The organism is Pseudomonas sp. MEJ108, from assembly GCF_030208985.1.
GTDB lineage: Bacteria > Pseudomonadota > Gammaproteobacteria > Pseudomonadales > Pseudomonadaceae > Aquipseudomonas > Aquipseudomonas fragariae.
The window spans coordinates 56106-112192 of the sequence record NZ_JARVSW010000020.1 but is presented as its reverse complement, the minus strand read 5'-3'; the positions used below and the strand labels follow the sequence as shown (position 1 = coordinate 112192).

55 protein-coding genes (2 of these 55 cut by a window edge) are annotated in these 56087 nt (G+C 59.0%); 29 read left to right on the top strand and 26 right to left on the bottom strand.

Translation table 11 applies throughout. The features are described 5' to 3' along the window. On the top strand, positions 1-311 hold the 3' portion of the coding sequence (locus tag QRN50_RS11265; RefSeq protein WP_060401018.1) for a type VI secretion system amidase immunity protein Tai4. Its footprint begins 130 nt before the window's first position; 311 of the gene's 441 nt are visible here — the last part of the coding sequence; its start codon lies beyond the left edge, outside the window; the stop codon is at positions 309-311. A 77-nt stretch (positions 312-388) separates the two neighbouring features. On the opposite strand, the gene QRN50_RS11260 is transcribed toward QRN50_RS11265, so the two are convergent. Next, complete coding sequence (locus QRN50_RS11260) at positions 389-874, bottom strand: hypothetical protein (RefSeq protein WP_060401019.1); 486 nt, start codon at positions 872-874, stop codon at positions 389-391. 433 nt (positions 875-1307) lie between these two features. Here QRN50_RS11260 and QRN50_RS11255 point away from each other — a divergent pair, with 433 nt between their 5' ends. Continuing rightward, a complete protein-coding gene (locus tag QRN50_RS11255; RefSeq protein ID WP_003313478.1) occupies positions 1308-1541 on the top strand; it encodes a DUF6124 family protein in 234 nt (77 codons plus the stop codon). A 40-nt stretch (positions 1542-1581) separates the two neighbouring features. Here the strand turns inward: QRN50_RS11255 and QRN50_RS11250 are convergent, their stop codons facing one another. The 4 genes from QRN50_RS11250 to QRN50_RS11235 form a co-directional block, all read right to left on the bottom strand. Beyond that, positions 1582-2739 (bottom strand): phospholipase D-like domain-containing protein, encoded by a 1158-nt coding sequence (locus QRN50_RS11250; protein WP_060401020.1) that lies wholly within the window; start codon positions 2737-2739, stop codon positions 1582-1584. 1 nt (position 2740) lies between these two features. Next, on the bottom strand, positions 2741-3322 hold the full coding sequence (locus tag QRN50_RS11245) for a YceI family protein (RefSeq protein ID WP_060401021.1): 582 nt from the start codon (positions 3320-3322) through the stop codon (positions 2741-2743). Positions 3323-3411: 89 nt separating this feature from the next. Then, positions 3412-3741 carry a hypothetical protein gene (locus QRN50_RS11240; protein WP_003405911.1) on the bottom strand — a complete coding sequence of 110 codons (330 nt, stop codon included), beginning with the start codon at positions 3739-3741 and terminating at the stop codon, positions 3412-3414. Next, positions 3738-4844: a serine hydrolase domain-containing protein gene (locus tag QRN50_RS11235; RefSeq protein ID WP_096127449.1), complete on the bottom strand. Its 1107-nt coding sequence runs from the start codon at positions 4842-4844 to the stop codon at positions 3738-3740. Before QRN50_RS11235 ends, QRN50_RS11240 begins: the two co-directional genes overlap by 4 nt. Positions 4845-5222: 378 nt before the next feature. Here QRN50_RS11235 and olsB point away from each other — a divergent pair, with 378 nt between their 5' ends. Together olsB and QRN50_RS11225 are read left to right on the top strand one after the other, a co-directional pair. Then, entirely contained in the window at positions 5223-5978 is a 756-nt protein-coding gene (gene olsB, locus QRN50_RS11230; protein WP_003405915.1) for an L-ornithine N(alpha)-acyltransferase, read from the top strand. After that, entirely contained in the window at positions 5978-6772 is a 795-nt protein-coding gene (locus QRN50_RS11225; RefSeq protein ID WP_011268813.1) for a lysophospholipid acyltransferase family protein, read from the top strand. The genes olsB and QRN50_RS11225 overlap by 1 nt, the downstream gene beginning before the upstream one ends. Here the strand turns inward: QRN50_RS11225 and QRN50_RS11220 are convergent. After that, complete coding sequence (locus QRN50_RS11220; RefSeq protein WP_003405918.1) at positions 6730-7329, bottom strand: acyl carrier protein phosphodiesterase; 600 nt, start codon at positions 7327-7329, stop codon at positions 6730-6732. The two genes, QRN50_RS11225 and QRN50_RS11220, sit on opposite strands and share 43 nt — an antisense overlap. Positions 7330-7493: 164 nt before the next feature. Between QRN50_RS11220 and QRN50_RS11215 the strand changes: the two genes are divergently transcribed. The 3 genes from QRN50_RS11215 to QRN50_RS11205 are packed head-to-tail and all read left to right on the top strand — an operon-like array spanning position 7494 to position 10074. Then, positions 7494-7808, top strand: coding sequence for an ArsR/SmtB family transcription factor (locus tag QRN50_RS11215; RefSeq protein ID WP_003405921.1), 315 nt, complete (start codon positions 7494-7496; stop codon positions 7806-7808). 28 nt (positions 7809-7836) lie between these two features. Further along, a complete protein-coding gene (locus QRN50_RS11210; RefSeq protein ID WP_024640932.1) occupies positions 7837-9003 on the top strand; it encodes an MFS transporter in 1167 nt (388 codons plus the stop codon). Between the two features lie 21 nt (positions 9004-9024). Further along, positions 9025-10074 (top strand): alkene reductase, encoded by a 1050-nt coding sequence (locus QRN50_RS11205; protein WP_003405927.1) that lies wholly within the window; start codon positions 9025-9027, stop codon positions 10072-10074. 73 nt (positions 10075-10147) lie between these two features. Here QRN50_RS11205 and QRN50_RS11200 read toward each other — a convergent pair whose 3' ends face one another. The 4 genes from QRN50_RS11200 to QRN50_RS11185 all read right to left on the bottom strand — a co-directional run bounded on the left by QRN50_RS11200 (position 10148) and on the right by QRN50_RS11185 (position 13961). Further along, complete coding sequence (locus tag QRN50_RS11200; RefSeq protein WP_096127448.1) at positions 10148-10909, bottom strand: hypothetical protein; 762 nt, start codon at positions 10907-10909, stop codon at positions 10148-10150. Positions 10910-11044: 135 nt separating this feature from the next. Beyond that, positions 11045-11896, bottom strand: coding sequence for an ATPase (locus tag QRN50_RS11195; RefSeq protein ID WP_011268817.1), 852 nt, complete (start codon positions 11894-11896; stop codon positions 11045-11047). Positions 11897-11994: 98 nt separating this feature from the next. Further along, positions 11995-12987, bottom strand: a complete 993-nt coding sequence (locus tag QRN50_RS11190; protein WP_011268818.1) for an NAD-dependent epimerase/dehydratase family protein — start codon at positions 12985-12987, stop codon at positions 11995-11997. A gap of 74 nt (positions 12988-13061) precedes the next feature. Beyond that, positions 13062-13961 (bottom strand): LysR family transcriptional regulator ArgP, encoded by a 900-nt coding sequence (locus QRN50_RS11185; RefSeq protein ID WP_060406351.1) that lies wholly within the window; start codon positions 13959-13961, stop codon positions 13062-13064. 95 nt (positions 13962-14056) lie between these two features. Between QRN50_RS11185 and QRN50_RS11180 the strand changes: the two genes are divergently transcribed. The 4 genes from QRN50_RS11180 (at position 14057) to QRN50_RS11165 (ending at position 19426) form a co-directional block, all read left to right on the top strand. Beyond that, a complete protein-coding gene (locus tag QRN50_RS11180; protein WP_003405944.1) occupies positions 14057-14659 on the top strand; it encodes a LysE/ArgO family amino acid transporter in 603 nt (200 codons plus the stop codon). A gap of 191 nt (positions 14660-14850) precedes the next feature. Beyond that, a complete protein-coding gene (sodB, locus tag QRN50_RS11175; protein WP_003405945.1) occupies positions 14851-15432 on the top strand; it encodes a superoxide dismutase [Fe] in 582 nt (193 codons plus the stop codon). 403 nt (positions 15433-15835) lie between these two features. Further along, positions 15836-17887: a putative bifunctional diguanylate cyclase/phosphodiesterase gene (locus QRN50_RS11170; RefSeq protein ID WP_024652474.1), complete on the top strand. Its 2052-nt coding sequence runs from the start codon at positions 15836-15838 to the stop codon at positions 17885-17887. A gap of 180 nt (positions 17888-18067) precedes the next feature. Further along, positions 18068-19426: an imelysin family protein gene (locus QRN50_RS11165; protein WP_060406350.1), complete on the top strand. Its 1359-nt coding sequence runs from the start codon at positions 18068-18070 to the stop codon at positions 19424-19426. Positions 19427-19556: 130 nt separating this feature from the next. Here the strand turns inward: QRN50_RS11165 and QRN50_RS11160 are convergent, their stop codons facing one another. Beyond that, positions 19557-20186 (bottom strand): pyridoxamine 5'-phosphate oxidase family protein, encoded by a 630-nt coding sequence (locus QRN50_RS11160; protein WP_003405948.1) that lies wholly within the window; start codon positions 20184-20186, stop codon positions 19557-19559. A gap of 226 nt (positions 20187-20412) precedes the next feature. Between QRN50_RS11160 and QRN50_RS11155 the strand changes: the two genes are divergently transcribed. The 3 genes from QRN50_RS11155 (at position 20413) to QRN50_RS11145 (ending at position 24089) form a co-directional block, all read left to right on the top strand. Further along, the gene (locus tag QRN50_RS11155; RefSeq protein ID WP_024640924.1) at positions 20413-21840 is read left to right on the top strand and encodes a di-heme oxidoreductase family protein; all 1428 of its coding nucleotides are present in this window, start codon (positions 20413-20415) and stop codon (positions 21838-21840) included. A 61-nt stretch (positions 21841-21901) separates the two neighbouring features. Continuing rightward, positions 21902-22966, top strand: coding sequence for an imelysin family protein (locus QRN50_RS11150; protein WP_024659791.1), 1065 nt, complete (start codon positions 21902-21904; stop codon positions 22964-22966). 16 nt (positions 22967-22982) lie between these two features. Continuing rightward, positions 22983-24089, top strand: coding sequence for a DUF1513 domain-containing protein (locus tag QRN50_RS11145; protein ID WP_032654374.1), 1107 nt, complete (start codon positions 22983-22985; stop codon positions 24087-24089). Between the two features lie 20 nt (positions 24090-24109). Here the strand turns inward: QRN50_RS11145 and QRN50_RS11140 are convergent, their stop codons facing one another. The 5 genes from QRN50_RS11140 to colR all read right to left on the bottom strand — a co-directional run bounded on the left by QRN50_RS11140 (position 24110) and on the right by colR (position 27904). Continuing rightward, positions 24110-24337 (bottom strand): hypothetical protein, encoded by a 228-nt coding sequence (locus tag QRN50_RS11140; RefSeq protein ID WP_011268826.1) that lies wholly within the window; start codon positions 24335-24337, stop codon positions 24110-24112. Further along, positions 24334-25056 carry a lipopolysaccharide kinase InaA family protein gene (locus QRN50_RS11135; RefSeq protein ID WP_003405954.1) on the bottom strand — a complete coding sequence of 241 codons (723 nt, stop codon included), beginning with the start codon at positions 25054-25056 and terminating at the stop codon, positions 24334-24336. The genes QRN50_RS11140 and QRN50_RS11135 overlap by 4 nt, the downstream gene beginning before the upstream one ends. Positions 25057-25060: 4 nt before the next feature. Next, a complete protein-coding gene (locus tag QRN50_RS11130) occupies positions 25061-25741 on the bottom strand; it encodes a class I SAM-dependent methyltransferase (protein ID WP_003405955.1) in 681 nt (226 codons plus the stop codon). Positions 25742-25941: 200 nt separating this feature from the next. Continuing rightward, positions 25942-27231, bottom strand: coding sequence for a sensor histidine kinase (locus QRN50_RS11125; protein WP_003413322.1), 1290 nt, complete (start codon positions 27229-27231; stop codon positions 25942-25944). Then, positions 27221-27904, bottom strand: a complete 684-nt coding sequence (gene colR / locus QRN50_RS11120) for a two-component system response regulator ColR (protein ID WP_060401027.1) — start codon at positions 27902-27904, stop codon at positions 27221-27223. Before colR ends, QRN50_RS11125 begins: the two co-directional genes overlap by 11 nt. 177 nt (positions 27905-28081) lie before the next feature. Between colR and QRN50_RS11115 the strand changes: the two genes are divergently transcribed. Further along, the gene (locus tag QRN50_RS11115; RefSeq protein WP_060401028.1) at positions 28082-28822 is read left to right on the top strand and encodes a phosphatase PAP2 family protein; all 741 of its coding nucleotides are present in this window, start codon (positions 28082-28084) and stop codon (positions 28820-28822) included. A gap of 81 nt (positions 28823-28903) precedes the next feature. On the opposite strand, the gene groL is transcribed toward QRN50_RS11115, so the two are convergent. The 3 genes from groL to QRN50_RS11100 all read right to left on the bottom strand — a co-directional run bounded on the left by groL (position 28904) and on the right by QRN50_RS11100 (position 31641). Beyond that, on the bottom strand, positions 28904-30547 hold the full coding sequence (groL, locus tag QRN50_RS11110) for a chaperonin GroEL (protein WP_010439729.1): 1644 nt from the start codon (positions 30545-30547) through the stop codon (positions 28904-28906). A gap of 49 nt (positions 30548-30596) precedes the next feature. Continuing rightward, positions 30597-30890, bottom strand: a complete 294-nt coding sequence (locus QRN50_RS11105; protein WP_003304675.1) for a co-chaperone GroES — start codon at positions 30888-30890, stop codon at positions 30597-30599. Positions 30891-31146: 256 nt separating this feature from the next. Further along, positions 31147-31641 carry an FxsA family protein gene (locus QRN50_RS11100; protein ID WP_003405962.1) on the bottom strand — a complete coding sequence of 165 codons (495 nt, stop codon included), beginning with the start codon at positions 31639-31641 and terminating at the stop codon, positions 31147-31149. A gap of 277 nt (positions 31642-31918) precedes the next feature. Here QRN50_RS11100 and QRN50_RS11095 point away from each other — a divergent pair, with 277 nt between their 5' ends. Beyond that, positions 31919-32677, top strand: a complete 759-nt coding sequence (locus QRN50_RS11095) for an SDR family oxidoreductase (RefSeq protein WP_096127447.1) — start codon at positions 31919-31921, stop codon at positions 32675-32677. A gap of 54 nt (positions 32678-32731) precedes the next feature. Here QRN50_RS11095 and QRN50_RS11090 read toward each other — a convergent pair whose 3' ends face one another. Beyond that, positions 32732-33739 carry a DUF481 domain-containing protein gene (locus tag QRN50_RS11090; protein WP_003405967.1) on the bottom strand — a complete coding sequence of 336 codons (1008 nt, stop codon included), beginning with the start codon at positions 33737-33739 and terminating at the stop codon, positions 32732-32734. A gap of 157 nt (positions 33740-33896) precedes the next feature. Here QRN50_RS11090 and QRN50_RS11085 point away from each other — a divergent pair, with 157 nt between their 5' ends. The 10 genes from QRN50_RS11085 to QRN50_RS11040 all read left to right on the top strand — a co-directional run bounded on the left by QRN50_RS11085 (position 33897) and on the right by QRN50_RS11040 (position 45980). Then, positions 33897-34253: an MGMT family protein gene (locus QRN50_RS11085; protein WP_096127446.1), complete on the top strand. Its 357-nt coding sequence runs from the start codon at positions 33897-33899 to the stop codon at positions 34251-34253. 54 nt (positions 34254-34307) lie between these two features. Further along, entirely contained in the window at positions 34308-35858 is a 1551-nt protein-coding gene (locus QRN50_RS11080; RefSeq protein ID WP_096127445.1) for an AmpG family muropeptide MFS transporter, read from the top strand. Between the two features lie 28 nt (positions 35859-35886). Beyond that, entirely contained in the window at positions 35887-36219 is a 333-nt protein-coding gene (locus tag QRN50_RS11075; RefSeq protein ID WP_003395313.1) for a hypothetical protein, read from the top strand. A gap of 312 nt (positions 36220-36531) precedes the next feature. Then, positions 36532-39093, top strand: coding sequence for a type VI secretion system Vgr family protein (locus tag QRN50_RS11070; RefSeq protein WP_060401029.1), 2562 nt, complete (start codon positions 36532-36534; stop codon positions 39091-39093). After that, positions 39090-41126, top strand: a complete 2037-nt coding sequence (locus QRN50_RS11065; RefSeq protein WP_060401030.1) for a T6SS effector phospholipase Tle3 domain-containing protein — start codon at positions 39090-39092, stop codon at positions 41124-41126. Before QRN50_RS11070 ends, QRN50_RS11065 begins: the two co-directional genes overlap by 4 nt. Beyond that, positions 41123-42811, top strand: coding sequence for a type VI lipase adapter Tla3 domain-containing protein (locus QRN50_RS11060; RefSeq protein WP_161633364.1), 1689 nt, complete (start codon positions 41123-41125; stop codon positions 42809-42811). Before QRN50_RS11065 ends, QRN50_RS11060 begins: the two co-directional genes overlap by 4 nt. Further along, positions 42808-43077, top strand: a complete 270-nt coding sequence (locus tag QRN50_RS11055) for a PAAR domain-containing protein (RefSeq protein WP_024640916.1) — start codon at positions 42808-42810, stop codon at positions 43075-43077. The genes QRN50_RS11060 and QRN50_RS11055 overlap by 4 nt, the downstream gene beginning before the upstream one ends. Positions 43078-43125: 48 nt before the next feature. After that, entirely contained in the window at positions 43126-44667 is a 1542-nt protein-coding gene (locus tag QRN50_RS11050) for a type VI lipase adapter Tla3 domain-containing protein (protein ID WP_080266954.1), read from the top strand. A 167-nt stretch (positions 44668-44834) separates the two neighbouring features. Next, positions 44835-45359, top strand: coding sequence for a hypothetical protein (locus QRN50_RS11045; RefSeq protein ID WP_024640914.1), 525 nt, complete (start codon positions 44835-44837; stop codon positions 45357-45359). 285 nt (positions 45360-45644) lie between these two features. Next, a complete protein-coding gene (locus QRN50_RS11040) occupies positions 45645-45980 on the top strand; it encodes a hypothetical protein (RefSeq protein WP_024640913.1) in 336 nt (111 codons plus the stop codon). A gap of 171 nt (positions 45981-46151) precedes the next feature. Here QRN50_RS11040 and QRN50_RS11035 read toward each other — a convergent pair whose 3' ends face one another. Both QRN50_RS11035 and QRN50_RS11030 read right to left on the bottom strand, forming a co-directional pair. Then, positions 46152-46982, bottom strand: coding sequence for a mechanosensitive ion channel family protein (locus QRN50_RS11035; RefSeq protein ID WP_024638343.1), 831 nt, complete (start codon positions 46980-46982; stop codon positions 46152-46154). 121 nt (positions 46983-47103) lie between these two features. Continuing rightward, positions 47104-47583 (bottom strand): YajQ family cyclic di-GMP-binding protein, encoded by a 480-nt coding sequence (locus QRN50_RS11030; RefSeq protein WP_003304827.1) that lies wholly within the window; start codon positions 47581-47583, stop codon positions 47104-47106. A 169-nt stretch (positions 47584-47752) separates the two neighbouring features. On the opposite strand from QRN50_RS11030, the gene QRN50_RS11025 reads away from it, so the two are divergent. Genes QRN50_RS11025 through QRN50_RS11015 form a run of 3 tightly spaced genes read left to right on the top strand, consistent with a single transcriptional unit; the run spans position 47753 to position 51348 of the window. Further along, the gene (locus QRN50_RS11025) at positions 47753-48673 is read left to right on the top strand and encodes a putative 2-dehydropantoate 2-reductase (RefSeq protein WP_024659926.1); all 921 of its coding nucleotides are present in this window, start codon (positions 47753-47755) and stop codon (positions 48671-48673) included. Positions 48674-48717: 44 nt separating this feature from the next. Next, positions 48718-50754 carry a sensor histidine kinase gene (locus tag QRN50_RS11020; protein ID WP_003405989.1) on the top strand — a complete coding sequence of 679 codons (2037 nt, stop codon included), beginning with the start codon at positions 48718-48720 and terminating at the stop codon, positions 50752-50754. A 15-nt stretch (positions 50755-50769) separates the two neighbouring features. Then, positions 50770-51348 carry a cob(I)yrinic acid a,c-diamide adenosyltransferase gene (locus QRN50_RS11015; RefSeq protein WP_096127444.1) on the top strand — a complete coding sequence of 193 codons (579 nt, stop codon included), beginning with the start codon at positions 50770-50772 and terminating at the stop codon, positions 51346-51348. A 262-nt stretch (positions 51349-51610) separates the two neighbouring features. Here the strand turns inward: QRN50_RS11015 and QRN50_RS11010 are convergent, their stop codons facing one another. The 4 genes from QRN50_RS11010 to secA all read right to left on the bottom strand — a co-directional run. Then, positions 51611-52561, bottom strand: coding sequence for a Nudix family hydrolase (locus tag QRN50_RS11010; protein ID WP_096127443.1), 951 nt, complete (start codon positions 52559-52561; stop codon positions 51611-51613). A 2-nt stretch (positions 52562-52563) separates the two neighbouring features. Next, on the bottom strand, positions 52564-53190 hold the full coding sequence (locus QRN50_RS11005; protein ID WP_024660849.1) for a glutathione S-transferase family protein: 627 nt from the start codon (positions 53188-53190) through the stop codon (positions 52564-52566). Between the two features lie 57 nt (positions 53191-53247). Then, positions 53248-54465, bottom strand: a complete 1218-nt coding sequence (gene argJ / locus QRN50_RS11000; RefSeq protein ID WP_024643112.1) for a bifunctional glutamate N-acetyltransferase/amino-acid acetyltransferase ArgJ — start codon at positions 54463-54465, stop codon at positions 53248-53250. Positions 54466-54574: 109 nt separating this feature from the next. Further along, positions 54575-56087 carry the 3' portion of a preprotein translocase subunit SecA gene (gene secA / locus QRN50_RS10995; RefSeq protein ID WP_053275758.1) on the bottom strand. The gene runs 1229 nt beyond the window's last position, so 1513 of the gene's 2742 nt are visible here — the last part of the coding sequence; its start codon lies off the right edge, out of view; its stop codon occupies positions 54575-54577.

The following is a 56087-nucleotide window of genomic DNA, read 5'->3' as shown; positions in this document are numbered from 1 at the left end:
TCGCCACCTGCATAACCACCGCTTATAAATATGACGTAAACGTCGGAATTGACGCGGGCAGCAGTGTCAGTGCGCTGCGTGACTGGACCTACTATGACATGGAAAAAAGTCCTCTTGCCGTCAAGGCCCTGGTTGAAAAATACCTCGCGCGCGACTACACAAACCCGTTGGCCGAATCCCAGATCAAAGGTATAAAATTCGACCTGCTGAAATGCCTGGACATGTATCACAGCAAGGAGCTCGACGCGTTGACGAAGAAGGTCGTGACCCACCCGAATCAGACCTACATGCAGAATATCAAAAAACCTTAACCACTCCCTTCATGCAACAAGCCTGTCCGGCAAAAGCTGCACAGGCTATTTTCATTACAAGCACCCTACTCCGCACATTATCTGTAGGGCAGAGACATATCATGCTGCTTCACTGTGATCCGATAGCTGCTTAACGTCTCGCCCTCGGTGATGTACTGCTTGCTGAAATACTGATAAACAGCACCTGTCACTTCCACGCCTACACCGTTGGGCGTATCGGAAATTCTCACATCACTCAGAGCACTGTCCGTCAGCAAGAAAAGGCTGGCTTCGTTCAATTGCTTCAACACTTGCGAATCGCTACCTGCCAGACGTTTGCTGATGTAAAACCGCAAGGTGTTCAGATCCGTCGCGGGCGCCCAGTAGCAGGTGATGTAAAGCCAGTCCCCCTGCGGTAGCTCGCGCTTCATCACGACTTCATCTGCGCCCGAAGGGCTGTCCAGATAGTCGAACAGGGTGAGCTTCAAAACCACTATCGAGAACAGCAGCCAAAAGAAGAATTTATAGTTGAATTTCAGATTTAGGCTTTCAGGCTGCTGCCCATCACTCCCTGTGTTATCCATTTCCTGCCCTTAGCGCTGAACACGTCTTTATGCTGTAGAGAAGAGTGTACCCACGTTTTCGAGAGGGCAACGAGAACATCCTCAGCAAGCCCATTTCGATAATTCTTGTAGGAATTATCAGCAGGACGCCTCCCTTCCAATTGAAGGAAATTTCCGAGAAAATCCCGGCCTCTTGCGCTTGGCTATTCAGGTCTCTAGCCTTCATCGATCGCTGCCCAATCAGCGATCAGGTTTGGTAGACCTGCTTTTGCTGGCGCAATGTGCCACCTCCGCGAGGCGATCTCTTTCGTCCCGTTTTCATGGTGGCCGTGCGCATGGCATCTTCGGATGCACCGGGTGCCAGCAGCCGGTCTACCAACTTGCACACGGCCGCCACCTTATCGTTTGGTAGCGATGAGTGACGGCTCCCACAAGTTCTGCTGGAGTTGCAAACATGCCCGATAAAATCGTCCCCGACCCGCCCACCGCCCTGTTCACCGTCAACGCATCCGTCAGCCAGGAGGAAGCGCTCAATTACGCTTCGGATCTGCTGCGCTGCATCATTACGACGGCCTATGAGTCCGGCGATAGCACCCAGGGCACCAGCCGTGACCTGGCGTTTTCGGTGTTGCACATGGCCGAGATGGCCAAAGCCATGGTTGATCGTTCACTGGAATGCATCGTTTGAGCAGATGACAACCGGGGCCGCGCTCGGCCCCGCGCAAACCTCAGTTACGCTGATCCAGCAAGTTCACCACCAGCCGGTCGATCCAGCCCCACAAGCGCTGCTTGACCCGTCGCCACAGCGGTCTGGCCTTCCAGTCTGCCAACGTGGTTTCGACGCTCAGGGCGAAGTCTTTTTCGAAGCTGGCGACCACGTCGCGGGTCAGTCCGGGGTCGAGAGCTTCGAGGTTGGCTTCCAGGTTGAAGCGCAGGTTCCAGTGATCGAAGTTGCACGAGCCGAGACTCACCCAGTCGTCGATCAGGACCATTTTCAGGTGCAGAAAGCAGGGCTGGTATTCGAACACCTTGACCCCGGCGCGTAACAGGCGCGGGTAGTAGCGTTGACCGGCATAGCGTACGGACGGGTGATCGGTGCGCGGTCCGGTCAGCAGCAAACGCACATCAACGCCACGCGCCGCAGCCCTGCGCAAAGAGCGGCGAACTTTCCAGGTGGGCAGAAAGTAAGGAGTTGCCAGCCAGATCCGCTTTTGCCCGGTGTTCAGCGCACGCACCAGCGATTGCAGAATGTCGCGGTGCTGGCGGGAATCGGCATACGCCACGCGGCCCAGCCCCTCGCCGGTTGTCGGGGCCTTGGGCAGGTGATCAAGGCCGAAGTTTTCTTTCGGACGCCAGGCGAAACGCCGGGCGTTGGCGTGGAACTGCCGGTTGAACAGCGCCTGCCAGTCAATCACCAGCGGCCCGGTGATTTCGACCATCACTTCGTGCCACTGGCTGGCGTCCTTGTCCGGCTCCCAGAACTCGTCGGTCACGCCGGTGCCCCCCACCACGGCCAAGGCCTTGTCCACCACCAGCAGTTTGCGATGGTCGCGGTAGAAGTTACGCACGCCCCGCCGCCAGTGGATCGGATTGTAGAAACGCAGAATCACACCGGCATCGGTCAGTTGCTTGCGCAGGCCGGCGTCGAAGGCTTTTGAACCGAAGTCATCGAACAGGCAGCGCACGATCACGCCACGCCTGCCCGCCTCGACCAGCGCGCGCACGATGGCGTCGGCGCAAGCCCCGGCTTCGACCAGGTACAATTCCAGATCGACCTGCTGCTCGGCGCGATCAATGGCTGCGATCATGCGCGGAAAGAACGCAGGGCCGTCGATCAGCAATTGAAAGCGGTTGTTTTCACGCCACGGGAAAATCGCACCGTTCATATCAGCGCGCCGTGAAGATCAGGACAGCCCCGACCGGGACCGAGAGGCTCACCGCCGACAATCCTGCGGCGTTGCGCAAAGCCTTGAAATCCGGGGCCATATCGAAATCCTGGGCATGGATCACCAGCGGCTCGAGCGTCACGACCTGAAAGCGCCGCTCGTCGAGACGCGTCGCCAGCAGCTCGGCGTTATAACTGTGGGTCTCGCCGCGCAGGCTGACGGTCAGCGGTAAACGCAGTTCGAGCTGTGCGCCGGGCGCCAGGTTATTGATCGGGCGCATGTCGAGCTGCGCATTGATCTGAGCAGTCGGAAACTTGCGCACCTGAAACACCTGCTCTCGAAGGCGCTCGTCGCGCAGAGGAATGCCGGTGCTGACCGAGTCGGTTTCAACCTCTACCTCAGCCAGCCCCTTGGCGTCGACTTTGCCGTGCAGCACGAGAAAGCGATGCACCTCGGCAATATCGGCATTTTTGGTCGAGGTGAACGAGAGTCGCGATGACTCGTTATCCAGATACCAGTTCGCATGGGCAGGTAACGCCACTGCGGCCAGCATGACCAGCAGCAGGCGATTCATAGTGAGCATGCAGACTCCAGACGTGCAATTGAGGGCCACCTTATCCGCCTGTCTGACCGCTGGCAAACGCCTACGTTCGGCGGCAATCCATCAAGCCCTCATGGCAGCAGGCGACAGCCCTGTCGCTCACCCTGCCACGATGCACTGCTGGTGCGTCCCAGGCCGCTGGCAATGACCCGTTTTTGACTGCTGTCGTCAACCAGGGTGCTGGGCAGATACTGCTTGATGTAGCCCTGGCAATACGCTTCGGAATTGTTCATGACGTACCTGCACGAACAGTATTCCTTGGCGGTGTAGGCACTGATGATGGTCGGAAATGCCTGCAGGTTCACACGGTACTGCCAGGCGAGTACGGCAAGTGCGGCAACGATCAGCAATAGCAGGCTGCTGAAGGGACGGCGCAGGATGAACATTCGACGCGAGCTCATTGACCGCCCTCCTTGCCGAACGCGGCCTGTACGCGCTTGAGCATCTCATTGTGGTTGTAGGTACTGTCGCGGTCATCGGCATAGCGCACGATCACCAGCTTCTGATCGGGAATCACATACAGCGCCTGCCCCCAATGCCCCAGTGCCGCGAAGGTGTCGGGGGGAGCGTCCGGCCACGGTCCTTTGCCGCCATCGCCAGTGCGGTTAAGCCACCATTGACCTGCGGGCACTTCAACGCTGGCATCCACGCTTTCGCCGGCAAACGGCGTCAGCGCGAAGTCCATCCACTGCTTGTTCAGCAACTGCCGATCCTGCCATTGTCCGCCGCGCTGCATCAGCAGGCCGATGCGGGCCAGATCGCGGGCGGTCATGTAGGCATAAGAAGAGCCTACAAATGTACCCGCGCCATCGGTTTCCCAGACCGCACTGAGGATGCCGAGCGGGTCGAACAGCGCGGTCCATGGATAATCCGGATAAGCCTCATCGCCGACCATCTTTTTCAAGGCCGCCGCCAGCACGGTGCTGTCGCCGCTGGAATAAAGGTAAGTCTTGCCAGGGGGCTGGGCAGCGCTGTGATCGGCAGTGAAACGCGCCATGTCGTCACGCCCGCGGGTGTAGAGCATGGCAACCACCGAGGAGTTGAGCGGAGCGTATTCGTAGTCTTCCTGCCAATCCAGACCCGAAGCCCAGTGCATCAGGTCTTTGATGGCGATATCGGGGTGCGCCTTGAACGGCGTGTAGAACTTCGCTACCGGGTCATTCAGTTGAAAGCGCCCTTCTGCGAACGCCACCCCCAGCACCGTCGCCATGATGCTTTTGCTGATCGACCAGGTCAGGTGCGGCGTTTGCGCGGTGGTCACACCGGCATAGCGCTCGTACACAACGTCGCCATCACGAATCACCAGCAGCGCATCGGTGCGTACGCCCTTGCGCGTGGCGTCGTCGCGAGGCGGGAAAGCGTAGGCCTCAAGCTCTTCGATGGCCGCAGATCGCGGCACAGACCGAGAAGGCCATTGCTCTGTCGGCCATGTTTGAGCAACGACGCCCTGGGCACTGAAACCCAGGATCAGAACCAGACACAGGCGGACAAATCTACGCGGCATGACAGGGCCTCTAAAGAGTAATCCGCACACCGTATCAGCGTTTCGTGACAGTTAGCCATCGCCCCGGGAACGGACGCAGAGCGTCCGGAACGGCACGTCCAGGCGGAGCACGCGCGATAGTGATTCTGCTTAGGCCGATCGTTCCTCACGCGTGGGAATGCACTCGCGTGACGCTCTGCGTCACAAATCTGCGCCGCCCTGCAACGGTCAAGACCGAACGCAGAAGAAATGGCCCCAGCGTTTCCCGTCACACAACCATCACCAAAGCTTCACAGGCATGACACGCCATCTCCCTAGCCTGCAGTTACGGCAAAGCGCCTGGACAAATCAGTCAACCAGCCCTTTCTGCATCTGCAAGGCTGGCTCATGGAGATTCGTATGACCCAGATCGCCCGCATTCGTGACAACACTTCTGAACGTCGTCTTCAGGCCGAGCGCCTGATTGGAGCGCGCGCCTTGCAGGAAGCACAGGCGTTGCGTTTCAGTGTGTTCAGCGAAGAGTTCAACGCTCGTCTCAACGGCGCGGAACAAGGCCTGGACATCGACGATTACGATGTTCACTGCTCGCACATCGGGGTACGCGACCTGAACACCGGGCGTCTGGTTGCCACGACCCGGCTGCTCGACCACCAGGCCGCCAACACGCTGGGGCGCTTCTACAGCGAAGAAGAGTTCAGCCTGCACGGGCTGGTCAATCTGCAAGGGCCGATCCTCGAACTGGGTCGCACCTGCGTCGATCCGGCCTACCGCAACGGCGGCACCATTGCGGTGTTGTGGAGCGAACTGGCCGAGGTGCTCAACGAAGGCGGCTACAGCTACCTGATGGGCTGCGCGAGCATCCCGATGCAGGACGGCGGTATTCAGGCCCATGCGATCATGCAACGCCTGCGCGAACGCTACCTGTGCAACGAGCACCTGCGCGCCGAACCGAAGAATCCGCTGCCGACCCTCGACATCCCGAGCAATGTGATCTGCGAGATGCCACCGCTGCTCAAGGCCTACATGCGTCTGGGGGCCAAGATCTGTGGCGAACCGTGCTGGGACGAAGACTTCCAGGTGGCCGACGTGTTCATCCTGCTCAAGCGCGACGACCTGTGCCCGCGCTATGCCCGCCACTTCAAGGCGGCCGTGTGATGAGCCGGTTGCGCGGCTATGCCCGCGTAGTCCGGGTGCTACTGGTCGTAGCGCTCGGATTGACGATTGCCAGCGCGTTCGCGGTCCTGGAACGCACCAGGATCGGAGGTTCGATGGAGCGCAGACAGCGCTGGAGCCGCTGGTTCATGGCACGCCTGACCAACGCCCTGCCGTTTCGCGTCACCGTGACAGGTCAACTGCCGACCCAGCCCATGCTGTGGGTCAGCAATCATGTGTCATGGACCGACATCGCCCTGCTCGGCATGCTCGCGCCGCTGTCGTTTCTGTCGAAGGCCGAAGTACGCACCTGGCCGGTAGCGGGCTGGCTGGCGCTGAAGGCCGGTACGCTGTTCATTCGTCGCGGATCGGGCGACAGCCGTCTGATCCAGAAGCAGATGTGCAACCACCTGCAACAAGGCAACGCACTGCTGATCTTCCCCGAAGGCACCACCACGGACGGCAAAAGCCTGCGCACCTTTCACGGTCGTCTGCTGTCCAGCGCCATCGACGCTGGCGTGCCGATTCAGCCGGTGGCCATTGGTTACTCGCGTGACGGCAAACCGGACCCGATAGCCCCGTTCATTGGCGACGATGACCTGCTGTCGCATTTGCGCCGACTGTTCGCCAACGAGCAGAGCGACGTGCATATTCACTTGCTGACACCGATCCCGACCGCTGACCAGGAACGCGCCGCACTGGCCTTCAAGGCCCAGCAGGCCGTTCAGGTAGCGTTGTTTGGCGAGCCGCAGGCTCAGCCGAGCGAAGTGGTTTCGCGTCCGGCCCGAGCGGCCTGAGCGAAATTCTCGAGCAGCGGATAGAACTCGGCGAAATCCGCACTCAAGGGCTGGTACAGCGCCTGCAGTTCCTGCATGCCGCCGGCCAGCCCTTCGGGTCGTGACAGGCGTCGGGATATCCCGCTCAACACCTGCTCCAGCACCCCGAAATCCCGGTACGAACCCAACCAGTCCTGCGCCGCCATGCGCGGTGCGATCAGCGCCAGCCGCTCGGGCAACTGCGGCTCGGCAGCCAGCGTGGCATAGACCTTGCGGGTGAATGCGTCCAACGGCAGATCGGCATAACGATGCCAGTCGCGCGCCAGGCAATGATCGAAAAAGACGTCGAGCATGATGCCGGCATAGCGCCGTCTCTGCAGCGGAAAGCGCGCAATGGAGGCCTTGATCAGCGGATGACTGTCAGTGAAGGCGTCGATGCTGCGATGCAGACGAATCGCCGCTTCCAGCTCCGCAGGAAAACGTCCCGGCAGCGGACCTTTGACGAAGTCGCCATACAGGCTGCCGAGCAATTGAGCGGGCCGATGCCCACCAAGATGAAGATGTGCCAAGTAGTTCATGGCTGCAAGCCTAGGCCGCTTTCGGGCCTGCTGTCCATATATCGTTATAACCCGATATAGCGATTTGACCCATCCTAAGCACATAATCATATTTGTATATCGCTAAATACAGATATAAGGTTCGCTCTATCGCGATATAACGCTACACCGCCTGTGAGAACGACATGCCTATCGACCTCGACGACATAATAAAAGCCCTGGCCCACCCGGTCCGCCGAGAAATCCTGACCTGGCTGAAAGACCCGCGTGCAAGCTTTCCCGCCCAGGAGTACTCGATCGAACACGGCGTGTGCGCCGGACAGATCGATCAGCGTGCGGGATTGTCACAATCCACTGTCTCGGCCCATCTGGCGACTTTGCAACGCGCTGGCCTGATCAGCAGCAAGAAGGTCGGCCAATGGCATTTCTTCAGACGCAACGAAGAAGTCATACAGGCATTCGTTCAGGCGCTGGTTGAAGAACTGAACAACCCGACCTGATTTTCCAACGTTTACCAGGAGCTGCCCCGTGCCTCTTTCGCTACTCATTCTGGCCCTGAGCGCCTTCGCCATCGGCACCACCGAATTCGTCATCATGGGCCTGCTGCCTGATGTGGCGGCTGACCTTGGCGTATCGATCCCCGGTGCCGGCTGGCTGGTGACCGGCTATGCGCTGGGTGTCGCCGTCGGTGCGCCGTTCATGGCCATGGCCACGGCAAAACTGCCGCGCAAGGCTGCGCTGGTCACGCTGATGGGGATTTTCATCATTGGCAATCTGCTCTGTGCGCTGGCCAGTGACTACAACGTCCTGATGTTCGCCCGCGTGGTGACTGCGCTGTGCCACGGTGCGTTCTTCGGCATCGGCTCGGTGGTTGCCGCAGGTCTGGTGCCCGCCAACCGGCGTGCCTCAGCGGTGGCCTTGATGTTCACCGGCCTGACCCTGGCCAACGTACTGGGCGTGCCGCTGGGCACTGCGCTGGGTCAATACGCAGGCTGGCGCTCGACCTTCTGGGCTGTCACGGTCATCGGCGTGATTGCGCTGATCGGCCTGATCCGCTTTCTGCCGACCAACCGCAATGAAGAAAAGCTCGATATGCGCGCTGAACTGGGCGCTCTCCGCGGTGCCGGCATCTGGCTGTCGCTGACCATGACTGCGCTGTTCTCGGCGTCCATGTTCACCCTGTTCACTTACATTGCCCCGCTGCTCGGCGAAGTCACCGGTGTATCGCCCAACGGCGTGACCTGGACCCTGCTGCTCATCGGTCTGGGCCTGACCGCCGGCAACGTGATCGGCGGCAAGATGGCCGACCGCCGCCTGTCATCCACGCTGATTGGCGTGTTCGTCTCGATGGCGGTGATCTCCACCGTACTCAGCTGGACCAGCGCCGCGCTGATCCCGACTGAAATCACCCTGTTCCTCTGGGCAGTCGCGGCCTTCGCTGCCGTCCCGGCGCTGCAGATCAACGTGGTGACCTTCGGTAAGGCGGCACCCAACCTGGTTTCAACCTTGAACATCGGCGCCTTCAACGTCGGCAACGCACTCGGCGCCTGGGTCGGTGGCAGCGTCATCGCCCACGGTCTGGGCCTGACCAGCGTACCGCTGGCGGCAGCCGTACTGGCAGTGCTGGCGCTGCTGATCACCCTGATTACTTTCCGTCAGACCGGCAATCCGGATCTGGCACACGCTACGCATTGATCAATTACGAGGATTCGATACATGACGACTATCTTTGACCCGATCACCCTGGGCGATCTGCAACTGCCCAACCGCATCATCATGGCCCCACTGACGCGCTGCCGTGCCGATGAAGGCCGTGTACCGAACGCGATGATGGCCGAGTATTACGTGCAGCGCGCCTCGGCCGGCCTGATCCTGACCGAAGCCACCTCTGTCACGCCGATGGGCGTGGGCTACCCCGACACCCCGGGCATCTGGTCCAACGACCAGGTACGTGGCTGGAGCAATATCACCAAGGCCGTGCACAACGCCGGTGGCCGTATCGCCCTGCAGTTGTGGCACGTGGGCCGTATTTCCCACCCGTCCTACCTGAACGGCGAAACCCCGGTCGCGCCGAGTGCCATTGCGGCTGAAGGGCACGTGAGCCTGATGCGCCCCATCACACCACTGCCAGTACCTCGCGCGCTGGAGCTGGCGGAAATCGGTGACATCGTCGAGGCCTATCGCGTCGGTGCGGAAAACGCCAAGGCTGCGGGCTTCGACGGCGTGGAAGTGCATGGCGCCAACGGCTATCTGCTCGAACAGTTCCTGCTGACCGGCAGCAACCAGCGCACCGACGAGTACGGCGGTTCGGTGGAAAATCGTGCGCGTCTGCTGCTCGAAGTGACCGACGCAGTCATCGATGTCTGGGGCGCTGGCCGTGTAGGTGTTCACCTCTCGCCTCGCTTCGACATGCACGACATGAGCGATGCAAACCGTGCTGAAACCTTCAGCTACGTGGCCAAAGAGCTCGGCAAGCGCGGTATCGCCTTCATCTGTGCCCGTGAGCATGATGCTGAAGACAGCCTCGGCCCACAGTTGAAGAAGGATTTCGGCGGCGTTTATATCGCCAACGAGAAGTTCACCAAAGACAGCGCCAATGCCTGGCTGGCAGAAGGCAAGGCCGACGCAATCGCGTTCGGTGTGCCGTACATTGCCAACCCTGACCTGCCGGAGCGGCTGGCCAGCGATGCCCCTCTGAACGAAGCCCATCCGGAGACGTTCTACGCCAAAGGGCCGGTCGGTTACATCGACTACCCGCGCCTGTAAAACGTTACTGCAAGGCAAAAAACCCTGACTCGCAAGAGTCAGGGTTTTTTTATCGCCCGTGTAAGGGTAACCGCTACGGCGCAACGTCAGGCTTGACTGTACCTAGTACATTGCCTTCGGCGTCGGTGATCGTGCCATCCGCCATCTTCCAGCGACCGTCCGGGTAGTTGACCGAGCCATCCGCAAAAACCCAGGTTCCATCCTTGTGCTGGATATCACCATTGGGGTGCTCTGTAGAGCCATCGGCATGCACGGTCGTGCCGTCAAGGTTCTGCACGGCTCCGTCAGAATGGGTGACGGATTGACCATCTGCAGACTCGACGCTGCCGTTCAGATAGCTGACAGTACCGTCCGCGTTGTTCACGCTGTTGGGCGGCTGGACCAGTTGCAGGACGCCCGTTGCGGTGTTGACGACTGCCAGTAGTTTGTCCAGACGCGAAGATGCAGCAGGCACCGGGGGCACCGTCTGCGCTACCGGCTCACTGGTAGAGGGCTTGACCTGCGGCTTGACTGGCGGCTTGGCCGGGTTCGTTGTCTTGACCGGCGGTTTCACAGGCGGCTCGACCGGGTTCGTTGTCTTGACCGGCGGTTTCACAGGCGGCTTGACCGGGTCCGTTTTCCTGACCGGCGGTTTCACAGGCGGCTTGACCGGGTCCGTTTTCTTGACCGGCGGTTTGACTGGATCTTTCGCCTTGACCGGGGGTTTGACGTTTACCTTTGGCTTGATTGATACCGGATACTCAAGATGCATGGGCTGAAGTTCTCCGGCAACGAGGTCATCTTTTTCGGTTGTGTCTTTGTACATATCGGTGTGCATCTCTTTGATTCCATTCATTATTGAAACTCCGTTTATTCAACTGAAACGCAAGCGTAAGCCCTCCCTCCACTGGCAGGCATATAACTATTTAGCGAGTGCAAAAAACCGGGCCACCTGCCTGCCGCTATGGGTAGCAGCAGGCAAGGTGCGGTTTCAACGACGTGCGTTGAGCTGTTGCGAGAGGTTCTGGATCTGACTGTTAAGCGTGTTGATGCTACGGGTGACCTGCGCACGGAAGGCATCGAACTCGGCAGTATTGCCGCCTGCTGACGGTGCCGGAGTATTTTCCTGCTCGCTTTTGAGCACCATCAGCTCTTGTTCAAGTCGCTCGACAGCAGCCGAAGGGTTGCCCTGCTTTTTCAGGGCTGCGACATCGGCTGCCACGCTCTTGATCTGGGCGTCCAGCTTGCCCTGCTCAGCCTGAGCGGTTTTCAGGTCAGGCAACGCTGTTTTCAGCGCAGCCAGTTCAGCGACAACGCTTTTCAATTGTTCCTGCATCTGCGCGTTTTCGGTTTGCTGTTGCGCCGTTTGCGCGGCCATCTGCTCCAGACGCTTGTCGAGACTGCCCTGCTGACCTTCAACGCCTTCACGCTGTTTGTCCTGGTCTTCCAGTTGCGCTTCGAGCAACTTGATGCGCTGCTTGAGGGCTTCGCCGTCACTGGACAGCGATTCGGTGGCCACGACCTTGCCGGAGATATCCTGCAAACGCCCCGCCGCTTCTTCGCTGATGCGCGCAAAGCTTTCCTGCGTCGCCACCAGTTGTTGCTCCATCAGGGACACTTGCTGAAAGCTCCACCAGCCAAGGCCGCAAAACGCAATGAACAGCGCACCGACCAATGCCCAGAGCGGCCCGGTGCTCGGCCCCTTGACCTTGACCACAGGCGTGGTGCGCGAATAGACGGTGGTGCGCTCGCGTGCGCCATTGCTCGGCGCAAAGTCGTCGTCATCGTCCTTGGCGCTCAGGCTGGGAACGTCATCGACATCGTCGTAGGGATCGTTGCGCATGAATAACCCTTCAGGAAGCTGTTAAATCAAAGTTCGTAAATCAAAGTTCGGCAGTGTAACAACAGCGCAGAATCAATCTCACTGTGCTACTGCCGCATTCAGATCGGGTGCTGTGCCTGCCACCAGCCACAGAATTCATCCAGCGCCGTCCACAGGCTGACCTGCGGCTGATAATCCAGATAATGCCTTGCACGGCCGATATCAAGCGTGAAGTCCTTGTTCATGACCTGCATGCCCAGTCTGGACAGCGTAGGTTCAGGTCGGCCAGGCCACAGCATGCAGGCCGCTTCGTTGATCGCCGCCGCACTGTAGGCCAGCCCGTAAGAACGATAGCGGGTAACCTGAGGCAACTGCATCTGCCGCATCACATAATTGATCGCATCCCACAACGGGACCGGCGTGCCGTTACTGATGTTGTACGCCTTGCCCAGCGCAGACCCGGTTGCCAGCAAACTGCTCAACAACGCTTCATTGAGGTTCTGCATGCTGGTGAAATCGACCATGTTCAGGCCGTTGCCTACGATCGACAGACGCTTCTTGCGCTGCATGTGCAGCAGGCGCGGAAAGATACTGTTGTCGCCAGCACCGGTGACGAAACGCGGCCGCAGGGCAATCACTTCCAGGCCGAACTCTTCAGCGCCGAAGACCTTTTGCTCGGCCAGGTATTTGGTGGCCGCATAGTGGTTGTGGAAGCGCCTGGGCACCTGGTCTTCGGTGATATCGCGGCGCGAGTGACCATTGAAATAGATCGACGGCGATGACAGGTGGACCAGCCTGCGCACTCTTTGTTTCAGGCAGCCCTCGACAATGTTCTCGGTGAGTTGCACGTTGCCCTGCACAAAATCCTGACGACGCCCCCACATGCCGACGGAGCCGGCGCAATGCACCACGGCCTCGACGTCATCGCACAGCGCGCGCACCAGATACGGGTCGGCGAGGTCGCCCTGAATGAACTCGGCGCCGCGTCTGACCAGATGCTCGACCGCATCGGCACGACGGCCATTGATCCGCACGCTCATGCCCTGCTCAAGGGCAAAACGCGCAAAGCGTCCGCCGATGAAGCCACTTGCGCCGGTGACCAGAATTTTCATTTACCGCTCCATTAACGCGTCTGCGTGACAGGGGTAACCCGACACGCATTGATTACACATGATCGTAATGACGATCATTCATCGCTCAACGGCACCAGCCAGTGGGCAGCATGTTGTGCCAGATGCCCGGTGAGACGTGTCAGCAACTGACCACCGTTGCGCCAATGGTGCCAGTACAACGGCACATCAATACAGCGATCCGGCAGCAGTTCAAGCAGCGTGCCGCTGCGCAATTGCTCGCGCACTTGCAGTTCGGGCGTCAGCCCCCAGCCCATTCCGGCTTCGATCATACGGATGAAACCCTCGGAAGAAGGGCACAAATGATGCTCGAAACCGTCCTGCACACCAAGCAATGCCAGATAACGATGCTGCAAAAGATCATCCGGCCCGTAAACGAGCGCCGCTGATCTGACCAGTTTTTCGGGGCTGACACCGTCCGCAAAATGGCGCGCGATGAATGCCGGGCTGGCCAGCGCCCGATAGCGCATCGCCCCCAGCAACTGACTGCGCGCCCCGGCCACCGGGCGCTCACTGCCACACAGACACGCTGCGACTTCGCCAGCGCGCATGCGTTTGAGCCCGACGTCCTGATCTTCGAGCACCAGGTCCAGCAACAGACGATGCTGCGTGCAGAAGTCACCAATGGCCGGTGCCCACCACGTTGCCAGACTGTCGGCGTTCAAGGCGATCCGCAAACGCTCGGGCATGCCCTCCTCGTCCAGTGCCGGCACCTGACTTTGCAGATCGCGCTCCAGCAAGCGGACCTGCTGCACGTGATTGAGCAGGCGTCGGCCGATGTCGGTCGGGCTCGGCGGCGTGGCGCGGACCAGCACCGGCTGACCAATGCGCGCCTCCAGCAATTTGATCCGTTGCGAGACCGCTGACTGCGACAGCCCCAGCACCTGGGCCGCACGTTCGAACCCGGCCTGCTCGATAACTGCGGCGAGCGCGGACAACAGCTTGTAGTCGAACATCAGTTTCCCTAATGAGAGATGATGATTATTGGTTTTACTTATATCGCTTCAACATTGAAAGTCGCCACCTGAATCTGCTCGATGGGAACGTATTTATGTGGCAAAGCTACTTCAACGGATTGCTGATCGCCGCTGGCCTGATCATGGCCATTGGCTCGCAAAACGCATTCGTACTGGCTCAGGGGCTGCGCCGTGAACACCACGTGTCAGTCGCGATGCTCTGCATTATCTGCGATGCCATTCTGGTCGCCGCCGGGGTGTTCGGTCTGGCCAATGTGCTGGCGCAAAACCCGACCCTGCTGGCGGTGGCGCGCTGGGGCGGTGTGCTATTCCTCAGTTGGTATGGCGTGCAGGCACTGCGCCGGGCATGCTCGAAGCAGAGCCTCGAACACGGTGCCGCGGCTGGCAAAAGATCGCGCCGCACGGTACTGCTCAGCGCATTGGCCGTGACCTTGCTCAACCCGCATGTGTACCTGGACACCGTACTACTGATCGGCTCGCTCGGGGCACAACAGAGTGTGCCGGGCGCCTATGTAGCAGGCGCCGCGAGCGCTTCGTTGCTGTGGTTTTCCTGCCTCGCCATCGGCGCGGCCTGGCTCGCTCCCTGGCTGGCCCGCCCTGCCACATGGCGTCTGCTGGATGTGATGGTGGCGGTCATGATGTTCAGTGTGGCGTGGCAATTGATCCGTTCGGCCTGAAGGTTTCATGTCCGTTGAAGCAACAGCGCGGGAACCTCTATCCCACACAGTTGTTGCGTGGTTAAGCCGCAGGCCCGGTGCTATAGTCCGGGGTCTGCGCCGCAAAAGAGTAAAACTCCCGGTGCATGCTGTATCTGGCCGCCCGTGATCGGCCCTGCGACTACCGCAATTGACCTGAAAGGAGATAAACCATGGCTTTTGAATTGCCGCCACTGCCCTACGCCAAAGACGCTCTGGTGCCGCACATTTCTGCGGAGACTCTGGAATATCACCACGACAAGCACCACAACACCTACGTCGTGAACCTGAACAACCTGGTGCCTGGCACCGAGTTCGAAGGCAAGACCCTGGAAGAGATCATCAAGACCTCCTCGGGCGGTATCTTCAACAACGCCGCTCAGGTCTGGAACCACACGTTCTACTGGAACTGCCTGGCCCCTAACGCTGGCGGCGAGCCTACCGGCGCTCTGGCCGAAGCCATCAACAAGGCGTTCGGTTCCTTTGACAAGTTCAAGGAAGAGTTCAGCAAGACTTCCATCGGCACTTTCGGCTCCGGCTGGGGCTGGCTGGTGAAGAAGGCTGACGGCTCCCTGGCACTGGCCAGCACCATCGGTGCCGGCAACCCGTTGACCAGCGGCGACACCCCGCTGCTGACCTGCGATGTCTGGGAACACGCCTACTACATCGACTACCGCAACCTGCGTCCGAAGTACGTGGAAGCGTTCTGGAATCTGGTGAACTGGGACTTCGTGGCCAAGCAATTCGCCTCCTGAGTCCAGCGTCATCGAAAAACCCGGCCTAGCGTCGGGTTTTTTATGTTTTCCGGCCGGTAAAGGCCGCTCACCCGATGCCTGTTTCACAGACGGCGTCGAACACCCGCCTGCCAGTCAGGCGAATCGCAAATCTTTTTTCGCCTGCCGCTCGTACTTTGTGTATTGTCAGAAAACGCTAGCTGACTCGTGCCACAACGTAATTCTCTATGACGTAATTCTTTACAGTGTTCTGCTCAGGTTACCTAACTGGCCACCCGACGCATTGAGGTGGCTTTGGCCAGCAGGTGCAAGGAACGCGAAGATCAGCCAGGCGTACCGGTTGTGACAAGGTCACGGCGTGCGGGCCTGGTTTTTCGAGGGTCATGAGGCGATATGCCCTCCGACACGAACTAAGGAACGGCCATTGAAGCTGGAACTCAAGAACAGCCTGTCGGTAAAGCTGCTGCGCGTTGTGCTGCTTTCGGCGCTTCTGGTGGGCGTCCTGCTCAGCTGTGCGCAAATCATCTTCGACGCCTACAAGACACGTCAGGCTGTGGCGAGCGATGCCGAGCGAATTCTCGGCATGTTCCGCGATCCTTCGACACAGGCCGTCTACAGCCTGGACCGCGAGATGGGCATGCAAGTCATCGAAGGCCTGTTCCAGGATGACTCGGTACGCATGGCGTCCATAGGCCACCCCAATGAAAGCCTGCTCGCCGAGAAAGACCGGCCGCTGAAAGACTCCCCCACCCGGTGGCTGACAGACCTCATCCTCGGCCAGGAGCGCAGCTTCACCACTCAACTGGTAGGCCGCAGCCCCTACAGCGAGTATTACGGCGACCTGCGCATCACTCTCGACACCGCCAATTACGGCGAAAGCTTTCTGGTCAATGCCGGCATCATCTTTGTCGCCGGCGTGCTGCGTGCGCTGGCAATGGGGCTGGTGCTGTATCTGGTCTATCACTGGCTGCTGACCAAGCCGCTGTCAAAGATCATCGAACACCTGATCGCGATCAACCCCGACCGCCCCAGCGAACACCAATTGCCGTTGCTCAAAGGCCACGAGAAAAACGAACTGGGGATCTGGGTCAACACCGCCAACCAGTTGCTGGCCTCCATCGAGCGCCACACTTATCTGCGCCATGAGGCCGAGAACAATCTGCAGCGCATGGCGCAATACGATTTCCTCACCGGTCTGCCCAATCGACTTCAGTTGCAGACCGGGCTGGACAGGATTCTGGAGGATGCGGGGCGCCAGCAACACAGAGTGGCGGTTCTTTGCGTGGGTCTGGATGACTTCAAGGGCATCAACGAACAGTTCAGCTACCAGTCCGGCGATCAATTACTGCTCGCACTCGCTGACCGCCTGCGCGCGCACAGCGTACTGCTCGGCGCACTGGCGCGCCTGGGCGGCGACCAGTTCGCGCTGGTTCAGTCCAACATCGAACAGCCCTACGAGGCAGCAGAGCTGGCGCAGAATATTCTCGATGAGCTGGAGGCACCGTTCATTGTCGGTGACCAGCAGATTCGACTGCGGGCAACCATCGGCATCACGCTGTTTCCCGAAGACGGCGACAGCACCGAAAAACTGCTGCAAAAAGCCGAACAGACCATGACGCTGGCCAAAGCCCGCTCGCGTAACCGGTATCAGTTCTACATCGCCAGCGTGGACAGCGAAATGCGCCGCCGCCGCGAGCTCGAAAAAGACCTGCGCGAAGCCCTGCCACGCAATCAGTTATATCTGGTCTATCAACCGCAGATCAGCTATCGCGATCACCGTATCGTCGGAGTGGAAGCACTGATCCGCTGGCAGCATCCGGAGCATGGTCTGGTGCCGCCGGACGTATTCATCCCGCTGGCCGAACAGAACGGCACGATCATCGTCATCGGAGAGTGGGTGCTGGATCAGGCCTGCCGTCAGCTGCGCGAATGGCTCGATCAGGGGTTCACCGATTTGCGCATGGCCGTCAACCTGTCGACCGTGCAGCTGCATCACGCGGAACTGCCCCGCGTGGTCAACAACCTGCTGCAGATCTATCGCTTGCCACCGCGCAGCCTGGAACTGGAAGTGACCGAAACCGGGCTGATGGAAGATATCAACACCGCCGCCCAGCACCTGTTGAGCTTGCGACGCTCCGGCGCCTTGATTGCCATCGATGACTTCGGCACCGGCTACTCATCGCTGAGTTACCTGAAAAGCCTGCCGCTGGACAAGATCAAGATTGACCGCAGCTTCGTGCAGGACCTGATCGATGACGACGATGACGCTACTATCGTGCGAGCCATTATCCAGCTGGGCAAGAGCCTGGGCATGCAAGTGATTGCCGAAGGCGTGGAGACCGTCGAGCAGGAGGCCTATGTCGTGACCGAGGGCTGTCACGAAGGCCAGGGCTATCTGTACAGCAAGCCGCTGCCGGGTCGCGAACTGCTGGCTTACCTCAAGCAGTCGCGTCAGGACCACGCCGCCAGTCTGTGAGCCGATTTGCATGCTCCCGGCCATTCACGTCATCTTGAAACCGACTGTTACAACCTGCCGAATGCCTGAACACGCCCCCACAGGCGTTTTGCCTTTACATCGAATGCAAATCTTTCGCATTATGTCGCAGATTTTATGGGCGCCCGCCCGCCATCACCTTTATCGACGCAGGATTCAGTCATGATTCGTATGCCTCTGGCAACCGCTAGTCTGTTGGCCATCGCTATCTCTCTCGCCGGTTGTGGCGAAGGCAAGGACAAGGCTGCCGCCCCGGCACCCGCGCCAGCCGCTGCTCCGGCGACGCCGGCTGTGACGCCTGCGGCCCCTGCTCCGGCAGCCGCTGCCCAGACTGACGACGCGGCGGCCAAGGCTGTGGTCGCGAACTACACCAACATGGTGTCTGCCGTGTTCGACGATGCCGAGGCCGGCGCGAAAAAACTCAGCACTGCCGTCGACGCATTTCTGGCCAAGCCCAACGATGAAACCCTGAAAGCTGCCCGTGAGGCGTGGATCGCTGCGCGTGTGCCTTACATGCAGAGCGAAGTCTTCCGCTTCGGTAACACCATCATCGATGACTGGGAAGGACAGGTTAACGCCTGGCCCCTGGACGAAGGCCTGATCGACTATGTGGCCAAGGATTATCAACACGCACTGGGCAACCCGGGCGCCACTGCCAACATCATCGCCAACACCGAGATTCAGGTCGGCGAAGACAAGGTCGACGTAAAGGAAATCACCTCCGAAAAACTCGCCAGCCTGAACGAGCTGGGCGGTTCCGAGGCCAACGTCGCCACCGGCTACCACGCCATCGAATTCCTGCTCTGGGGCCAGGACCTGAACGGCACCGGCCCTGGCGCCGGCGCACGTCCGGCCAGCGATTACCTGGAGGGGGCTGGCGCAACCGGCGGCCACAATGATCGCCGCCGCGCCTACCTCAAGGCCGTCACCGACCTGCTGGTCAGCGACCTTGAAGAAATGTCCGGTAACTGGAAGGCCGGCGTGCCCGACAACTACCGCGCCACGCTGGAAGCCGAATCCGGCGAAAGCGGTCTGCGCAAAATGCTCTTCGGCATGGGCAGCCTGTCGCTGGGTGAACTGGCGGGCGAGCGCATGAAAGTCGCGCTGGAAGCCAACTCCAGCGAAGACGAACACGACTGCTTCAGCGACAACACGCACAACTCGCACTTCTACAACGGCAAGGGCATTCGCAACGTTTACCTGGGCGAGTACACCCGCACCGACGGCAGCAAGGTCAGCGGCCCGAGCCTTTCGTCTCTGGTCGCCAAGGCAGACCCGGCCACCGACGCCACCTTGCGCGCTGACCTGGATGACACTCAGGCCAAGTTGCAGGTCATCGTCGATCACGCGAACAAGGGCGAGCATTTCGACCAGTTGATTGCTGCCGGCAACACGGCCGGCAATCAGGTGGTGCGTGACGCCATCGCCGCGCTGGTCAAACAGACAGGCGCTATCGAGCAGGCGGCTGGCAAGCTGGGCATCACCGACCTGAACCCGGACAACGCCGATCACGAGTTCTGATCAACCGCGTTTGTTGCAGTAACGATCAATGCCGGTCAGTTCGCTGACCGGCATTTTTTGTGTCTGATTGACAGGCATCGTTTGCAACTGCCGTGCGCGTTGACCTGCGACATGGGGGGACTCCCAGGCATCAATACAACGTATCCGCAATACGCCCCGGCAACGCCTTGTCGTAGGCGTCACCGTCGATCTGCTCCGCCGAAACCGCCTTGAGGATCTGCCCGGCAGTGGGTAGCGCGCTGCGTTCGATGTGCTTCGCCGGGTCCCACAAACCGGACCGGATGGTCGCCCTGCTGCACTGGAAATACACGCTGGTCACTGAAATGCGCAGCACTGACCTGGGCAACTGGCCCTTCACTGCAAAACGCGAGAGCAACTCGGGCTCAACCGATATCTGAGCGGTTCCGTTGACGCGCAGGGTTTCACCCACGCCGGGTATGAGAAACAACAGCGCAACGCGCGGATCGTTGACGATGTTGCGCAGCGTATCGATGCGGTTGTTGCCGCGTCGGTCAGGCAGATAAAGCGTCTTGCTGTCCTCGATATGCACCAGACCCGCCTGATCGCCACGTGGAGAAGCATCGAGCCCGTCAGGCCCGGCAGAGGCAAGCACGGCAAACGGTGCCTGCTCGATGAAAGGCCGGTAGACCTCATGAATGTGGTCAACTTCCTTGATGAGCGAAGGAGGTGCGATCGGGCCATAGATCGCTTCCAGTGCCTGGAGGGTGGTCACGAACGCGCTGTTGTCCGGGTTATTCATTGGATAATCTCTGCTGGCCGTTGGTGTATGAATGCTGCCAGCGTCATGTGACTGATCGTATGAAGCAGCCTGCGCAGCATAGGCAAAAACATCAGGACCCGACCAGCCTCAAAGATTCGTAACATCACATTGCACAACACGTCGCAAACGATAATCCCTCTTATTCAAACCGCACGAGGCTGATAAGCTTGCACGCCCCGATTTTTCGCCCCGTTGCAGGATGTCTATGAGTACGCGGCTCCGTCTATCACTTGCCTTGCTCACGACCCTGGTCCTGAGCGCATGCGATGACGCCCCGCGTTTCACGCATGCCGAGCCGGGAGAAGCCTTGTCGGGTGGCAGCGCCACCGTCAGGAAGAGCGACCAGAACGCTTTCTCGATGCCCTCGGCCAATCTGGCCCCCGTGCGGCGGCTGGACTTCAGCGTCGGCAACAGCTTCTTCCGCAGCCCGTGGGTGATTGCGCCATCGACCACCACGGCTCGCGATGGGCTTGGCCCGCTGTTCAACACCAATGCCTGCCAGAACTGCCACATCAAGGACGGTCGCGGTCATCCGCCGGAGGCTGGCGACAGCAATGCCGTGTCCATGCTGGTCAGGCTGTCGATTCCCGATGACCCGGCCTATGCCGACCTTATAAAACGCAACGGCGTGCTGCCCGAACCGGTCTACGGCGGGCAATTGCAGGACATGTCGAACCCCGGCGTAACGCCCGAGGGCAAGGTGCGGGTCGAGTACGATGCGCTGACGGTCGAGTTTCGCGATGGCACGTCAGTCGAGCTGCGCCAGCCGACCCTCAGGATCACCCAGTTGGGCTATGGCCCCATGCACCCCGATACTCACATCTCGGCTCGCGTGGCCCCGCCAATGATCGGCCTGGGCTTGCTCGAGGCGATTGCCGATGACGCCATCCTTGCCAATGCCGACCCCGATGACAAGAACGCCGATGGCATCTCGGGACGTCCCAACTGGGTCTGGGACGATGCTCGGCAAAAAGTGGTGATGGGCCGGTTTGGCTGGAAAGCCGGCCAGCCCAATCTCAACCAGCAGAACGTGCACGCCTTTTCCGGCGACATGGGGCTGACCACCAGCCTGCGGCCTTTCGATGATTGCACACCGGCCCAGACCGATTGCCTGGCTGCGCCCAATGGCAATGGCCCGGATGGCGAACCGGAAGTCAGCGACAACATCCTGCGCCTGGTGGAGTTCTACACCCGCAACCTGGCTGTTCCGGCGCGCCGCAAGGTCGACGACCCGCAGGTGCTGGCAGGCAAGAACCTGTTTTTCCAGGCGGGCTGCCAGCAATGCCACACCCCTTCTTTCAAAACCCGTAGCGACGCCGCCGAACCCGAGTTGGCCAATCAGGAAATTCGTCCGTACAGCGACCTGCTGCTGCACGACATGGGCGAAGGGCTGGCCGATAACCGTACCGAATTCCAGGCCAGCGGAAGTGAGTGGCGCACCCCGCCCTTGTGGGGGCTGGGCCTGACCGGCACCGTAAGCGGACACACGCAACTGTTGCATGACGGTCGCGCGCGCAATGTGCTTGAGGCGATACTGTGGCACGGCGGCGAAGCGCAAGCGGCGCAGCGCCAGGTTCTGGCTTTTGACGCCCAGCAACGTGAAGCGCTGTTGGCCTTCCTGAATTCGTTATGATTGCGCCCTTTGCAGAATCTTCCTGTTCAAACACCTTCCTTTAAGAAATAAGGAGCCGGACATGTTCCGACCCAAGTTGTTGCTGACCAGCCTTGCGGCGCTTGCCTTGGGTGCCTGCTCGCCATCCGACCCTCAGGCGGTGACGTCCGCAGCGATTGCCAAACAGGTCATCCTGCCGACCTACAGCCGCTGGGTAGAGGCTGATCGTCAGTTGGCAGCCAGCGCATTGGCGTTCTGCCAGGGCAAGACTGATCTGGCCAGCGCCCGCGCCGACTTTCTGAAAGCACAGAAGACCTGGGCCGAGTTGCAACCACTGTTGATCGGCCCTCTGGCCGAAGGCAATCGCGCCTGGCAAATACAGTTCTGGCCAGACAAGAAGAACCTGGTGGGCCGTCAGGTCGAGCAACTGGTGACTGCACAGCCGCAGATCACCGCTCAGGAACTGTCCAAGGCCAGTGTCGTGGTGCAGGGTTTGTCCGCCTACGAATACATCCTCTTCGACGCCGACATCGACATGGCCAATGCCGAGCAGAAAGCACGCTACTGCCCGCTGCTGATGGCCATCGGTGAACGCCAGAAACAACTGGCTGAAGAAATCCTCAACAGCTGGAACAGCACCGACGGCATGCTCGCGCAATTGAGCAAGTTCCCCAATCAGCGCTACGCCGACTCTCATGAAGCCATCGCCGAATTGCTGCGGGTTCAGGTCACCGCCCTCGACAGCCTGAAGAAAAAGCTCGGCACGCCACTGGGTCGTCAGAGCAAGGGGCAACCGCAGCCCTTCCAGGCAGATGCGTGGCGCAGCAAGTCGTCGCTCAGCAGCCTGGAAGCCAGCCTGATCAGCGCCGAGACGGTGTGGACCGGTGTCGACAACAAGGGCTTGCGCGGCCTGCTGCCCGCCGAGCAGAAACCGCTGGCCGACAAAATCGATGCCGCCTACGCTAACAGCCGCAAATTGCTGTCGGAGCTCAAGCCGCCACTGGCCGACCTGCTGGCCACGGATGCAGGACGCCAGCAACTCAATGCGTTTTACGACAGCCTGAACGCCGTGCACCGCCTGCACGAAGGCGAGCTGGCCAAGGCCCTCGGCATTCAGTTGGGCTTCAACGCCAACGACGGCGATTGATCAAGAGGTACATGTGATGTTGCGACGTCAGGCCATGGCGCTCGGCAGTCTTCTGCTCAGCGCCTGCACGCTGGGTGGCTGGACCCTGTTCAGGCAAAAGGACACACGCCCCTTGTTGCTTTCCGCTCGCGACGATGGCGACGGCAAGCACTACGCGGTGGGTTTCAAGCTCGACGGAACGCAGGTATTCGCCACCCGGGTGGGCCAGCGCTGCCACGACATCATCAATCATCCCGACCTGCCACTCGCAGTGTTTATCGCCCGTCGCCCAGGTACTGAAAGCTACCTGATCGACCTGCGCGATGGCCGCTTGCTGCAAACCATCGTTTCGCAGCCTGACCGCCACTTCTACGGCCATGCCGTGATTCATCGCGACGGCGAATGGCTGTATGCGACGGAAAACGACACCCGCGATCCAGGCCGCGGTTTATTGGGCGTCTACCGCTTCGTCGGCGAGCGACTGGTGCACTCGGCTGAAATTTCCACGCATGGCATCGGTCCGCATCAGGTCTCCTGGATGCCGGACGGTGAAACGCTGGTGGTCGCCAATGGTGGCATTCGCACCGAGGCGGAAAGCCGGGTAGAGATGAACCTCGATGCCATGCAACCCAGCCTGGTCATCATGCAGCGTGACGGTACGTTACTCAGCAAGGAAGCGCTTTCCCAGCAGATGAACAGCGTGCGCCACATGGGTATTGCCAGCGATGGCACCATCGTTGCGGGTCAGCAGTTCATGGGCGACAGCCACGAGTTGGCCGAACTGCTGGCCATCAAGCGTCCAGGCCAGCCATTCCAGGCGTTTCCGGTAGCAGAGGAGCAATTGCGCGCGATGGCCCACTACACCGCCAGCGTCGCAGTACACAGTGACCTGCGACTGGTGGCCCTGACGGCGCCACGCGGCAATCGCTTCTTCATCTGGGACCTGGACAGTGGCGCATTGAAACTGGATGCGCCGCTGCCGGACTGTGCGGGAGTGGGGGCTGTCGCCGACGGCTTTGTCGTGACCTCAGGCCAGGGACGCTGCCGCTTCTATGACTGTCGCAAGGCGCAACTGCTGGCTCGGCCATTGGACCTGCCAGCCGGGTTGTGGGACAACCATCTTCATCTGGCTCAGGTGGGTTAGGTACAGGGCCTGCAAGGGCTTCAGTTTTTGACCCCGGTGCCCTGCGCCAGGCTGTACATGAACAGCAACAGGTCGTGGTCCGGCTGCACGTTCACCAGATTCTTCGCCACGCGTGGCATCGGGCAATGGCCCTCGCCGTGCTGCGTGGTGAGGATGCGAGTAGACGGTTGTTCAAGCGCCGCCACGGCGACGGTGGCAACTGCCAGTGCACCGAAGATAAACAAACCTCTTGCCATTTCTAGCTTCATGACTCTAAACCTTTGATAGAGCTGCCAAACGCTGCCTGATAAAAGTAGATCAACTTCTGCCAGTCTGCAGCGCTGAATGACGAATGGCGTCGTAGCTGTTTCATATCATGCTGGGCTGCGCCTTGAGCGGTAAGGCGACGACGGCCCTTCTCGAGATCGAGCAAGGCGACCTCGACATTGGCGTCCGGCCCTTCCCCTGTCACGCGCACGAAAATGTGCTTGATGTACAGACAGCTGTGCTGCCAGCGCCCCAGGTGCATGCGCGCCAGCGTGGCTGCCACTTCCTTGAGCACCCGCTCATAGAACAGCTCGCCATGGCGCTCGCGCCCTCCGGCAGCCTGCCACTTTTCAATTTCCTCGAAGCCTTCCAGCGCCACGGTGACCAGCAATGCCCTCCAGGCGTTGTCCTCACCCCGTTCAGCACCGCAAAACACCACTTCGGGGACGACGACGCCAAGCTTGCGCAGGCCTTCAAGCGCCTCGCGCTCGCGCAGTACGGTGGGGCGGCCCAACGGGTGCAGCAGGCTGCGGTAGATATGACCTGTCTGACGCTTGGCATAAAGGGTCTGCCCATCGTCCATGACCAGCCGCTGCACACCACTTTCGCCACCGCGACGCACATTGGGTTCTTCAACCCATTCGCCACGCTGGCTCCAGAACTGATCGAACTCATTCTGGATCGGGTTCACAACTGGTTCTTTCACGGACTGCAAACCCATCTTTTTACCTTTTACGTAGGACATAGACTCGCCACATGGCGTACATGGGCAGGAAATCCATTCGGTTCTGAATGCGAAATCCTGCCTGCTCAAATTCGGTTTCTGCGGTAACAACAGGTAACACAAAACGATTCTGGTAACTTTCCCGCCCGGTTTTTTGCTGGCGCTTGTTCTCCAGGCGCGCACGCTTCCATGCCTTGAAATTGCCATCAACCCAGAGGGAGACGATCACACTGTCACGGGTCACGCGCTGAAACTCGCGCAATAGAGCCATCCGGTCGCTGGACTGACCGACATGGTGCAACAAGCGCATGCAGAAAATGCTGTCTACTGCGTTATCCGGCAGGTCGATGGCAAAGGCAGATGTCTGCAAAGGTTGTACCCGTTTTACAACGTCTGCCGGCTGCGAGGCACAGGCGGTACTGAGCATGTCTGCGGAGTTATCGGCACCGATGATCGAGCGGTTCGGCTTCTCGGCCAACAATGGCCAGAAGCGTCCGGCACCACAAGGCAGGTCCAGCACCAGGCCCGGGTCTCCGGCCATGTGCAGCGCCTTTCTCGCCAACTGTTCATCGCGATGATGCGACAGCTTGCGCCAGATACCGTCCTGATGCTTTTCCAGGTACTGGCGGGCGTGTGTCTTGTCGTACTTTCGGGAAAACTCGAGTTCGATGCGATCGCTCATGAGAGCAGCTCCTGATGTTGATGGGGGCCAAACTAAAGGCACCGCCGTCACCGTCAGGTCATCTGAATGTGAAAAAAATGTTACCTTTTAACGTCAGGTGTTTCGAGATTTTACAGAGAGTTAGAGGCCGTGTGTGGCCAATCGACGAAGTGCAGTCAATTGGCCGCTACACAGTGAGGCCGGTCTACTCGGGAGAAAGGTCAGGGTTTGATCACGTTGAGCGTTACCTTGAACCGGCAACCATGAGGTTCCATAGGGGTGAGATCGACGCTCCATCCCTGGTTGGTACAAATGCGCTGCACCAGTGACAGCCCGAGGCCCAGGCCTTCTCCGCGCTGCTCGTTGCCGCGTACGAAAGGCTCGAACATCGCCTCGCGCTTCTCCTCGGGAATACCCACGCCACTGTCTTCCACGGTGAAGCTTTCGGCGTGCAGGGTCAGCGCTATGAATCCGTGATCGGTGTAGTGCAGGGCATTGCGCAGCAAGTTGCCCATCACGGCATGCAGGAAGGTCGCGTTGTAACGAATATCGGACAACTGGTCATCGGCCGGTGGCGTGTAGGTCAACTGCAGCCCCTTGCTCTCTATCGGGTCACGCCACTGGGAGATCAATTGTTCGGCCACCCCGACCAGCGTGGCCTTGGGCGTCATGGCCGGGTCCTCGCGCTGGGTGCGAGCGAGCATCAGAAAGGTTTGCACCAGATCGCGCATTTCTTCGCAGGCACGGCCGATACGCTCGACCTGTCGACGGCCGCGCAAATCAAGCGCAGGGTTTTCCAGCAGCAGCTCACAAGAGCTGGCCAGCACCATCAACGGCGTACGCAGTTCATGGCTCACGTCACTGGTAAACATACGCTCGCGAATCAGCGCCTGCCGCAAACGGCCCAATGTTGCATCGAAGGCCACCGCCAACTCGCCGACTTCGTCAGCGGCGTAGTCGGGCGCCAGTGGCGGTGCCAGTCCGAGCAACTGATCACGGTGGCGAACCTGCCGGGCCAGACGCACCACAGGTGCCATGACCCGGCGCGCCAGCACCCAACCCAGAAACACCGCCAGCGCCAGGGCCAGAACGAAACCGACCAGCACGACGGCGAACAGCACCCGCTCACGCTCTTCAAAATCGCTCTGATCCTGCAACAGGGCGTAATGCCGGCCGTCCACCACCTCGATCATGGCGTGGTAGGACAACGGCCCACGGAACACCTCATGGAAACCTGGCTCAAGGTGACGAATATCCTTGGGCAGGTCGAAGTCGCCCGGACCATTGGTGAAATAGAACAACTGGTCGGGCTTGGGCCGGTGGCTCCAGTCGCTGACGCTGTCCATCAGCATCAGACGGTTGAGGTCACCACCGAGGCCGGCGGAAATCAGCTTTTCTTCGACCAGGTGGACGGTGGAGATGATCCCGATGGCGAACGACCCGGCGACCAGTGCACTCATCAATGCGAAGGCAATGATGATCCGTTGCGCAAGACTCTGTTTAAACTCCATCCCGGCCCTCGGCCAAGCGATAGCCCACGCCATGCACGGTGTGCAACAGCGGTTTGCCAAACGGTTTGTCGATCACCTGACGCAACTGATGCACATGGCTGCGCAGGCTGTCGCTGTCCGGGCAGTCATCGCCCCACAGCGCTTCTTCGAGAATCTCGCGACGCAGCACATGCGGGCTTTTCTGCATCAGGACGGCGAGCAGCTTGAGCCCGACCGGGTTGAGCTTGAGCATGCGCCCCTCACGCGTCACTTCAAGGGTGTCGAGGTCGTAGACCAGATCGGCCACCTGCAAGGTACGCCGCCCGCCGCCTTGGGCACGACGCAATACCGCTTCGATCCGCGCGGCCAGTTCAGACAGGGCAAACGGCTTGAGCAGGTAGTCGTCGGCACCGGAGCGGAAACCCTGCAGACGGTCGTCCAGTTGATCGCGGGCGGTGAGCATGATGACCGGCGTATCACGCCGGGCATCTTCGCGCAGGCGCTTGCACAAGGTGTAGCCGTCGATACCGGGCAGCATGATGTCGAGGACGATCAGGTCGTAGTGCTCGGTGGCTGCCAGATGCAGTCCTGAGAGGCCATCCTGGGCGCAATCGACGGTATAGCCTTTCATGCCCAGGTAATCGGCCATGTTCGCCAGGATGTCGCGGTTGTCTTCAACCAGAAGAATTCGCATAAAGCACTCTCATATGCAGTTTGGGCTGGCGCAGCTTAAGACGAAGTGGGCGTGAGGGCCAGCGCCGAAATGGCATGACGATTTTTTCACCTATGATTCATAAGGCTCATGACACACTTTGAGACGAACCGTCGCACACAATAATCGCGGCATGCCCTTCAAAGATCTGGATTCGATATGTCGAAAACCGTCGCCCCACCCTACTCCCGTTCGATCAACCCGTGGATTTACCTGGGTATCCCTGTCGCCGTAGCGCTGACCCTCATGCTGCTTGAACTGACTTCGCTGGACATGGACATCGCCAAACTGGCCTTCGATCCGGTCAGCGGACAGTTCATCGGCAGGCACAGTTATTTTCTCGAAGACGTTCTCCACGACCGCGCCAAACAATTGGTCATGCTGTTCGGCGTACTGGCGATGATCGGCTTTGCGGCATCCTTCAAGGTACAGCGGCTGATGCCGTGGCGCAGAGAACTGGGTTGCCTGGTGCTGTCCATGGCGCTTTCAACTGCCTTCGTTACCCCGGTGAAAGTGGTGACGTCAGTGCAATGCCCCTGGAGCCTGAAGGAATTCGGTGGTCAGGAAACCTACAGCGAACTGCTGAGCCCACGCCCTGCGACCGATAAACCGGGACGCTGCTGGCCGGGCGGTCATGCGGCGACCGGCTTTACCCTGTTCGCACTGTTCTTCGCCCTTCGCGACCGCCGTCCACGGATGGCGAAAATAGGGCTGGCTCTGGCGTTTGGCCTGGGAACGGTCTTCTCTGTCGGGCGGATGCTGCAAGGTGCGCACTTCTTTTCCCATAACATCTGGACGGCGGTGTTCTGCTGGCTGATCTGTCTGGGGGTTTATTACTTCGTGCTTTACCGCCCCGAACCCAAAGGTCTCGAGAACAGCAAGGTACAACCGACGCATTGATTGATCCGGCACACAAAGACCATAAAAAACCCCGCACAAGGCGGGGTTCTTTATGGGTGTAACGCTGGGGGTAAAGCTGACTTACATCATGCCGCCCATACCACCCATGCCGCCCATGTCCGGCATGCCGCCGCCTGCTGGCTTGTCTTCAGGCACGTCAGCGATCATCGCCTCGGTGGTGATCATCAAGCTGGCGATGGAGGACGCCGCCTGCAGAGCAGAGCGAGTCACTTTGGCCGGGTCAAGGATACCCATTTCGATCATGTCGCCGTATTCGCCGGAAGCAGCGTTGTAACCGTAGTTACCCGAACCCTGCTTGACCTTGTCGACAACAACGCTTGGCTCGTCACCGGAGTTGGCAACGATCTGGCGCAGAGGCGCTTCGACTGCACGACGCAGCAGAGCGATACCGACGTCCTGATCAGCGTTGTCGCCTTTCAGACCTTCGATAGCCTGCAGCGAGCGAACCAGTGCCACGCCACCGCCAGGTACCACGCCTTCTTCAACGGCTGCGCGGGTTGCGTGCAGGGCGTCTTCAACGCGGGCTTTCTTCTCTTTCATCTCGACTTCGGAACCGGCACCGACCTTGATCACTGCAACGCCGCCAGACAGCTTGGCCAGACGCTCTTGCAATTTTTCCTTGTCGTAGTCCGAGCTGGTGTCGCCGATTTGCTGACGGATCTGGGAGATACGCGAGTCGATATCGGTTTTCACGCCTGCACCATCGATGATGGTGGTGTTTTCCTTGTTCAGGATAACGCGCTTGGCATTACCCAGGTGTTCCAGGGTAGTGGTTTCCAGGCTCAGGCCGATCTCTTCGGAGATAACGGTACCGCCAGTCAGAACAGCGATGTCCTGCAGCATGGCCTTGCGACGATCGCCGAAACCTGGAGCCTTGACGGCTGCAACTTTCACGATACCGCGCATGTTGTTGACCACCAGAGTGGCCAGCGCTTCGCCTTCAACGTCTTCGGCAACGATCAGCAGAGGACGGCCAGCCTTGGCGACTGCTTCCAGAACCGGCAGCATTTCGCGAATGTTGGAGATCTTCTTGTCGACCAGCAACAGCAGCGGGCTGTCCAGCTCGGCAACCATGGTGTCCGGCTTGTTGATGAAGTACGGGGACAGGTAACCACGGTCAAACTGCATGCCTTCTACAACAGACAGCTCGTTTTCCAGGCCGGAACCTTCTTCAACGGTGATAACGCCGTCTTTGGTCACTTTTTCCATGGCTTCGGCAATGATGTCGCCGATGGAGTGATCAGAGTTGGCCGAGATGGTGCCGACCTGGGCGATTGCCTTGGTGTCGGTGCATGGCTTGGACAGCTTTTTCAGCTCGGCAACAATGGCGATGGTCGCCTTGTCGATGCCGCGCTTGAGGTCCATCGGGTTCATGCCGGCAGCGACAGCCTTCAGGCCTTCGTTGACGATGGCCTGAGCCAGAACGGTAGCGGTAGTGGTACCGTCGCCTGCATCATCGTTGGCACGGGAGGCAACGTCTTTGACCAGCTGCGCGCCCATGTTTTCGAAACGGTCTTTAAGCTCGATTTCCTTGGCAACCGAAACACCGTCTTTGGTGATCAGCGGAGCGCCAAAGCTTTTCTCGATGATAACGTTGCGGCCTTTAGGGCCCAGGGTCGCTTTAACTGCGTCAGCCAGGACGTTTACACCGGCGAGCATTTTTTTGCGGCCAGAATCGCCGAATTTAACTTCTTTAGCAGCCATGATCATTATTCCTTGAATACTTAGTAGTAACGGAAGTCAGCGGGAGCACTCAGCCTTCGACGACAGCAAGAATCTCGTTCTCGCTCATCACCAGCAGGTCTTCGCCGTCTACTTTCACTGTGTTGCTGCCGGAATAAGGGCCGAACACAACCTTGTCACCCACTTTCACAGCCAGCGCACGTACTTCGCCGTTGTCCAGCACGCGGCCGGTACCCACAGCAACGATCTCGCCGCGGTTAGGCTTTTCAGCAGCCGAACCTGGCAGAACGATACCGCCGGCAGTTTTCGTTTCTTCTTCACTGCGACGGATGACGACGCGGTCATGCAGAGGACGAAGCTTCATTGTCGATCTCCTGATTATGTTTGTTTGATCGTCCGGTGAGTGCACCGGCCGGTTTAAATCCGGACTTGCCGGTTACGGTTCGACGCGCGAACCGCAGAATACGGTCTGGCCTTCAGGCCAGAAACCTTGCGGTGACCCATACATAAGGGCGAGCAAAGTGATTACAAGTCTTGGATAGAAATTTTTTACACCCGAACCGGCTGGTCAAAACGAACGCGGCACCCTGAGGTGCCGCGCTGCCGGGGGGGTGTGGAGATTACTTGTCGCGATGCTCGAACTCGCCTTCGATGACGTCGGGCTCGCGGGTAGGCTGGTGAATTGCAGTTGGGCGATGGCTGGACGTTCCCTGATTGGCAGGCGTCTGCAAATCATCGGCGAAGGCCCGCTGACGCATGGCCTGATCCTCGGCGCGCTGGCGGACCTTGTTGATCAGCAGACGACGGGTGATCGGCAGCAGGCAGATCACACCCAGAATGTCGCTGATGAAACCGGGCAACAGCAGCAGGCCGCCGCCCACGGCAACCATCAGGCCTTCGAGCATTTCCTGCGCAGGCAGCTCGCCACGCGCCAGGCTTTCGCGTGCACGCAGCGCCGTCGCAAAACCGGCCACGCGCATCACGAACAAGCCGAGCATCGACGTCGCGACGACCAGCAGAAAGGTCCAGAGAAAGCCGATGGACATCCCGACACGAACCAGCAGAAACAGCTCAAGTACCGGGAATAATAGAAACAGCAGCAAAAAAACACGCATCAAATGAGTTCCTCAAGGGAAGAATGCCTTCCGAGTAGACCGTATGTGATGTCAGAAGGTCGTTAATTCAAGCTCCCTGCACCTGGCTTGCCGCTAAATTATGCGCACAAGTGAGCTGAACCAGGCCTTCACAAACGTGTATCGGTGTATTTCAGGGCTCGCGGCAGACCCGAGACGAACGCGCAAAAACAGCCTATAACGTGCTCTGGCTATGGCATAAGCACTCGCAACCCGCCAGTGATGCCATGGAAACGATCAACTGTGATTGGGCACGCATATGGAATTGAAAGACAAGCTGATAATCATCACCGGCGGCTGCCAGGGGCTGGGCAGAGCCATGGCCGAATACCTGGCCGGCAAAGGCGCCAACCTGGCGCTGCTGGACCTCAATCAGGAGAAACTCGATCAGGCTGTAGCCGCCTGTGAGGCACTCGGGGTCAAGGCTAGCGCCTATCTGTGCAATGTTGCCAATGAAGAACAGGTCGTCGACACGGTCAGCAAGGTCGCCGAGGATTTCGGCGCCATTCATGGCTTGGTCAACAACGCTGGCATTCTGCGTGACGGCCTGCTGGTCAAGGTCAAGGATGGCGAGATGACCAAACTGAGCCTCGCGCAATGGCAGGCGGTGATTGACGTCAATCTGACCGGCGTCTTCCTCTGCACCCGCGAAGTGGCGGCGAAAATGATCGAGCAGAAGAGTCAGGGCGCGATCATCAATATCTCGTCGATTTCACGTGCAGGGAATATCGGGCAGACCAACTACTCGGCAGCCAAGGCCGGTGTGGCGGCTGCGACGGTTACCTGGGCAAGGGAACTCGCCCGCTACGGCATCCGTGTGGCAGGCGTGGCGCCGGGGTTCATTGAAACCGAAATGACCGGCAGCATGCGCCCCGAAGCCCTCGAGAAGATGACCTCGGAGATCCCGCTCAAGCGCATGGGCAGGCCGGACGAGATTGCACACTCGGTGGCTTATATTCTGGAAAACGATTATTTCAGCGGACGCATCCTGGAGCTGGATGGCGCAATGCGGATCTAGTCAGCCCGTAGAAGCAGCAGGCGACGCACAGGGTGTGCGTCGCCTGCTCTTCGCTTACCAGCTTACGCCGAAGCCAGCGGTGTAGCGTGTCTTGTCAACATCGCCATTGCTCGAACCACTGATGACGTTCTTCTCGGCTTTCAGGTTAAGCGACGCCCAGTCGGTCACCTTGTAGCGCAGCCCGGCTTCGACATCCAGCGAGTAGTCGGCGACCGAGCTCAGCGGCTTGCCCAGCTCGCCGTTGGTGAAGAATTCGACCTTCTTGCCGATCAGGTAGCGGTTGTAATCCCAGGTGCCGGCAACGGAATAGAAGTTTTCCTTCTCGTCGTTGGAGAACTCGAAATCGGTACGGTTAAGCAGCGCACCGACCTTGAATGCACCCAGTTCGTCATCCCACAGCTGGTAACCCGGACCGGTACCGACTACGCGCTGACGAGACAGATCCTCGACCTTGTCGCGTTTGTAGCTGATGCGACCGTCCCAGAAGAATTTCTCGGTCAGGAAGCGGTCCAGCGAGTACTCGGCGCTCCAGTTGTCAGTGCCGACCACGTCGTCGGTGGTCTCGCGGTTGTAATCGCCCTTGGCGTTGTGACGCCAGTCGCCATGACGAGCCGAGGTCTTGAAAGCGACGTTGTAATCATTGGTATCGTTTTCGGCCTGCTGGAAATCCAGCGCCGCATCGATGTTGCCTTTCCAGACAAGATCCGTGATAACCGGCTTGGGCTTGATGATCTGATGGATACTTGCCAGATCGACGGTCTTGGGTGCATCGCCATTGGCCAGCACGACCTTGCCGTCATCCGCAGCCTGCAGCGAATTGGAGACCTCACCGCCATGCTCATCCTGCTTGACCAGCAACGGCTGATCGCTTTTCAGGGTCTTGACCTGTTTCCAGTCCAGCGCGATGGCGCCACCGTATTCGGTCTGCAGCAGCAACTTGCCGCCGTCGAACACCTTGATTGTGCCGGTCAGGCGGTCGCCATTCTTCAACCAGACGGTATCGGCAAGCAATGGAGTGGAAACAGCGGTGATTGCAAGGCACAACAGGGTTCTGGACAACATAAGCGATAACTAGGCTCTGTAAGGCGGGAATCGGGCATTTTCCTGCGGGGAGGTGTCGGGGCGATCCATGTACCACCAAGCACGGTGGTAACAGACAGCCCGGACCATCGAAAGTTCAGCGAACGACAATCAATAGCGTTTTATACAGGATTATCGCGTGACAGATCCGGACTTAACATTACTTTACCCAGCGGGACAATCGCCAAACGAGGCGCGACGCACCGCCCTTTACCTGACGATGGCGCAGATACCCGAAGGCAAAGTGGTCGCCTACGGGCAACTTGCCGAACTGGCAGGCCTGGGTCGCGCGGCACGCTGGGTGGGGCGTACCTTGAGCCAGTTGCCGGACGGTTCTTCCCTGCCCTGGCACCGGGTTCTGGGGGCTGGCGGTTGGCTCAGTCTGCCGCCTGGCAGCGTTTCCGGCGACGAACAACGGGCACGTTTACGCGCCGAGGGCGTTACCATTGTGAATAATCGGGTTGATATGCAGCGCCATGGCTGGCGTCCCCTATAGCACAGCGGTTAGAGTGCGCCCTTTGTTTTCGTAACCTGAGGCAGATTCCAGCCCATGCCCCGTAAAACCTGGCGCGCCGCGCTCGCCGCATATGCCAGCCCGTCGACATTAGTGTTACTGCTGCTCGGATTCGCTGCGGGCATGCCTTATATGCTGGTCTTTTCGACATTATCCGTGTGGTTGCGCGAAGCCGGTGTCGCGCGCGAGACCATCGGCTATGCGAGCCTGATCGGCCTTGCCTACGCCTTTAAATGGGTCTGGTCACCATTGCTCGACCAATGGCGTCTGCCCCTGCTCGGCAAGCTGGGACGTCGTCGCTCATGGTTGGTGCTTGCACAGAGCCTGGTGATTCTGGGCCTGATCGGCATGGGCTTCTGCGACCCGCAAAAGCATCTCTCGTGGCTGATCGCGATTGCCGTGGTGGTCGCCTTCTCGTCCGCCACGCAAGACATCGCCATTGATGCCTATCGCCTGGAAATTGCCCAGGACACCCAACAGGCTGCCCTGGCCGCCAGCTACATGTCCGGCTACCGGGTCGCTGCACTGCTGGCGACTGCGGGTGCGCTGTATTTCGCCGAGGGCTTCGGCTCTACAGGCTTTGCCTACAAGCATTCAGCTTGGACTGGGACCTATGTGCTGTTCGGACTGCTGATGCTGCCCGCGCTGGTCACCACACTGATCATGCGCGAGCCGCCGGTGCCGCTGCGCACCCAGCTGTCGGCAGCGCGCTATGGCTTCACGCATCAGTTGGCCTCGGTGTTCGTGCTGATTGTGCTGCTGGTCTCCGTACCGGCGATGTTTACCCAACTTTACAATACCGACTTCGCCAGTGTGCTGTTCAACGGCACCAGCTGGATGGACCTGTTGCTGGAAGACCGGGCGTTTTTACGCGCGATTCTCTACACGCTCCTGACCATCGCCTGCCTGTCCTCAATGGGTCGCCGCGGACTGGCACCGGTTCTCACCCCGATCAACGATTTCATCATGCGCTACCGCTGGCAGGCGCTGCTGTTGCTGGGCCTGATCGCGACCTACCGGATGTCGGACACGGTGATGGGCGTCATGGCCAACGTGTTCTACATCGATCAGGGCTTTACCAAGGACCAGATCGCCAGCGTCAGCAAAATCTTCGGCCTGATCATGACCCTGCTGGGGGCCGGTATCGGCGGACTGCTGATCGTGCGCTTCGGCATCATGCCGATCCTGTTCATCGGCGGACTGGCCTCGGCTTCGACCAATATCCTGTTCCTGTTGCTGGCCGATATGGGCCCGAACGTGAAGATGCTGATCCTCACCATCTCGCTGGACAACCTCAGCTCGGGGCTTGCGACATCGGCGTTCGTCGCCTACCTGTCGAGCCTCACCAACCTGAAATTCTCTGCCACGCAATACGCCTTGCTCAGTTCCATCATGCTGCTGCTACCGCGCCTGCTGGGCGGCTATTCCGGTGTGGTGGTGGAAAAGTACGGCTACCACAACTTCTTCCTGATCACCGCGCTGTTGGGCATTCCGACGCTGGTGATGATCATCCTGCAATGGAACCGAGAGATACGCACGGCGAAGACCGAGCCGCCTCAAGAGGCTTCCGTTATCGACAAGCCCTGATCTCTGGCTACCTCATCAAGGAACAACATTGGACACCGAAAACAAAGCACGCGCTTTCAACCCCGTTCCCCTGATCCTTATCAGCCTGGGGATCTGGCTGCCGATCATCGGCACCCTGCTGAGCTCCTACCTGTCACAGGATCCCGCGACCCCTTCCGGGCCAATGGCCTTCGGTGGCGCGGTGGTTCTGCTCGCGCAGGTGGAGATCTTCGCCATCATCTTTCTGCTGGTTTATGCGTTCGCCGTAAAACCGTGGAGACTCTCCACAACCCTACGCACCGTGTTCTTGATCAACGCAATCGCCGCCGTCGTCGCGGCAATCGGCATTATCGTTACGCTGGCCAATATAAGCCTGCAGTAATCGCCGACTAAAAAAGCCCTGACGCTCAAGCGCCAGGGCTTTTTTCATATAGCGCGCCCTCCCCTTACAGTCTTGCATCCTGGCGCCTCTCATTACGCCGTAAGAAACGCACTACAGCTTCTTGTGAATTGGCCGACGATATCGTTAGCCATTCCTCACTTTCTCACCGCGCCATCAATAGTAATGTCGCTCGGTGACGGACCCTTGCAATTTAAATGTGTGCCCCCGGAAAGAAGTCTATAGACTCACACACCTCTCTATATCAGCACTCTCGACCGGAACGAGCGGCTGGCGTTATATAACGGAGCAACAATGTTAAAGGATCTAACGGCGCTGTTTGCGCCACAAAACCGTCGCCTGATCAAGCTGACGACCGTTGCCCGTGACGAACAGGAACTGCTGCTGGAAAGCTTTTCCGGTACTGAAAGCCTGTCCGAGCTGTTCAGCTTCGAGTTGTCGATGATCAGCCGCGATGCCGGCCTGGAGCTCAAATCGCAGATCGGCCAGCCTGCACAACTGGCAATAGAACTGGCCACCGGCGAATCGCGTTACATCAATGGCTATATCAGTGCCTTCAGCCTGGAAGGCAGCGACGGCGGTCTGGCACGTTACAGCGCCACACTGAGCCCCTGGCTGTGGATGCTCTCGCGGCGCGTCGACTCGCGGATATTCCAGGAACAGACCATCGAAGCCGTTATCCGAACGGTATTTGCGGCCTATGGTGCGTTGCCCGATTTCGAGTTTCAACTCAGCCAGCCACTCAAGACGCACAGTTACATCACCCAGTACCGTGAAAGCGATCTGACCTTTGTATTGCGCTTGCTGGAACACGAAGGGCTGTTCTTCTATTTCGATCACAATCAGGAAGGGCACACGCTGATCATTCTTGATCACTCGCGCGACCTCTCGCCCCTGCCGCAACAGCCCACCATTCGTTATCACAGTGCATCCGTTACCGAGACAGCGGATTCGATTACCGAATGGCGCAGCCATCGACGTCTGCAATCGGGGCGCATGTCCATTCAGACTTTCGATTACAAGCAGCCGCGCAATTCGCTGCCGGTTGGCATGCCGAGCCTCAACGAGCAGGGCAACGTCGATTCGTATGAAGTGTATGACGTGCTCGATCACTACAGCCACGGCACCTTCAATGACGGTGAACGCCTGGTACGTCAGCGTCTGGAGGCCATTGAGGTTCAGGGCAAGACATTCACCGGCAACAGTAACTGCCGCGCCATGTACCCTGGCCACACCTTTGAGCTGACCCAGCATTTTGATCATGACCGCGGCTCTGCTGAAGATCGCAGTTTTCTGCTGATAACGGTCAAGCATGAGGGCAGCAACAATTACCTGTCGGACGCAGGCGCGGGCTACACGAACGAGTTCGTGTGCATTCGCCACAAGATTCCCTACCGTCATCCGATCACCGTCCCGCGCCCGAGCATTAACGGCCCACTGAGCGCCATCGTGGTCGGGCCGGACGGTGAGGAAGTGTTCACTGATGAACTGGCGCGGATACAGGTCAGGTTCCACTGGCAGCGCGGCGACAGCCTGCCGCAAGGCACCACCTGGTTAAGGGTGGCGATGCCCAGTGCCGGTAGCGGCTTCGGGCATCAGTTCATGCCACGCATTGGCCAGGAAGTGCTGGTGACGTTTCTGGCAGGCGATATCGACCGGCCTCTGGTGACGTCGGTGCTCTATAACAACATTAATCTGCCACCACGCTTCAGCAAGGCCTCGGGGCTGCCCGGCAACCGCACGCTGTCGGGGATCCGCACCCAGGAACACAAAGGCAGCGGCTTCAACGAACTGCTGTTCGATGACACGCCAGGCTCACTGCGCGCACGCATGGGCACGACCCATCAGGCCACCGCCCTCAACCTGGGCAAACTGACCGACCCGCGTACTGACGGCACCGCCCAGCCACGCGGCAACGGCGCAGAACTGCGCACCGATGCCGCCATCGCCCTGCGTGCCGCGCAAGGCATGTTGCTGACCACCTACGCGCGTACCGACGCAAAAGGCTCACAGCTGGATCGCGAAGAGCTGCTCAAACTGCTGGCCGAGTGCGGCGAGCTGTTCAAATCCCTCGGCGAAACCGCAGCCGCATGTGGCAGTCAGGCGGTGGATGTCAAAGGTATGGAAGCCTTGCGCCAGTCGCTCGACCAATGGCCCGCGCCGGACAATAACGGCCTGGGCGACCCGGTACTGGCCATGACCGCCGCCGCCGGCATTGCCAGCGCCACACCACGCTCACAGGTTCACTACGCGGGTGAAAATCACGACACCACCGCGCAGGACAACCTGCAATTGACCAGCGGCGCGGCCATGCACCTGCAAGCGGGCAAAGGGCTGTCGGCCTTCGCCCAGGACGCTGGCATCAGCGCCATCGCCAACCGCGGCAAAGTGCTGGTGCAAGCGCAGGAAGACGACATCGCCCTCAATGCCCAGAAAAACCTGCACGTCTCGGCCGTCGAAGGCGAAGTGGTCATCACCGCGCCGACCATCCGCCTGGTCGCCGATGACGGCAGTTACATCAAGATTGGCGGCGGCGTCGAGATTGGCTCGCAAGGCAAAGTCACTGTGCACGCCAGCGAACACGACTGGATCGGCCCCAAGACCGACAGCGCGTCGATCCCCTCATTCGGCCGCGACCCCGCCGCCCAGCAGGTCACCTTCCACTACCCCGGCCACAGCGAACAAAGCCCGCGGGCAGCAGCGGATCACTCGTATGAAATCAAACTGGAAGATGGCAGCCTGGTGAAAGGAATGACAAACGCAGACGGACTGACCGAGCGCGTGGAACGCGAAATGATGCATCAGGCGCAAGTATCGGCACTGCGCAGCGGCACACCGAAAGGAGGTGCGCAATGAACGGCGCCGATGAATACGCCGTTGCCCAAGGCAATACGCGCCTGATCCCCAACCTCAACACCACCAGCAAAATGGAAGTGCCCGCCGACTTGCCAGGCGTAGTGATCTTTCTGCACGGTGTGAATGACCCGGGGGCTTCTTATGAGTCGGTGGAGACCGGGTTGTGTCAGGGGGTGAATGAGCGGCTGGATCGGCCGGATCTGGTGGCTGGAAGGTATGGGGTAAGGTACAACGAGGCAAAAAAAGTGCCCTACGAGGAAAGGGACAGTGATCAGAAAGCCATGCTCGATGATCCTGACACCTATCTTTATCGGCGCGACGCATCTGACCCGAAAACCCATAGCCTGTTGATTCCCTTTTATTGGGGACATCGGGCAGCACCCGATCAAATCAAGCGTGATAACGCGGGCGATCCGTTCAGAATGCGTAACCAGTTTCAGGACATCAACGGCAACCGTCTGGACCGCCACTTTGCCAAGGCGGGAGGTTTTATTGCCAACGCGACCAATAACATACCGGATGTCTACGGAGAAGGCTTTAAGCCCAATCTGAAAAGCATCGCTCTTGAAACGTTTAAGCCAGACAACGCTTTATATTTTGGTCACTCGCCAGCGCGGCACTATTGCGTATTAGCGGCTCACCGCTTGGCTATGCTGATACGCGAGATCCGTCGCGTGTCGCCTGACGAGACAATAACAATCATGGGCCACAGCCAAGGCACGATAGTCACCTTGCTGGCGCAAGCGTTGCTGGTAGATGGAGGAGACCGTTGCGCAGATACTTTTATCATGGTTGATACGCCTTATTGTGTGTTGCCTGGTAACACTCCCAAAGACCAAGACACATTTTCAACGCTAGTTGGGATCGTAACTGCAATAACAAATAAGCCACACACACAACCAGCCATGTCAGAACTCAGGGACGCTAAAACCTACTGCGGCAGAAGCGGTTCGCGATGGTCACCCACTCAAGGTATCCGCAAAAATAAAGTGGGCAGCATGACAGTCTTTCCCGAGCGGGATAACCGAGGAAAGGTGTATCTGTATTTCTGCCCGGATGACACCACTGTCTCACTGGATGACGTCCAAGGCATCGGGACCTATGGAATGCCTGATGCTCTACCTGATGGACGAATGGCAATGATGGTGCTCCAGCAACTACGCTTCTATCAACGCATGTGGACTAAGCGCCATCGCTATGGTGAGCCGATCCTGATCGGCAACACGCCACAACCCGAACTCATGCGTGCCTCAGGCGAAGCTCGATACCCAGGTAGCTCATTTGGAGCCGGTATGATTGCCCGCGCGCCCATCCCAGAGAGGCAAGAACGCCTTATTAATGCCGAAGCGCTGACTCCGCCTCATGAACCAGAAATGTTCGGCGGCGAAGCGGAAACTGGCACACCAACAACTTCAGGCTTGGATAGACCAGACGACGTTGGCAAAAGCGTTGCGTTAGGGAAGGACGCCGCTACGTTCTTATGGATAGAAATGCCCACTGAATATGACGGTCCAAAAGTGACGAAGCGCCAAGCATTAGAACGCTTCAACGCGCTTTCTGATGATCCAGAAAAAAAAACCCGCCAAGTACGGGTAGGAAGACCCAGAAACTATGCCAACGTTTTAACAGGGTATATTTACCAAAGGGAAGAAACGCCAAAAGAAGCTCGAGATCGTATGGAGAAAAACCGTGATGCATGGAGCGAAAACTCCTATCACTCAGGCATACTACGTAGCCCGGAAAATCATCGCTGGGTGACTGCAATGGACATCGCTATTGGCCAAGCTAAATGCTTGGATGATCCGGCAATGCGTGATGTGCTGGTGGCGATTGCGGATTGGAAGATCGACGAGGCGCAATTTCTCACAATTAGTGAATCACCAGGCTGGGAAAGGCTCAGTGAAGAAGCTCGGGCTCTAGTCAAAGCTAGCTACCTGTACTATGAGGAAGGGGAATTCCCTTCAACGAATCTAGTGTCACTAACACCGCCGCAACTCATCCAGAGCGCCCCCAAATTTCGGGGTGTCCAATGATCAATCGTCCACAAAGCGTGCTACTTCGCCCGAAATTGAAAAGATATTTATGGGTGACCATTGTTTTGCAGGTCCTTTGGCTTGGATTTGTCCTGCTTGTCTACCTAAAAGCACAGGAAAACGATATGCAACTTCGTGACATAAACCCGGTATTGCGGTGGGGCATCGCAGGCATTTTAGGCTTGGTTTTGCTGGTCTATAGCGGACACTGGTGGGGGAAAGCCATCGCCCATGAGAAAGCTGAGCTGGCAGCTTATAGAACAGAGGTTACAGCTCAAAAGAACGAGCAAATGGCAACTCAGCAACGGACATATTCGCTGGAAATAAGAGGAGCGGGAATCGCCATTTTTCACGATAGCCAATCAGAAATTTGGAGTTTTATAAAGAAGAAAAACAATAATTTTACATCCATCTACTCCAATGACGCCAAGGACTATGATGCGTCGCTTGACTCACGCAAAATTAGCAGAGATATAAAAATTCGTGCAGCTTTCCAGCATTCGGCTGGCGACGCGATCGCCTATTGGCCAATACCCGTGTTCGCACTGGGGCCTCCGAATCTGTTCGATAAAGCCTATAGAGCTGCAGGCTTGATCAACTCTGGCCGAAATGCAGCAACACTGGGAGTTGCGCTGTTTCTCTGGCAGGACGATGAAAGCACTACCCATGCACAGGCCATGATCGAACGACTATTTAATTTTTTCGACGACAATTCACAGGTGCCACAGGCCCTCATCGCAAGCAGAGATGGGGATATTACTCGTGACGTTTATCGAAAGCCTGGGACACCGGCACTGCAAAACGCCCAAGTAGTACCGACAATATTCGAAAGTATGACCGGACTGCTGGTCGCTCGTTCGGACCGGGTGGACAGGTATATTCGCCCTTACGCGACTCAAGAGCCGGAAGACAATCAAAACAAAAATACTGACCTGGGCAAACTGTGGGCTTTCTACTGGGAACAGCCGCGAAAATTTAGAAAAATATATGAGGATGCAGAAAAGGCCAAAGGGGTTAAAGCTCCACTCGCCCCTGGTACGATATCGACCGCCTACTGGCAATCCCAACTCCCCACGCTCTGGAAAACCATCAGCAACCGTGGCCCCGGCAACTTCGAGCCCTCCCCTTGGCTGCCGATCCGTTGGGGTCAGCATCAGGTCAAGGAGTTCGATGCTGCGCCGGTACTCGGCTATCTGCACCGCCCGATCAAGGCGCCCATGCAGGATGAAAACGGCAAGCGCCTGAAACCTGCGTTGCAAGCCAAAGCGCTGCAAGCCGCCTGGGTGCAGGCGCTGGATACCTTGCCAGATGGTCAGAAACCTGTGCGGGTGTTCTACGACAGCACCAATAACCCGGAAGCCGAAATCGCCCTGAACAACGCCCTGCACGACCTGAACAAGGACGGCCACGGTCTTGAGCTGGGCAATGTCGAAGAGGGCTACGACATCGGTCGTCGTCTGGGTAATACCGGGGTTAGCGGTGCGCTGGTCGAGATCAATCTGGCAACCATCGCCAGTTACAAGGATGGCGGCGTCAGCGCCGTGGTCTACGCCGGCACCGATGGCAGCCTGACCGTACAAATGGTCCGCCCGCCCGATGAAGCCCGTAAAGCGAAGAACAGCCAGAACCGAGGCGCAGATCCGTTCACCTTCGGCTCGCCAACCGGCGGGGCACCTGCAGAGTGAGTTATCCGGTCTGCCTGGGCGACGCCACCAGCAGCGGTGGCCGAGTGGTGTCCTGCCAACTGGCAGGCACCCACACCCTCAATGGCAAGCCTCCGGCCGTGCTGGGCGACAAAGCCACCTGCACGCTTCATGCGGGTGAGTTCGCCTTTATCGAAGGCCACCCCACCCGAAAGCTGAACGGCATCCCGGTGGTCCTGCACGGCCATCGACTGGCGTGCGGCTGCCAGGGTGTGGCCAGCCATGCCATGAATGTGCGAGTGGTCTAGGGGTTTTATTTGTGATCAGGCTATGCAAGGGAAGCACAGGAAAACCATATGGAATTGCGTAACATACATTCGGTGACCCGCTGGGGCATTGCAGGGATTTTAAGTGCGGTTCTGCTTAGCTACAGCGGGCATTGGTGGGGCAACGCTATTGCCAATGAAAAGCACGAACTGGCGGCTTATAAATCCGAGATTATTGCTAAAAATGCAGAACAACAGGCTGCGCAAGCACGAACATACTCGCTAGAAATACGAGGAGTAGGCCTTGCGGTAAATGACTTTCATCAATCGTCTGTCTGGCGAGAAATTGTTAAAAAAAATAACAACTTTTTATCGATATTTCCTTCACAAGCCAAAGCCTACGATCCATCGTTAAGCTCGCGAGAGACGACTGCAGATATCAATACTCGGGTAGCTTTTCAGCATGCGGCAAGCCCATCAGTAGCTTACTGGCCAATTCCTGTTTTTGCGCTCGGGCCTCCAAACCCCTACAAGAAGCCCTACCGCGCTGCAAGTATTATCAACTCAGGCCGAAATGCAGCGACGCTAGGAGTCACACAGTTTCTCTGGCAAGAAGACGAAAATACCAACTACGCACAAGGTATGATTGAGCGGCTGTTTATTTTTTTTGAAGATAACCCGAAAGTGCCACAGGCACTTATCGCAAGCGAAGACGGGGACGTAACGCGGAACCTATATCGCGAACGCGGTACTCCAGGCTTGCAAAAAAATACTCAAGTAGTGCCAACAGTATTCGAAAGCATGACAGGCCTGCTGATTACTCGCTCGGACCGAGTGGATCGCTACGTTCGTCCTTATGCGACCAACGACGCAGAAGACAACCAGAACAAAGATACCGATCTGGGCAAGCTCTGGGCTTTCTACTGGGAGCAGCCGCGTAAATTCAGAAAAATCTATGAGGACGCGCAGAAAACTAAAGGAATTAAAGATCCATTAGGCCCAGGCACCATATCAACCGCCTACTGGCAATCCCAACTCCCCACGCTCTGGAAAACCATCAGCAACCGTGGTCCCGGCAACTTCGAGCCTTCCCCTTGGCTGCCGATCCGCTGGAATCAGCATCAGGTCAAGGAGTTGGATGCTGCGCCGGTACTCGGTTATCTGCACCGCCCGATCAAGGCGCCCATGCAGGATGAAAACGGCAAGCGCCTGAAACCTGCATTGCAAGCCAAAGCCCTACAAGCAGCTTGGGTACAGGCGCTGGACACGCTGCCCGACGGTCAGAAACCTGTGCGGGTGTTCTATGACAGCACCAACAACCCGGAAGCGGAAATCGCGCTGAACAACGCCCTGCACGACCTGAACAAGGACGGCCATGGTCTTGAGCTCGGCAATGTCGAAGAGGGCTACGACATTGGTCGTCGTCTGGGCAATACCGGGGTCAGCGGTGCGCTGGTCGAAATCAATCTGGCGACCATAGCCAGTTACAAGGATGGCGGCGTCAGTGCAGTGGTCTACGCAGGCACCGATGGCAGCCTGACCGTACAAATGGTCCGCCCGCCCGATGAAGCCCGTAAAGCGAAGAACAGCCAGAACCGCGGCGCAGATCCGTTCACCTATGGCTCACCGTAAGTACGAGCCGTGCGAGAGGTGTGTTATTACACCCTTTGTGGCCCTCACGAAATGACCACAGGGCCGAACCCGCACGGAACATGCAACAATGCCGCACGATCAACCCGGGTACCGTGATCCAAAGGGCATGGCTGTCCGGGATGGGATCCTTTATAGAAGACCTCTCAATGAAAGCATTTCCCCTGCTGGCCACGGCGGCCGTACTGATCTTGTCCGTGGCCGGATGCACGTCGGGCGTAGAAAAAAGCCGTATGCCTAAACCGGTGCACATTACCGTGCAAGTGGTCGATGAAAACGACCAGCCCCTTGCCAATACGGTGGTACGTGTTCAACAAAGCGCACCGGCCGGCGACCGGTTCTTTTGCCTGAACATCGCGCTCTATGGTGGCAGGGGATGCGGTACCTTCAAGAAATGGTCGCTGTTCGAGGGCGATTATCCTGCCAGTGGTTCACTGGACATCACTATCGAGTATTTTGGCGGGCTGAATGTCCAGGTCGTCGAGCCTTGCGATAACACAGACCCCAAGGCCATGCGCCGGTATTCCTTGCTTTCGCTGGCCACTACGGGGCTCATCGACGGCCAGCAGTTCAAGGTAAAGCCGGTGGATAGTCATCTGACGGGGCACAGCGTGGAGTACGGCCCCTGCACGACCCGTCTGCCATCTGTCGAAAGCTTCGACAAACAATTTTGATCGAAGATTGCAGCAAGACAGCGGTGCAGGAAATCGAAGCGCCGGGCTGGGCACACTCTTGAATGACCTGGGCTTTGAAGGACTTGGAATAGGAGCGGCGTTTTGGCTGCATGAAATACCCGCTTAAAAGGCTAGGACTGGTGCCCACTTAAATTTAAGTGCACACCATGTCCTGGCTTTGCGGGGCTGGGTAGATGACTTGGCCGGACCCTTACAGAGGTGTGACGTTTCACTATCGAAGAAAAAACCTGCACGCCAACTGGATAGAAAAACAAGGATCGAACAATGACAACAGAAGCTGAAAATCATATCGGCCACTATTTTCTTCTCACGCTCATTGGCTTGGGAATCTGGCTGCCCATTAGCGGTATAGCCCTTTGTATATACGTGCTTCAAACGGCCAGTAATTTAGGCATGGGAGCGCTGACTGTCGTCGGAACGATATTCTCACTCCTGGGCATAGAGTTTGTCGCAACTGGAATGTTGCTTATATATGCATATTTGAAGAAACCGTGGAGACGCTCCAGAAAAATCCGAACAGTTTTTTTCATACATGCCTTGGCGGGAGGCCTGACGGCAACGTCAGCCTTTGTGTGCTTTTTAATCATCAAGCTGCAATGAGTCCCAAAAGTCACACCCAAAAATATCTGATCTATGTAGACGCAATATTCAAGAAGACGATGATGAGTCGGCCACAAAAGCGGTACTCGCCACAAATACCAGCCTTTAACGAACGCATACAAAAAAGCCCCGACTCTCACGAGCCAGGGCTTTGTCATACCGCACAAACCACTATTCCTGAACCACCCGCACAATCCGTTGCGGCAGTGGGATCTCGATGCCTGCGTCCTTCAGGCGGTCGCGCGCTTCGATGTTGAACATCGACGTCACGTCGCCCATGTCGCCACTGCTGGTCCAGACACGCAGGGACAAGGTAATTGCGTTCTCCCCCAGCGCAGCCACCACAGCCTGGGGGGCCGGGTCCTTGAGGACGCGCGGGTCGTCGGCCATGTCCAGCAGGACCTGCAAGGCCTTCTTGAGATCGGCGTCATGGCTGACGCCGATGTCGAAGGTGATCTTGCGGGTCGGCTGACGGTTGGTGTTGGTGATGATGCCGTTGGACAGGTTGCCGTTGGGAATGATCACGGTACGGTTGTCGCCGGTGCGCAGCACGGTGTGGAAGATCTGGATGTTGTCGACGGTTCCCGACACACCCTGGGCTTCGATCCAGTCACCGATACGGAACGGGCGGAACAACAGAATCAGCACGCCACCGGCGAAGTTCGCCAGGCTGCCTTGCAGGGCCAGGCCGATCGCCAGACCGGCAGCACCGATCGCCGCCACGAACGAGGTGGTTTCCACGCCGATCATCGACGCGACGCTGACCACCAGCAGGATTTTCAGAATGATGTTGGCCAGGTTGCTGACGAAGCCCTGCAAGGCCAGATCGGCGTGTCGCAAGGCCAGCAAGGCGCCCAGTTTGCCGGTCAGCCGGTTGATCAGCCACCAGCCTACGCACAGCGTGACGACTGCCAGCAGCAAGCGGCTGCCGTACTCCATGATCATCGGAATCCAGGCCTGCGACGCTTGCCACAGATGACCGACTTCTGCGTTTAAATCCATCGTTATCTCCTTACTCGTCACGAACTGCGATCAAAACCACGGCGGCCTGCCGTCATTTCAATGCTCAGGGCGATTCGGACTGGCCGGGGAACGCAGGGTTCCCCGGCTTTCAATGCAACGATCAGTCGCGGAAGTTGTTGAATTGCAAAGGCATGCCAGAATCGTAGGCACGCAGCGCTGCGATGGCTTCTTGCAGGTCGTCGCGCTTCTTGCCGGTCACCCGCACCTGCTCGCCCTGAATGGCGGCCTGGACCTTGAGCTTGGCTTCCTTGATGTGAGCGACGATTTTCTTCGCCAGCTCCTTGTCGATGCCTTCACGCAGGATGACTTCCTGCTTCATCAATTTGCCGGAGGCGTAGGCGTCCTTGATCTCGAGGCACTTCGCGTCGATCTTGCGTTTGACCAGCGCCAGCTTGAGGATTTCGATCATGGCCTCCAGCTGGAAGTCTGCTTCTGCGGTCAGCGTGACAGTCAGCTCCTTGAACTCGAACGTGCCTTTGCCTTTGAGGTCGTAGCGACGGTCCAGCTCTTTGATAGCGTTGTCGACGGCATTCGTGACTTCGTGTTTATCCAATTCGGACACTACGTCGAACGAGGGCATGTATGTTCTCCAGATAAACGGCGTGCGCACAATTCGGGCACGCATGACTTGACGGTGTGAAAGAACGCTCATTATAACGAGACTTTTCCGGCGTTCACTGTGAGCCTTCCATGCACATCCTTGTTTTCATCTTCTGCAGACCGCTTCAGCGCCATAACGTGCCGCTGTGATGGCGGTGACATGGCATGTTCTCGGTGCGGGCAGCCTGGGCAGTCTCTGGGCGACGCGACTGGCACGCGCGAATCTGCCGGTGCGGTTGATCCTTCGCAACGCGGATCGGCTGGCCGCCTATCAAGCCAATGGCAGCTGCGTGACGCTGGTCGAAAACGATATCGCCCATGCGTACCCGGTCGAAGCACAGACCGCCGACCATCGACAGCCCATCGAACGGCTGCTGGTGGCCTGCAAGGCTTACGAGGCCGAGCAGGCTGTCGCACAGCTGGCTCCGCGATTGACGGCGCAGGCCGACGTCATCCTGTTGCAGAACGGTCTGGGCAGCCAGGACGCAGTGGCCGCACAAATACCCCACGCGCGCTGCCTGTTCGCGTCCAGCACCGAAGGCGCGTTTCTGGAGTCGGGCTGGCGCGTCAGGTTCGCTGGCCATGGTTTCAACTGGCTGGGTGATGTATCCGACCCGACAGCCCCCGCGCTTGTGCAGGATTTGCACGACAGTGGCATTCCCCACGAATGGACGCCGGACATCCTGACCCGCCTGTGGCGCAAGCTGGCACTCAACTGTGCGATCAACCCGCTGACGGTCCTGCACGACTGCCGTAATGGTGGCCTGCTCGAGCACGCCTGCGAGGTCGCCACGCTGTGCGCCGAGCTGAGCGATCTGCTGGGCCGCTGCGGCCAGCCAGCGGCTGCGCAGGAACTGCATGCGGAAGTGCTACGGGTCATCCAGGCGACCGCCGCCAACTACTCTTCCATGTATCAGGATGTGCTTCACGGGCGACGCACCGAAATCAGCTACCTGCTGGGTTACGCGTGCGCAGCCGCAGTGCGTCATGGCTGCCCGGCACCGCACCTGCAGCATTTGCAGACGCGTCTGACCGCTCATCTGGCAAGCAAGGGTTTGCGTACCGACTAGCCCGCGCTACCCTGCTCGCATCACCCGTCACTGCGACTTGCCCAATGCCCTTGCGCCAACGCCTGGAAAACCTGCCCGTCGGCCAGAAACTGCTGGCTGCCCTGCTGGTCCTGATGACCACCGTACTGCTGGTCGCCAACCTGACCTTCATCAGCGCGGCCTATTACATCTCTCAGGAGGCGATGGCTCCGCAGGCCCTGCAGACCATCGGCCGGCTGATCAGCAGCGCCAATCTCAACGAGCGGGCCTTGTACTCGCCTGATGAGGCGCGCGCGCTGCTCAAGGAGCTGAGAAGCTATGGGCCGTTGCGTGCCGCAGCCCTGTATGACAACAACGGCGAGCGGCTTGAACAGATGCATCAGGGCGAAAGCCTTGAGCTGCCCAGACGCTTCAAAGACCTGGACAGCTGGCGCCTCACCGAATTTCGTAGCACACAAGTCATCACCGTACCCAAAGGTGACGAGCCGCCAGGGCATCTGCTGCTGGTGGCCAGCAGCGAGCTGCCACCGGCCTTCTACACCGGCACGCTCACCGCCAGCCTGGGCATTCTGGTGTTCAGCGTGTTGCTGTGGCTGGTGGTGGCGCGGCAGATTCGCCGACTGATCACCGAGCCCATTTACCAACTGGAAGAATTGTCCCGGCAGGTGACCCGCGAAGAGAACTACGCACTGCGCGCAGAACCCGGCAACGATGATGAAATCGGCAGTCTGGCCGAGGCGTTCAATACCATGCTGTCGCGTATCGAAGCGCGTGAACAGCAACTCAAGCGCGCGCGCGACGACTCGCAGGAAGCCTACGATCAGGCCCAGGGGCTGGCCGAGGAAACCCGCCACACCAACCGCAAGCTGGAGCTGGAAGTCCAGGTGCGCAGCAAGATCGAGAAGAAGCTCACCGGCTTTCAGAATTACCTCAACAGCATCATCGACTCGATGCCCTCGGCGATGATTGCGCTGGATGAACAGCTGTACGTCACCCAGTGGAATCAGGAAGCCACAGCGCTGTCCGGCACCACACTGGACGAAGCGCTGAACCAGCCGATCTTCCTGGCCTTCGAGCCGATGCGCTCGTTTCTGCCGCAGATCAAACACACCGTCGAGCGTCACAGCGTGACCAAGATCGAGCGCGTGACCTGGATCAAGAATGACGAGCCCCGCCACTACGCTCTGACGTTCTACCCGTTGACTGGCGATGCCGGGCGCGGCGTGGTGATCCGGATCGATGACATCACCCAGCGCATATCGCTGGAAGAAATGATGGTGCAGTCGGAAAAAATGCTGTCTGTCGGCGGTCTGGCAGCAGGCATGGCCCATGAGATCAACAACCCGCTGGGCGCCATACTGCACAACGTACAGAACATCCGTCGGCGGCTGTCCCCGGAACTGCCGAAGAACATCGAGCAGGCCGAGGCCGACGGCATCGATCTGGCGCAGGTCAACCATTACCTGGAAAGCCGCGAAGTGCCGAAACTGCTCGACGGTATTCAACAGGCCGGTGCCAGGGCCGCAAAAATTGTCAGCCACATGCTCAATTTCAGCCGCCTGAGCAGTCGGCAGTTATCGCCCTGTGACTTGCCGGCCTTGATCGATCAGGCCGTGGAGATCGCCAGTAACGACTTCGATCTGACCATCGGCTTCGACTTCAAGGGCCAGCACATCATCCGTCAGTTCGACCCTGAACTGGGTCCGGTGCCGTGCATTGCCAACGAGCTGGAGCAGGTGCTGCTGAACCTGCTGAAGAACGCCGCGCAGGCCATTCACCAGCGGCCGGAGAGCGAAGAGCCTGGGCGCATTACCCTGCGCACGCGTCTCAATCCGCCATGGGCCGAGATTCAGGTGGAGGACAATGGCATCGGCATGTCGGAGAGCATTCGCAAGCGTACGTTCGAGCCGTTTTTCACCACCAAGGAAATCGGCCAGGGCACCGGGCTGGGTCTGTCGGTGTCCTACTTCATTGTCACCAACAACCACAAAGGCCAGATGGAGGTACATTCCTCTCTCGGCACAGGCACCTGCTTTACGCTGCGTCTACCGCTGGTGGCCAACCCGGTCAGCGTTCAGCAGCAGGTCATTTCAAAATCCTGATCAGGAATCGCATCAATGAGCTTTCGTTTGTCGAAGATTTACACGCGCACCGGCGATGCCGGTGAAACCGGTCTGGGCGATGGCCGTCGGGTCTCCAAGGATCATCCGCGCGTCGAGGCCATCGGTGAGGTCGATACGCTCAACAGCCAGCTGGGGCTATTGCTGGCGGGGTTGATCGATGAAGCTCAGCGCGTCCCAGCGCTCAACGAAGTGATCGAAGTACTTGCACCCTGCCAGCACCGACTGTTCGATCTGGGCGGGGAACTGGCCATGCCGACCTACAAGGCGCTGAACGAAGCCGAGGTCGAGCGGCTGGAAGCCGCCATTGATGTCTGGAATGAGGAACTGGGCCCGCTGGAGAATTTCATTTTGCCAGGCGGTTCATCGCTGATCGCCCAAGCGCACATCTGCCGTAGCCTGGCGCGCAGTGCAGAACGTCGCTGTCAGCATCTGAATGCCGTCGAGCCGCTGGAAGGCGCAGGGCTGGCGTACATCAACAGGCTGTCGGACCTGCTGTTCGTCGCAGCCCGATTGATCGCCAGACGACAGGGCATTGCCGAGATCCTTTGGCAGCCCGCGGCCAAGCCGCTTTGATGGACATATCCATTAAACGGAGCAGCACAGAAGACATCCTCACGCCAGCATCCTGGCGTTAGGTATAGGTCTTGTGGGAGTGAGCGAGGCGGGCTCACGAAGACGTCGGTCCAGACGCCCCATTTTCAGGGGTTTTACTGGCCTCTTCGCGAGCAAGCTCGCTCCCACGGCCTACGGCCAGAATCAAGAGCTGACTTGTGTATAACGCTAGTTACTCTGCGTGGGCATGCCGTTCTGGACGCTCTGCGTCCTCTTCTGAGCGTCAGACGATCTCGTCAGGCCAGAACGCGCGAATCCCGGCCACGCCCTGTGCGCCGCGCTCCCAGGCCTGTTGACGCTCGGCAGGGCCCACGCCGCCCAACAGAAAGACCGGCTTGTTGAAGCCTGCGATCAGCTGCGTTGCCTGCTGCCAGCCCAGCGGCTGTGCATCAGGGTGGGTCAGGGTTGGCTGAACGGGCGACAGGGTGACGAAATCCACGCCCATCTGCTCGGCCAGAGCCAGCTCTTCGGCGTTATGGCATGACGCCGCCAGCCAGCGGTTCTCCGGGAACGGACGCCCGCGACTGGCGTACTTGCGCAGCTGCTCCGCCGTCAGGTGCCAGCCGGCGGACGGAAAGTCGCCCAGCCACTCCAGAGGCCCTTTGAGCATGAGTTGCGCCTTGCCGGCACACAGGCCTGCCGCATCCACGGCCAGGTCGCGGTACTTCGGGTCGTAACCACCCGGCGCACGCAACTGGACCAGCTTGATGCCACCGGCGATAGCCTTCTGCATACCGCGCAACAACTCGATAGTGTCCAGCCCGTCAGGCGTGATCAGATACTCGCCGGGCAAACGTGCCGCCGCGACGATCGGCTGATTGGCGGCTGGAAAGTCATAATTGGCCAACTCGCGCGGGGTGGCCCAGACCAGCGGCTGCCCTTCGGCGCCATGCGCCTGGCCAGTGAAGGCCGAGACTTCCCAGACGTCCAGGAGCACCTGCTTGTCCGGATAGTCGTGGCAGACCTTGATCAGCGGACGCGCAGCCGTCACCAGGATACCCAGCTCTTCCTGCAGTTCACGTGCGAGCGCCGCCTGGACGGTCTCGCCCTCCTCGACCTTACCGCCGGGAAACTCCCAGAGGCCACCTTGATGCTGGGTATCGGCACGTCGGGCAATCAATACGCTGCCGTCAGCACCACGAATGACGGCGGCGGCCACATGCACTCGTTTCACGATCAGGACTCCTCCAGGCCGGCCTGCTGCCAGCGTTTGAAGGCAGGCCATTGGTAGATGGTTTCGATGTAAGCCAGCGCTTCTGCGGGTAACTCGACACGATAGCTGCGCAGACGAATCGCCACCGGCGCGAAGAACGCATCGGCAATGCTCGGCTTGCCGAACAGAAACGGACCGCTTTCGGCCGCCGCAGTGCGGCATTCGGCCCACAGTTCGACGATACGGTCGATGTCGTTCTGGGTATCGACCGGAATCACTTCCAGTGCCTGATCCTGACGCAGGTCCATCGGCATGTTCGAACGCAGGCTGACAAAGCCGCTGTGCATCTGCGCGCAGGCAGAACGCGCCTGGGCACGTGCGGCGGTGTCGCTCGGCCACAGATCGGCGTCCGGAAAACGTTCGACCAGGTATTCGCAAATGGCCAGCGAATCGATGATCGTGCCGTGCTCGCACTGCAACGCAGGGACCTTGCCGGTCGGTGAATACTTGAGAATGTTCGCGCGGGTGTCAGGCTGATTGAGGCGGATAACCTGATCGGTGAACGGAGCACCGGTCATTTCCAGCACCAGCCAGGGACGCAGCGACCAGGAGGAGTAGCGTTTGTCGCCGATAATCAGATGCAGGCTCATGGTTCAGCTCCATTGAGCCCGGCGCGAAGACAGGATGCCGGCGCGCCGGGCATTGAATCAGGTGCGGTATTCCGCATTGATCTTCACGTACTCGTGAGAAAGATCGGTGGTCCAGATCGTTTCGCTGCAATCGCCGCGGCCCAGCTCGATACGGATGGTGATTTCTTCTTCGGCCATGACCGCCGAGCCCTGCTCTTCGGTGTAGGTCGTGGCGCGGCAGCCCTGGCTGGCGATGCACACGCCCCCCAGGAATACGTCGATCTTGCTCACGTCCAGATCCGGCACACCGGCACGGCCGACCGCCGCCAGGATACGTCCCCAGTTCGGGTCGGAGGCGAACAACGCGGTCTTGATCAGCGGCGAGTGGGCCACGGCATAGCCGACGTCCAGGCATTCCTGGTGATTGCCGCCACCGTTGACTTCCACGGTCACGAACTTGGTCGCACCCTCACCGTCACGCACGATGGCCTGAGCGACCTCCATGCACACGTCGAACACGGCTTTCTTCAACGCTTCGAACAACGGGCCTTTGGCCTCGGTAATTTCCGGCAGGTCAGCCTGACCGGTGGCGATCAGCATGCAGCAATCGTTGGTCGAGGTGTCGCCATCGATGGTGATGCGGTTGAACGACTTGTTGGCGCCGTCACGAATCAGGTCCTGAAGCACGCTCTGCGCCACTTTGGCGTCGGTGGCGATGTAACCGAGCATGGTCGCCATGTTCGGGCGAATCATGCCTGCGCCCTTGCTGATGCCGGTCACAGTGACGGTCACGCCGTCATGGCTGAACTGACGGCTGGCGCCTTTGGGCAGGGTGTCGGTGGTCATGATCCCGGTCGCCGCAGCGGCCCAGTTATCCACAGACAGATCATCGATCGCGGCTTGCAGAGCGCCTTCGATCTTTTCCACCGGCAGCGGCTCGCCGATCACGCCCGTCGAGTACGGCAGCACCGCCGAAGCATCGACGCCAGTCAGTTGCGCCAGCTTCTCGCAAGTACGACGCGCCGCAACCAGACCCGGCTCGCCGGTGCCCGCATTGGCATTGCCGGTGTTGGTCAACAGATAACGCACAGTGCCCTGGACGCGCTGTTTGGCCAGAATGACCGGCGCTGCGCAGAACGCATTCAAGGTGAATACACCGGCAACGCTGGAGCCTTCGGCACAGCGCATGACCACAACATCCTTGCGCCCCGGGCGTTTGATGCCGGCAGAAGAAATGCCAAGTTCAAAACCGGGAACCGGGTGCAACGCAGGCAAAGGACCAAGACCAACAGCCATCGGGGTGCTCCTCATGGAGTGTGGCGCCGTCCGCATCGGTACGGCGCTCAATGAAAAAACGCCGCGACGGGCAAGCCGGTCGCGGCGCAGGTATTACACGGTCAAAGGCTTAGTTGATCTGGCCGTGACAGTGCTTGAATTTCTTGCCCGAACCACACCAGCACAGCTCGTTGCGACCCAGCTTCTGGTCGTTGCGAACCGGCTCGGATGCAACGGCAACAGGCGCTTCGCCACCCTCTTCGTCGAGCAGCGGTTGCTCGATGCCCGGGGCAGGCGCGTGTTCGAACTGCATGCGACTGGCCAGCTCTTCGGCGTCCTGACGCAGGCGTGCCTCTTCTTCCTCTGGATCTTCGCGACGAACCTGAACATGCGAGAGCACACGGATGGTGTCGCGCTTGATCGAGTCGAGCAGTTCCTGGAACAGCGTGAAGGACTCGCGCTTGTATTCCTGCTTCGGGTTCTTCTGAGCGTAGCCGCGCAGGTGGATACCGTGACGCAGGTGGTCCATGGTCGACAGGTGATCTTTCCACAGGTCGTCCAGCACGCGCAGGAGGATCTGCTTCTCGAAGGAGCGCAGGGCTTCGGCGCTGGCCTGGTCTTCCTTCTCGTTGTACGCCACCAGCAACTGCGCCATGATTTTTTCGCGCAGGCTGTCTTCGTGCAGCTTGTCGTCTTCGTCGAGCCACTGCTGGATCGGCAGTTGAACCGCGAAGTCGGTATTGAGCGCCGATTCCAGACCGGCGACATTCCACTGCTCCGGCAGGGACTGTGGCGGAATATGCTGGCTGATCAGGTTGTTGAGCACTTCCTCGCGGAAGTCGGCAATGGTCTCGCCAATGTTCTCGGCAGCCAGCAACGTGTTACGCATGTGATAAATCACTTTACGCTGCTCGTTGGCCACGTCATCGAATTCCAGCAACTGCTTGCGGATGTCGAAGTTGCGACCTTCCACCTTGCGCTGCGCCTTTTCGATGGCGTTGGTCACCATGCGATGCTCGATGGCCTCACCGGACTGCATGCCCAGCGCCTTCATGAAGTTCTTCACCCGGTCAGAGGCAAAGATGCGCATCAGGCTGTCTTCGAGCGACAGGTAGAAACGGCTGGAGCCGGTGTCACCCTGACGGCCGGCACGACCGCGCAGCTGGTTGTCGATACGACGCGATTCGTGACGCTCGGAGGCGATGACATGCAGGCCGCCCGCTTCGATCACCTGCTGATGGCGCTTCTGCCAGTCAGCCTTGATCTGTGCGATCTGCTCGGGAGTCGGGTCTTCCAGATTGGCGACCTCGACTTCCCAGTTGCCGCCCAGCAGGATGTCGGTACCACGACCGGCCATGTTGGTGGCGATGGTCAACGCACCCGGACGACCGGCCTGCGCAATGATTTCCGCTTCCTTTTCGTGGAACTTGGCGTTCAGAACCTTGTGCTCGATGCCTTCCTTGTTGAGCAGATTGGACATGTGCTCGGAAGTTTCGATGGTCGCCGTACCGACCAGTACCGGACGGTTTTCCGCGATGCAGGCCTTGATGTCGGTGACGATGGCGGCGTACTTCTCTTCCGCCGTCAGATAGACCAGGTCGTTGAAGTCCTTACGCGCCAAAGGCTTGTTCGGCGGGATGACC

Excerpts from the sequence above, each read along its gene's own strand:
- QRN50_RS11020 (WP_003405989.1), top strand. The coding sequence starts at position 48,718 with ATGCCCTTGCGCCAACGCCTGGAAAACCTGCCCGTCGGCCAGAAACTG.
- QRN50_RS11140 (WP_011268826.1), bottom strand. The coding sequence starts at position 24,337 with ATGAAGCTAGAAATGGCAAGAGGTTTGTTTATCTTCGGTGCACTGGCA.
- QRN50_RS11095 (WP_096127447.1), top strand. The coding sequence starts at position 31,919 with ATGGAATTGAAAGACAAGCTGATAATCATCACCGGCGGCTGCCAGGGG.
- QRN50_RS11185 (WP_060406351.1), bottom strand. The coding sequence starts at position 13,961 with ATGTTCGACTACAAGCTGTTGTCCGCGCTCGCCGCAGTTATCGAGCAG.
- QRN50_RS11090 (WP_003405967.1), bottom strand. The coding sequence starts at position 33,739 with ATGTTGTCCAGAACCCTGTTGTGCCTTGCAATCACCGCTGTTTCCACT.
- QRN50_RS11160 (WP_003405948.1), bottom strand. The coding sequence starts at position 20,186 with ATGAATAACCCGGACAACAGCGCGTTCGTGACCACCCTCCAGGCACTG.
- QRN50_RS11205 (WP_003405927.1), top strand. The coding sequence starts at position 9,025 with ATGACGACTATCTTTGACCCGATCACCCTGGGCGATCTGCAACTGCCC.
- QRN50_RS11115 (WP_060401028.1), top strand. The coding sequence starts at position 28,082 with ATGTCGAAAACCGTCGCCCCACCCTACTCCCGTTCGATCAACCCGTGG.
- QRN50_RS11065 (WP_060401030.1), top strand. The coding sequence starts at position 39,090 with ATGAACGGCGCCGATGAATACGCCGTTGCCCAAGGCAATACGCGCCTG.
- QRN50_RS11215 (WP_003405921.1), top strand. The coding sequence starts at position 7,494 with ATGCCTATCGACCTCGACGACATAATAAAAGCCCTGGCCCACCCGGTC.
- QRN50_RS11100 (WP_003405962.1), bottom strand. The coding sequence starts at position 31,641 with ATGCGTGTTTTTTTGCTGCTGTTTCTATTATTCCCGGTACTTGAGCTG.
- QRN50_RS11130 (WP_003405955.1), bottom strand. The coding sequence starts at position 25,741 with ATGAGCGATCGCATCGAACTCGAGTTTTCCCGAAAGTACGACAAGACA.
- QRN50_RS11260 (WP_060401019.1), bottom strand. The coding sequence starts at position 874 with ATGGATAACACAGGGAGTGATGGGCAGCAGCCTGAAAGCCTAAATCTG.
- QRN50_RS11005 (WP_024660849.1), bottom strand. The coding sequence starts at position 53,190 with ATGAGCCTGCATCTGATTATCGGCGACAAACGCTACTCCTCCTGGTCG.
- QRN50_RS11145 (WP_032654374.1), top strand. The coding sequence starts at position 22,983 with ATGTTGCGACGTCAGGCCATGGCGCTCGGCAGTCTTCTGCTCAGCGCC.
- QRN50_RS11240 (WP_003405911.1), bottom strand. The coding sequence starts at position 3,741 with ATGAGCTCGCGTCGAATGTTCATCCTGCGCCGTCCCTTCAGCAGCCTG.
- QRN50_RS11125 (WP_003413322.1), bottom strand. The coding sequence starts at position 27,231 with ATGGAGTTTAAACAGAGTCTTGCGCAACGGATCATCATTGCCTTCGCA.
- QRN50_RS11060 (WP_161633364.1), top strand. The coding sequence starts at position 41,123 with ATGATCAATCGTCCACAAAGCGTGCTACTTCGCCCGAAATTGAAAAGA.
- QRN50_RS11165 (WP_060406350.1), top strand. The coding sequence starts at position 18,068 with ATGATTCGTATGCCTCTGGCAACCGCTAGTCTGTTGGCCATCGCTATC.
- QRN50_RS11070 (WP_060401029.1), top strand. The coding sequence starts at position 36,532 with ATGTTAAAGGATCTAACGGCGCTGTTTGCGCCACAAAACCGTCGCCTG.
- QRN50_RS11135 (WP_003405954.1), bottom strand. The coding sequence starts at position 25,056 with ATGGGTTTGCAGTCCGTGAAAGAACCAGTTGTGAACCCGATCCAGAAT.
- olsB (WP_003405915.1), top strand. The coding sequence starts at position 5,223 with ATGACCCAGATCGCCCGCATTCGTGACAACACTTCTGAACGTCGTCTT.
- sodB (WP_003405945.1), top strand. The coding sequence starts at position 14,851 with ATGGCTTTTGAATTGCCGCCACTGCCCTACGCCAAAGACGCTCTGGTG.
- QRN50_RS11180 (WP_003405944.1), top strand. The coding sequence starts at position 14,057 with ATGTGGCAAAGCTACTTCAACGGATTGCTGATCGCCGCTGGCCTGATC.
- QRN50_RS11035 (WP_024638343.1), bottom strand. The coding sequence starts at position 46,982 with ATGGATTTAAACGCAGAAGTCGGTCATCTGTGGCAAGCGTCGCAGGCC.
- QRN50_RS11015 (WP_096127444.1), top strand. The coding sequence starts at position 50,770 with ATGAGCTTTCGTTTGTCGAAGATTTACACGCGCACCGGCGATGCCGGT.
- QRN50_RS11225 (WP_011268813.1), top strand. The coding sequence starts at position 5,978 with ATGAGCCGGTTGCGCGGCTATGCCCGCGTAGTCCGGGTGCTACTGGTC.
- QRN50_RS11105 (WP_003304675.1), bottom strand. The coding sequence starts at position 30,890 with ATGAAGCTTCGTCCTCTGCATGACCGCGTCGTCATCCGTCGCAGTGAA.
- QRN50_RS11245 (WP_060401021.1), bottom strand. The coding sequence starts at position 3,322 with ATGCTCACTATGAATCGCCTGCTGCTGGTCATGCTGGCCGCAGTGGCG.
- QRN50_RS11250 (WP_060401020.1), bottom strand. The coding sequence starts at position 2,739 with ATGAACGGTGCGATTTTCCCGTGGCGTGAAAACAACCGCTTTCAATTG.
- groL (WP_010439729.1), bottom strand. The coding sequence starts at position 30,547 with ATGGCTGCTAAAGAAGTTAAATTCGGCGATTCTGGCCGCAAAAAAATG.
- QRN50_RS11235 (WP_096127449.1), bottom strand. The coding sequence starts at position 4,844 with ATGCCGCGTAGATTTGTCCGCCTGTGTCTGGTTCTGATCCTGGGTTTC.
- QRN50_RS11050 (WP_080266954.1), top strand. The coding sequence starts at position 43,126 with ATGGAATTGCGTAACATACATTCGGTGACCCGCTGGGGCATTGCAGGG.
- QRN50_RS11220 (WP_003405918.1), bottom strand. The coding sequence starts at position 7,329 with ATGAACTACTTGGCACATCTTCATCTTGGTGGGCATCGGCCCGCTCAA.
- QRN50_RS11155 (WP_024640924.1), top strand. The coding sequence starts at position 20,413 with ATGAGTACGCGGCTCCGTCTATCACTTGCCTTGCTCACGACCCTGGTC.
- QRN50_RS11255 (WP_003313478.1), top strand. The coding sequence starts at position 1,308 with ATGCCCGATAAAATCGTCCCCGACCCGCCCACCGCCCTGTTCACCGTC.
- QRN50_RS11025 (WP_024659926.1), top strand. The coding sequence starts at position 47,753 with ATGGCGGTGACATGGCATGTTCTCGGTGCGGGCAGCCTGGGCAGTCTC.
- QRN50_RS11190 (WP_011268818.1), bottom strand. The coding sequence starts at position 12,987 with ATGAAAATTCTGGTCACCGGCGCAAGTGGCTTCATCGGCGGACGCTTT.
- argJ (WP_024643112.1), bottom strand. The coding sequence starts at position 54,465 with ATGGCTGTTGGTCTTGGTCCTTTGCCTGCGTTGCACCCGGTTCCCGGT.
- QRN50_RS11195 (WP_011268817.1), bottom strand. The coding sequence starts at position 11,896 with ATGCGCAACGATCCCTACGACGATGTCGATGACGTTCCCAGCCTGAGC.
- QRN50_RS11030 (WP_003304827.1), bottom strand. The coding sequence starts at position 47,583 with ATGCCCTCGTTCGACGTAGTGTCCGAATTGGATAAACACGAAGTCACG.
- QRN50_RS11040 (WP_024640913.1), top strand. The coding sequence starts at position 45,645 with ATGACAACAGAAGCTGAAAATCATATCGGCCACTATTTTCTTCTCACG.
- QRN50_RS11150 (WP_024659791.1), top strand. The coding sequence starts at position 21,902 with ATGTTCCGACCCAAGTTGTTGCTGACCAGCCTTGCGGCGCTTGCCTTG.
- QRN50_RS11080 (WP_096127445.1), top strand. The coding sequence starts at position 34,308 with ATGCCCCGTAAAACCTGGCGCGCCGCGCTCGCCGCATATGCCAGCCCG.
- QRN50_RS11045 (WP_024640914.1), top strand. The coding sequence starts at position 44,835 with ATGAAAGCATTTCCCCTGCTGGCCACGGCGGCCGTACTGATCTTGTCC.
- colR (WP_060401027.1), bottom strand. The coding sequence starts at position 27,904 with ATGCGAATTCTTCTGGTTGAAGACAACCGCGACATCCTGGCGAACATG.
- QRN50_RS11200 (WP_096127448.1), bottom strand. The coding sequence starts at position 10,909 with ATGAATGGAATCAAAGAGATGCACACCGATATGTACAAAGACACAACC.